General features: G+C 44.9%; 57 protein-coding genes and 1 riboswitch (2 of these 58 running past the window's edge). Of the genes, 19 read left to right on the plus strand and 38 right to left on the minus strand.

All coding sequences use genetic code 11. The features are described from left to right. On the minus strand, positions 1-331 hold the beginning of the coding sequence (locus QY97_RS03730; RefSeq protein ID WP_039230305.1) for a manganese-dependent inorganic pyrophosphatase. The gene continues 617 nt to the left of window position 1, outside the view; 331 of the gene's 948 nt are visible here — the first part of the coding sequence; it begins with the start codon at positions 329-331; its stop codon lies off the left edge, out of view. A gap of 237 nt (positions 332-568) precedes the next feature. Continuing rightward, positions 569-712 (minus strand): hypothetical protein, encoded by a 144-nt coding sequence (locus QY97_RS20370; protein WP_156994520.1) that lies wholly within the window; start codon positions 710-712, stop codon positions 569-571. A gap of 131 nt (positions 713-843) precedes the next feature. On the opposite strand from QY97_RS20370, the gene QY97_RS03735 reads away from it, so the two are divergent. After that, positions 844-2,157 (plus strand): MFS transporter, encoded by a 1,314-nt coding sequence (locus tag QY97_RS03735; RefSeq protein ID WP_039230308.1) that lies wholly within the window; start codon positions 844-846, stop codon positions 2,155-2,157. Here the strand turns inward: QY97_RS03735 and QY97_RS03740 are convergent. From QY97_RS03740 to QY97_RS03770, 7 genes are all read right to left on the minus strand, one after another. Further along, positions 2,104-2,784 (minus strand): uracil-DNA glycosylase, encoded by a 681-nt coding sequence (locus QY97_RS03740; protein WP_039230312.1) that lies wholly within the window; start codon positions 2,782-2,784, stop codon positions 2,104-2,106. The genes QY97_RS03735 and QY97_RS03740 overlap by 54 nt on opposite strands. A gap of 69 nt (positions 2,785-2,853) precedes the next feature. Further along, a complete protein-coding gene (locus tag QY97_RS03745) occupies positions 2,854-3,276 on the minus strand; it encodes a DUF4064 domain-containing protein (protein ID WP_039230315.1) in 423 nt (140 codons plus the stop codon). Positions 3,277-3,423: 147 nt separating this feature from the next. Then, positions 3,424-5,406 (minus strand): TRAP transporter permease, encoded by a 1,983-nt coding sequence (locus QY97_RS03750; RefSeq protein WP_039230317.1) that lies wholly within the window; start codon positions 5,404-5,406, stop codon positions 3,424-3,426. Between the two features lie 21 nt (positions 5,407-5,427). Then, positions 5,428-6,444 carry a TAXI family TRAP transporter solute-binding subunit gene (locus tag QY97_RS03755; RefSeq protein ID WP_039230320.1) on the minus strand — a complete coding sequence of 339 codons (1,017 nt, stop codon included), beginning with the start codon at positions 6,442-6,444 and terminating at the stop codon, positions 5,428-5,430. Positions 6,445-6,590: 146 nt separating this feature from the next. Next, entirely contained in the window at positions 6,591-7,967 is a 1,377-nt protein-coding gene (locus QY97_RS03760; protein WP_039230324.1) for a sigma-54-dependent transcriptional regulator, read from the minus strand. Then, positions 7,964-10,009, minus strand: coding sequence for a transporter substrate-binding domain-containing protein (locus QY97_RS03765; RefSeq protein ID WP_039230326.1), 2,046 nt, complete (start codon positions 10,007-10,009; stop codon positions 7,964-7,966). Before QY97_RS03765 ends, QY97_RS03760 begins: the two co-directional genes overlap by 4 nt. A 145-nt stretch (positions 10,010-10,154) precedes the next feature. Beyond that, positions 10,155-10,694 (minus strand): hypothetical protein, encoded by a 540-nt coding sequence (locus tag QY97_RS03770; RefSeq protein ID WP_039230327.1) that lies wholly within the window; start codon positions 10,692-10,694, stop codon positions 10,155-10,157. Between the two features lie 118 nt (positions 10,695-10,812). On the opposite strand from QY97_RS03770, the gene QY97_RS03775 reads away from it, so the two are divergent. After that, positions 10,813-11,415 (plus strand): TetR/AcrR family transcriptional regulator, encoded by a 603-nt coding sequence (locus tag QY97_RS03775; protein WP_039230328.1) that lies wholly within the window; start codon positions 10,813-10,815, stop codon positions 11,413-11,415. Positions 11,416-11,469: 54 nt separating this feature from the next. Here the strand turns inward: QY97_RS03775 and QY97_RS19475 are convergent, their stop codons facing one another. From QY97_RS19475 to QY97_RS03795, 3 genes are all read right to left on the minus strand, one after another. Next, entirely contained in the window at positions 11,470-12,603 is a 1,134-nt protein-coding gene (locus QY97_RS19475; RefSeq protein WP_052728917.1) for a TcaA second domain-containing protein, read from the minus strand. A 12-nt stretch (positions 12,604-12,615) separates the two neighbouring features. Then, positions 12,616-13,668, minus strand: a complete 1,053-nt coding sequence (locus tag QY97_RS03790) for a DUF5105 domain-containing protein (protein ID WP_039230331.1) — start codon at positions 13,666-13,668, stop codon at positions 12,616-12,618. 202 nt (positions 13,669-13,870) lie between these two features. Beyond that, positions 13,871-14,905 carry an STAS domain-containing protein gene (locus QY97_RS03795; RefSeq protein WP_039230333.1) on the minus strand — a complete coding sequence of 345 codons (1,035 nt, stop codon included), beginning with the start codon at positions 14,903-14,905 and terminating at the stop codon, positions 13,871-13,873. 341 nt (positions 14,906-15,246) lie between these two features. Here QY97_RS03795 and QY97_RS03800 point away from each other — a divergent pair, with 341 nt between their 5' ends. After that, positions 15,247-16,632 carry a YjiH family protein gene (locus QY97_RS03800; protein ID WP_083965769.1) on the plus strand — a complete coding sequence of 462 codons (1,386 nt, stop codon included), beginning with the start codon at positions 15,247-15,249 and terminating at the stop codon, positions 16,630-16,632. Between the two features lie 60 nt (positions 16,633-16,692). On the opposite strand, the gene QY97_RS03805 is transcribed toward QY97_RS03800, so the two are convergent. Both QY97_RS03805 and QY97_RS03810 read right to left on the minus strand, forming a co-directional pair. Then, complete coding sequence (locus QY97_RS03805) at positions 16,693-18,534, minus strand: PAS domain-containing sensor histidine kinase (RefSeq protein WP_083965771.1); 1,842 nt, start codon at positions 18,532-18,534, stop codon at positions 16,693-16,695. Between the two features lie 231 nt (positions 18,535-18,765). Further along, positions 18,766-19,944, minus strand: coding sequence for an MFS transporter (locus QY97_RS03810; RefSeq protein WP_039230338.1), 1,179 nt, complete (start codon positions 19,942-19,944; stop codon positions 18,766-18,768). Between the two features lie 213 nt (positions 19,945-20,157). On the opposite strand from QY97_RS03810, the gene QY97_RS03815 reads away from it, so the two are divergent. Continuing rightward, the gene (locus QY97_RS03815; protein ID WP_039230499.1) at positions 20,158-20,466 is read left to right on the plus strand and encodes a PadR family transcriptional regulator; all 309 of its coding nucleotides are present in this window, start codon (positions 20,158-20,160) and stop codon (positions 20,464-20,466) included. Between the two features lie 22 nt (positions 20,467-20,488). Next, positions 20,489-21,682 (plus strand): chromate transporter, encoded by a 1,194-nt coding sequence (locus QY97_RS03820; protein WP_046128446.1) that lies wholly within the window; start codon positions 20,489-20,491, stop codon positions 21,680-21,682. Positions 21,683-21,793: 111 nt separating this feature from the next. Here the strand turns inward: QY97_RS03820 and QY97_RS03825 are convergent, their stop codons facing one another. From QY97_RS03825 to QY97_RS03850, 6 genes are all read right to left on the minus strand, one after another. Next, entirely contained in the window at positions 21,794-22,471 is a 678-nt protein-coding gene (locus QY97_RS03825) for a hypothetical protein (RefSeq protein ID WP_039230341.1), read from the minus strand. Between the two features lie 308 nt (positions 22,472-22,779). Continuing rightward, complete coding sequence (locus tag QY97_RS03830) at positions 22,780-23,784, minus strand: ABC transporter substrate-binding protein (RefSeq protein WP_039230345.1); 1,005 nt, start codon at positions 23,782-23,784, stop codon at positions 22,780-22,782. 165 nt (positions 23,785-23,949) lie between these two features. Next, complete coding sequence (locus QY97_RS03835; protein ID WP_039230348.1) at positions 23,950-24,594, minus strand: SDR family oxidoreductase; 645 nt, start codon at positions 24,592-24,594, stop codon at positions 23,950-23,952. A 114-nt stretch (positions 24,595-24,708) separates the two neighbouring features. Then, positions 24,709-25,023, minus strand: a complete 315-nt coding sequence (locus QY97_RS03840) for a DMT family transporter (RefSeq protein WP_039230351.1) — start codon at positions 25,021-25,023, stop codon at positions 24,709-24,711. Then, entirely contained in the window at positions 25,020-25,358 is a 339-nt protein-coding gene (locus tag QY97_RS03845) for a DMT family transporter (protein WP_039230354.1), read from the minus strand. The genes QY97_RS03840 and QY97_RS03845 overlap by 4 nt, the downstream gene beginning before the upstream one ends. A gap of 63 nt (positions 25,359-25,421) precedes the next feature. Continuing rightward, a riboswitch (guanidine-I (ykkC/yxkD leader) is annotated at positions 25,422-25,519 on the minus strand. 46 nt (positions 25,520-25,565) lie between these two features. Further along, a complete protein-coding gene (locus tag QY97_RS03850) occupies positions 25,566-26,543 on the minus strand; it encodes a cation diffusion facilitator family transporter (RefSeq protein WP_039230357.1) in 978 nt (325 codons plus the stop codon). 169 nt (positions 26,544-26,712) lie between these two features. Between QY97_RS03850 and QY97_RS03855 the strand changes: the two genes are divergently transcribed. After that, positions 26,713-27,501 carry a TIGR00266 family protein gene (locus QY97_RS03855; RefSeq protein WP_039230359.1) on the plus strand — a complete coding sequence of 263 codons (789 nt, stop codon included), beginning with the start codon at positions 26,713-26,715 and terminating at the stop codon, positions 27,499-27,501. A gap of 69 nt (positions 27,502-27,570) precedes the next feature. Here QY97_RS03855 and QY97_RS03860 read toward each other — a convergent pair whose 3' ends face one another. The 3 genes from QY97_RS03860 to QY97_RS03870 all read right to left on the minus strand — a co-directional run bounded on the left by QY97_RS03860 (position 27,571) and on the right by QY97_RS03870 (position 30,688). Next, positions 27,571-28,542: a ring-cleaving dioxygenase gene (locus tag QY97_RS03860; protein WP_039230362.1), complete on the minus strand. Its 972-nt coding sequence runs from the start codon at positions 28,540-28,542 to the stop codon at positions 27,571-27,573. 68 nt (positions 28,543-28,610) lie between these two features. Further along, a complete protein-coding gene (gene wrbA / locus QY97_RS03865) occupies positions 28,611-29,282 on the minus strand; it encodes an NAD(P)H:quinone oxidoreductase (protein WP_175286633.1) in 672 nt (223 codons plus the stop codon). A 251-nt stretch (positions 29,283-29,533) separates the two neighbouring features. Continuing rightward, positions 29,534-30,688, minus strand: a complete 1,155-nt coding sequence (locus QY97_RS03870) for a multidrug effflux MFS transporter (protein WP_046128671.1) — start codon at positions 30,686-30,688, stop codon at positions 29,534-29,536. 210 nt (positions 30,689-30,898) lie between these two features. Between QY97_RS03870 and QY97_RS03875 the strand changes: the two genes are divergently transcribed. Beyond that, the gene (locus QY97_RS03875) at positions 30,899-31,891 is read left to right on the plus strand and encodes a LacI family DNA-binding transcriptional regulator (RefSeq protein WP_198402926.1); all 993 of its coding nucleotides are present in this window, start codon (positions 30,899-30,901) and stop codon (positions 31,889-31,891) included. A gap of 606 nt (positions 31,892-32,497) precedes the next feature. Here the strand turns inward: QY97_RS03875 and QY97_RS03880 are convergent. The 3 genes from QY97_RS03880 to QY97_RS03890 all read right to left on the minus strand — a co-directional run bounded on the left by QY97_RS03880 (position 32,498) and on the right by QY97_RS03890 (position 36,837). Beyond that, positions 32,498-35,155, minus strand: coding sequence for an MMPL family transporter (locus QY97_RS03880; protein ID WP_039230365.1), 2,658 nt, complete (start codon positions 35,153-35,155; stop codon positions 32,498-32,500). Positions 35,156-35,159: 4 nt separating this feature from the next. Further along, positions 35,160-35,606 (minus strand): MarR family winged helix-turn-helix transcriptional regulator, encoded by a 447-nt coding sequence (locus QY97_RS03885; RefSeq protein WP_039230367.1) that lies wholly within the window; start codon positions 35,604-35,606, stop codon positions 35,160-35,162. 127 nt (positions 35,607-35,733) lie between these two features. Beyond that, the gene (locus QY97_RS03890; protein ID WP_039230370.1) at positions 35,734-36,837 is read right to left on the minus strand and encodes a 5-methyltetrahydropteroyltriglutamate--homocysteine S-methyltransferase; all 1,104 of its coding nucleotides are present in this window, start codon (positions 36,835-36,837) and stop codon (positions 35,734-35,736) included. A gap of 208 nt (positions 36,838-37,045) precedes the next feature. Between QY97_RS03890 and QY97_RS03895 the strand changes: the two genes are divergently transcribed. The 5 genes from QY97_RS03895 to QY97_RS03915 all read left to right on the plus strand — a co-directional run bounded on the left by QY97_RS03895 (position 37,046) and on the right by QY97_RS03915 (position 41,858). Then, the gene (locus QY97_RS03895; RefSeq protein ID WP_039230373.1) at positions 37,046-37,603 is read left to right on the plus strand and encodes an MEDS domain-containing protein; all 558 of its coding nucleotides are present in this window, start codon (positions 37,046-37,048) and stop codon (positions 37,601-37,603) included. A gap of 315 nt (positions 37,604-37,918) precedes the next feature. Continuing rightward, positions 37,919-38,734, plus strand: coding sequence for a carbonic anhydrase (locus QY97_RS03900; RefSeq protein ID WP_039230375.1), 816 nt, complete (start codon positions 37,919-37,921; stop codon positions 38,732-38,734). A 137-nt stretch (positions 38,735-38,871) separates the two neighbouring features. Continuing rightward, entirely contained in the window at positions 38,872-39,213 is a 342-nt protein-coding gene (locus tag QY97_RS03905; RefSeq protein WP_039230377.1) for a hypothetical protein, read from the plus strand. Then, entirely contained in the window at positions 39,203-40,492 is a 1,290-nt protein-coding gene (locus QY97_RS03910) for a Y-family DNA polymerase (RefSeq protein WP_082090159.1), read from the plus strand. The genes QY97_RS03905 and QY97_RS03910 overlap by 11 nt, the downstream gene beginning before the upstream one ends. A gap of 199 nt (positions 40,493-40,691) precedes the next feature. Beyond that, the gene (locus tag QY97_RS03915) at positions 40,692-41,858 is read left to right on the plus strand and encodes a M20 metallopeptidase family protein (protein ID WP_039230383.1); all 1,167 of its coding nucleotides are present in this window, start codon (positions 40,692-40,694) and stop codon (positions 41,856-41,858) included. Between the two features lie 74 nt (positions 41,859-41,932). On the opposite strand, the gene QY97_RS03920 is transcribed toward QY97_RS03915, so the two are convergent. From QY97_RS03920 to QY97_RS03930, 3 genes are read right to left on the minus strand one after another with little or no spacing between them, the layout of a single operon-like run. Then, positions 41,933-42,556, minus strand: a complete 624-nt coding sequence (locus tag QY97_RS03920) for an alpha/beta hydrolase (RefSeq protein WP_039230514.1) — start codon at positions 42,554-42,556, stop codon at positions 41,933-41,935. A 19-nt stretch (positions 42,557-42,575) separates the two neighbouring features. Beyond that, positions 42,576-43,184: a flavin reductase family protein gene (locus QY97_RS03925; RefSeq protein WP_039230386.1), complete on the minus strand. Its 609-nt coding sequence runs from the start codon at positions 43,182-43,184 to the stop codon at positions 42,576-42,578. A 4-nt stretch (positions 43,185-43,188) separates the two neighbouring features. After that, positions 43,189-44,136, minus strand: a complete 948-nt coding sequence (locus QY97_RS03930) for a ring-cleaving dioxygenase (RefSeq protein WP_039230389.1) — start codon at positions 44,134-44,136, stop codon at positions 43,189-43,191. Positions 44,137-44,331: 195 nt separating this feature from the next. Here QY97_RS03930 and QY97_RS03935 point away from each other — a divergent pair, with 195 nt between their 5' ends. Next, positions 44,332-45,093 (plus strand): MerR family transcriptional regulator, encoded by a 762-nt coding sequence (locus tag QY97_RS03935; RefSeq protein WP_039230392.1) that lies wholly within the window; start codon positions 44,332-44,334, stop codon positions 45,091-45,093. A 243-nt stretch (positions 45,094-45,336) separates the two neighbouring features. Beyond that, entirely contained in the window at positions 45,337-46,296 is a 960-nt protein-coding gene (trhO, locus tag QY97_RS03940; RefSeq protein WP_039230395.1) for an oxygen-dependent tRNA uridine(34) hydroxylase TrhO, read from the plus strand. A gap of 38 nt (positions 46,297-46,334) precedes the next feature. Here the strand turns inward: trhO and QY97_RS03945 are convergent, their stop codons facing one another. Then, positions 46,335-46,703, minus strand: coding sequence for a hypothetical protein (locus QY97_RS03945; RefSeq protein ID WP_039230398.1), 369 nt, complete (start codon positions 46,701-46,703; stop codon positions 46,335-46,337). Positions 46,704-46,793: 90 nt separating this feature from the next. Here QY97_RS03945 and QY97_RS03950 point away from each other — a divergent pair, with 90 nt between their 5' ends. Next, positions 46,794-48,050 carry an MFS transporter gene (locus tag QY97_RS03950; RefSeq protein WP_083965773.1) on the plus strand — a complete coding sequence of 419 codons (1,257 nt, stop codon included), beginning with the start codon at positions 46,794-46,796 and terminating at the stop codon, positions 48,048-48,050. Between the two features lie 46 nt (positions 48,051-48,096). Here QY97_RS03950 and murB read toward each other — a convergent pair whose 3' ends face one another. From murB to QY97_RS03965, 3 genes are all read right to left on the minus strand, one after another. Then, positions 48,097-49,008, minus strand: coding sequence for a UDP-N-acetylmuramate dehydrogenase (murB, locus tag QY97_RS03955; RefSeq protein ID WP_039230401.1), 912 nt, complete (start codon positions 49,006-49,008; stop codon positions 48,097-48,099). 318 nt (positions 49,009-49,326) lie between these two features. Next, a complete protein-coding gene (locus QY97_RS03960; protein ID WP_046128447.1) occupies positions 49,327-49,677 on the minus strand; it encodes an MGMT family protein in 351 nt (116 codons plus the stop codon). A gap of 98 nt (positions 49,678-49,775) precedes the next feature. After that, positions 49,776-50,222 carry a hypothetical protein gene (locus tag QY97_RS03965; protein WP_039230403.1) on the minus strand — a complete coding sequence of 149 codons (447 nt, stop codon included), beginning with the start codon at positions 50,220-50,222 and terminating at the stop codon, positions 49,776-49,778. Between the two features lie 335 nt (positions 50,223-50,557). Between QY97_RS03965 and QY97_RS03970 the strand changes: the two genes are divergently transcribed. Continuing rightward, positions 50,558-51,247: a type 1 glutamine amidotransferase domain-containing protein gene (locus QY97_RS03970; protein ID WP_039230406.1), complete on the plus strand. Its 690-nt coding sequence runs from the start codon at positions 50,558-50,560 to the stop codon at positions 51,245-51,247. A gap of 62 nt (positions 51,248-51,309) precedes the next feature. Here QY97_RS03970 and QY97_RS03975 read toward each other — a convergent pair whose 3' ends face one another. Then, positions 51,310-51,744 (minus strand): hypothetical protein, encoded by a 435-nt coding sequence (locus tag QY97_RS03975; protein ID WP_039230409.1) that lies wholly within the window; start codon positions 51,742-51,744, stop codon positions 51,310-51,312. Positions 51,745-51,761: 17 nt separating this feature from the next. Further along, positions 51,762-52,112: an ASCH domain-containing protein gene (locus QY97_RS03980; RefSeq protein WP_039230413.1), complete on the minus strand. Its 351-nt coding sequence runs from the start codon at positions 52,110-52,112 to the stop codon at positions 51,762-51,764. Positions 52,113-52,267: 155 nt separating this feature from the next. Between QY97_RS03980 and QY97_RS03985 the strand changes: the two genes are divergently transcribed. From QY97_RS03985 to QY97_RS03995, 3 genes are all read left to right on the plus strand, one after another. Further along, positions 52,268-52,708 carry a YtoQ family protein gene (locus QY97_RS03985; protein ID WP_039230415.1) on the plus strand — a complete coding sequence of 147 codons (441 nt, stop codon included), beginning with the start codon at positions 52,268-52,270 and terminating at the stop codon, positions 52,706-52,708. Positions 52,709-52,761: 53 nt separating this feature from the next. Further along, complete coding sequence (locus QY97_RS03990; RefSeq protein WP_039230418.1) at positions 52,762-53,535, plus strand: TatD family hydrolase; 774 nt, start codon at positions 52,762-52,764, stop codon at positions 53,533-53,535. Positions 53,536-53,674: 139 nt separating this feature from the next. After that, positions 53,675-54,835: a tetracycline resistance MFS efflux pump gene (locus QY97_RS03995; protein WP_039230421.1), complete on the plus strand. Its 1,161-nt coding sequence runs from the start codon at positions 53,675-53,677 to the stop codon at positions 54,833-54,835. 63 nt (positions 54,836-54,898) lie between these two features. On the opposite strand, the gene thpD is transcribed toward QY97_RS03995, so the two are convergent. The 3 genes in view from thpD to ectB are tightly spaced (at most 24 nt apart) and all read right to left on the minus strand, a layout consistent with a single transcriptional unit that may run on beyond the window. Next, positions 54,899-55,783, minus strand: coding sequence for an ectoine hydroxylase (gene thpD, locus QY97_RS04000; protein ID WP_039230425.1), 885 nt, complete (start codon positions 55,781-55,783; stop codon positions 54,899-54,901). 24 nt (positions 55,784-55,807) lie between these two features. Beyond that, entirely contained in the window at positions 55,808-56,203 is a 396-nt protein-coding gene (locus QY97_RS04005) for an ectoine synthase (RefSeq protein WP_039230428.1), read from the minus strand. 23 nt (positions 56,204-56,226) lie between these two features. Beyond that, positions 56,227-57,288, minus strand: the 3' portion of a protein-coding gene (gene ectB / locus QY97_RS04010) for a diaminobutyrate--2-oxoglutarate transaminase (protein ID WP_039230431.1). 219 nt of this gene lie beyond the right edge of the window; 1,062 of the gene's 1,281 nt are visible here — the last part of the coding sequence; the start codon falls outside the window, past its right edge; the stop codon is at positions 56,227-56,229.

The raw sequence follows: 57,288 nt of genomic DNA on the forward strand, positions 1-57,288 counted from the left end.
AGTATAGCGGGTCGCTTGTCTCGAAGTTAGCGATACGATGGTGGTCAATTACTTCGATGACGCTTACTTCATCAATATCATCCACGCTCTGCTGGCGCTCGTTATGGTCTACTAGGATAACTTTTTCTACTTCAGGCGCTGCTTTTTCAATAAGACGGGGAGCTTCAGCATTAAATTGCTTTAATGCATACTCTGTTTCTGCATTCACACTGCCAAGACGAACCGGCTCTACGTCTACTCCTAACTCTTTCTTCAGAGCAGCGTAAGCAATTGCTGAACAGATAGAATCTGTATCTGGATTCTTGTGACCTAAAATAAATACTTTACTCATAACCAAATCCCTCACTTCTCAAAATAATAAACAGCGGCGCTTCAATTAACCGCTCTCATTCATGCCTTTATTTTAACGCAAAACTCATAAAATTTCTCGTCTACTTTTAAATTTTATTAAATTAATCAGAATAATTGGTTTTAATGTCTCCAAACTAAAAGACCAGACACAGGTCTGGTCTTGTCTCTCATACCAAGGAGATTTTTTAATCATTTACAACCGGCAAGAGGCTGCCGCTTACTTTCTCATGTTCTCTTGATCTTTTAATCGATTTTGCTGGTCGGGATTTCTGGCTTGGTTTTTGAATTCGTTCTCCTGCTGCTGTTCCTGCCATTTTCTTTGTTCCTCTGTTAAACGGTTCTTATTGTTATTATCAGCCATCTGCTTTCCTCCTCCCGTTTTATAAATGAATTTCCCTTATTTAAAGAGATAAAACTATTTTTTCATTCGACAGTATTCTTGGCGTTTCAGATGCTCTTTCCACTACAATAAAGGAAAGAGCTAAGGAAAGGATGAACATAATGGCACAAGCAGAAAGAAACGTTCCACAAACGAAACGCTCCATATGGGGGCTGTACTTCTCTCTTCCCGTTCTGTCCTGGGCGCTTTATGACTTTGCGAACACCATTTTTTCCTCTAACATCATCACGATCTTTTTTCCCTTCTATTTACAGGAAACCATCGGCGGCAATGAACAGCTCAACCAAATAGCCAGTACATTTATTTCCTATGCGAATGCGGCTGCCAGCTTGCTGCTCGTTTTGTTCTCTCCTCTGTTTGGAGTGCTGATTGACCGTACCGGAAGAAAGAAACGATACATTGTTCCCTTCACGCTCATTTGTGTGGCCGCTACCATTCTAATGGGCCTTCTTGCTTCCTCTAACCTTCAGCAAGAATGGTTTGGCCTGCCTGCTTCCCTGCTTTTGGTCATTTTATTATTTGTGATAGCAAAGTTCTTCTATCATTCCAGCTTAATCTTCTACGATACAATGCTCGCTGATTTGGGGACAAAAGAAGATATTCCTTTAATTTCCGGCTTCGGTGTGGCCGTCGGCTATATCGGCACACTCGCGGGTCTGTCCATCTATCCATTTATCGGAGACAGCGGCTTCCACCAGGCTTTTATTCCAACGGCTTTATTATTTTTAGTTTTCTCTCTGCCTTTAATGATTGTCGGGCGGGAGCATACTCCTTCGGTGCCATCAGAGAAAAAATCGTTTATAAGCGGTTACCGGGACATCCTGGCTACCTTCAAAGAAGCAAAACAGCATCGAACCGTCCTTCTTTTTATGATTGTCTATTTCTTCTTAAATGATGCCATCGCTACCGCTATTGCCATGATGGCCGTATATGCCAGTGCGATTGTAGGCTTTTCTGCAGGACAGTTTATCTTGCTTTACCTCGCCTCAACCGTGGCAAGCATTATCGGTTCATTTATCTTTGGGTATGTGACAAAGTCAATCGGTGCCCAAAAAGCTGTTCACCTGGTTGGAGTGATTCTTCTCATCGCCTTATCTATTGGCACCTTCGCTGTTAATGAAGCGATGTTCTGGGTCGCTGGAAGTTTGTTCGGCGTCTCACTCGGAGCGGTATGGGTCACTTCGAGAACCTTCATTATTCAGGTGACGCCAGAAGAAAAAAGAGGACAGTTCTTTGGTTTATTTGCTTTTTCAGGAAAAGTTTCCGCCATTGTCGGACCATTTATATACGGTACCATTACTCTTCTCCTCGCCGATTACGGAAATATAGCAAGCCGAACAGCGCTCGGCTCCTTAATGGTGCTCGTGCTGATCGGCCTGCTTGTCCATCGGCGCATTCGATTGTAAGTAGTCTTTCAGTTTATCCATATCCTCATGAATCAGTTCCAGCAGCCGGCGGTTGTAGAAGATAGCAGCCGGATGGAAAGTCGGAAAGATCGTATACTCTCTTTCTGTCCATTCATATTCACTGTCTTCCAAGCTCTTCAACCGCCTGACTGGCTGCTTCAGGAACTGGCCATGTACATCTGTTACTTTTATATCCGGCCCACACAGCCGCTTTAGACCAATATTGCCGAGCGCAACGATCACCGGTGCTTCCACATGCTCGATCTCATAATCCAATAACGGTGCATGGGCAAGAATCTCTCTTGAGGTAGGCGCCCGGTTATACTTTCTTTTCACCAGCTCCCCTGCCCTTGTCCGCTTTTCTCCCCATTTGTAGGGACGGCTTCGAACTGCACTTGTAATATAGACATCCTCTCTCGTTACTCCCGCTCGCGCTAAGAACTTCATTAATTCCTCTCCTGCCCGGCCGCTGAAGGGGATGCCGTTATGAATCTCTGTCTCGCCAGGTGCTTCTCCGACAAGCATGAGTTTAGGCCTTTGAGGACCTTGCCCGTAAACAAAGCCTTCTACCGGATAAGGATCGATTCTCTTCTTACCAATATCGGCCAGCCACTCTGGTATCTGCATAACTCTCTCTCCTTTCGATCCGTTTAAAAAACAGGCTGCCGCTTGGGACAGCCTGCCTGCTCCATTAGCTTACGCAGCAACCCTCTCTTTTCTTGCAAAGCATAAAATACCAGCTATCAAAAACAGCAAAGCCGGCAGCCAGCCGCTCAAAATGGTGCCTAGGCCAATAATAAGGGCGCTGGCGATCAGCAGTCCGCCAGCCAGCTTAGGCTTACGATTACCGCGCAAGGCAAAAGCCGCAATTAAGCTTAAAATAGTGCTTATCACTACTACAGCTATCACCCACCAGCCGACACCACTGATCACATCCACCATCATTGCTAAATCAACCCCTGCACTCGCCAGCTGAGGATCATTTCTAAGCTGTGCCTCCAGCTCACTTCTCATAGCCGGGTCTTTAAAAAGGTTAACTAACAGAACCGTGCCAGCGATGAATAAGAGGTTTAGAATAATGCCAATAATCGTTAAGATCATTTCCGCTGTCCGTTTCATTCTTCATCCTCCCTTACTTGTAGTTACTATATACCCTAGCATATGTAACTTACTCGACAAAAAGTAAGGCTCTGCAGCTAAAAGTAACCCTCCCATACAGCGTCATATATAAGAAAAAGACAAGGCATAACGCCCTGTCTTTACATGCTATACCGCTTTTTTATTTGATACGCCTTGCCGGATCTTCGCCCGTGAAACCAGCTGCTGAATCAGTACTAGACTTAAGATGCTCAGACCAATAATATCACTCCACATGCCCGGTACAATTAATGTAATGGAACCAGCCAAGCATATCGCAGCAAGATAAATTGGTATATCTGTTAAGAAGTATCTTTCCAGGGCTGCGCTAAGCCCTACAATACCGATGACCGCCGTAGCAGCCACCCACACTACTTCTAAAGGGTTAGAGACATCCTGCATTAAAAGAACTGGCGAGAACACAAAGATGTACGGAATGATAAAGCCGGATAACGCGAGTCTTAGCGCTTCAAATCCCGTCTTGTTCGGATCAGCTCCGGCAATTCCAGCACCCGCAAAAGCAGCTAAAGCAACCGGAGGAGTAACATTAGCCAAAATACCGAAGTAGAAGACAAACATATGAGTAACGAATGGCGCTACACCTAACTCAAGCAGAGCCGGCGCTGCCATTGTTGCTGTAATAATATATGTTGGAATAGATGGCAGACCCATTCCCATAACAATACAAGCAACCATGGTGAAAATCAGTGTTAAAAACATGTCTCCTTGTCCAAGTACAAGAATGGACTGCGTTAGCTTTGGACCAAGTCCTGTTAATGTACTGACCCCTACGATTAAACCGACCATTGCACAGGACATGGCCACGCCAAGAGCCGCACGGACACCGTCTTCCATGGCTCCAAGAATTTCTTTAACACCCATTCTCGTTTCCTTATTGAACCAGCTAACAACGACTGATAATACGATCGCATAGAAAGCAGCGAATAATGGTGTTTTCCCAGCAATCAATAGTCCAATTAGAACAACAATCGGGATCAATAGATGACCGCCACGTTTAAGCACTTGCCATAAATTCGGCAATTCTTCCTTAGACATTCCGCTTAAGCCGTGCTTCTTTGCCTGGAAATGAACGATACAAATAATCCCTAAATAGTACAAAACAGCGGGCAAAATTGCTGCAAGCGCGATCTGGTTGTATGGCATACCGAGTGTCTCTGCCATGATGAAAGCCGTAGCCCCCATAACCGGCGGGATGATCTGACCGCCGACAGAAGCTGTGGCTTCGACTGCACCTGCAAACGCTGGCCTGTAGCCGACCTTTTTCATTAACGGAATCGTGAAGGCCCCGGTTGTCACAACATTGGCTAATGCACTCCCATTAATGGAACCCAGCAAGCCGCTCGATACAACAGCTACTTTAGCTGGACCACCAGATGTATGGCCGGCTACGCTAAGCGAAATATCTGTAAAGAACTGGCCCATTCCTGATTTGTTTAAGAAAGAACCAAACAGAATAAAGAGAATAATGTAAGAAGCTGACACGGAGATAGCAATACCGTAAATACCTTCTGTTGATAGGTACATATAAGTGACGATATCCTCCAGCTCTTTACCGGAGTGCCTGAACAAGTCAGGGAAATACTGCCCAAAGAAAGCGTATACAAGGAAGAGCACAGCTAAAATAGTCAATGCATTTCCGACTACTCTCCGTCCCCCTTCAATAACAACTGCGATGGTAATTAATCCAAAAACAATATCGAGAGTACTCGGCATGTAGATTGACATTCTTTCTGCAATGCCTGCGTAATCTATGATCATATAAGCGCCTGTGGCAAGGGCAGCAATCATCCATAATATATCTACCACCGTCACCTTGCTTTGGCCTGTTTTCTTTTTATAGAAAGCCGGGTATAAGATAAATACCAGGGCAGCAATGACGGCTGTATGCAAGGAACGATGCCGGAGCGCATCCAGCGGCCCCATGAAGGCTGTATATAAGTGGTAGCCGGCTAGAGCAACACTTAAAATAAATATCGCCCAGCGCCAAAATCCTTTGTCAAATTTACGAAATCTGGATTCATTGTCGTATTTCTGTAAAAGCTCTTCTTGTTCAACAGTTGTTTCTGGAGTTTCTTTCACTGCTTGAGACATGTTATACTCCCTCCCTATTCGTTATTGTGATGGTGTTTCCTGCAAGACGCCTTGCTCTTTAAAATATTTCTCTGCACCTGGATGAAGCGGCAGCGGCAGCTTAGAGACTGCATTTTCGAGTGTAATTTGCTTTGCTGAGCTATGGGCATTTCTTAAGTCATCCAAGTTCTCAAACAATGCTTTTGTCATTTCATATACATGCTCCTCAGGCACACCTTCATGAGTAATTAACAGGTTATTAACTTTGACTGTATCCCGCTCCTCTGCAACTCCTTCGTACGTACCAGCCGGAATCACTCCAACATCAAAGGCAGGGTATTTCTTCTGAAGCTTTTCAGTCAGCTCTTTCGGCACAGGAATAATTTCCACCTCATCCGTCGCTGCCAGTTCCATAATTCCTGAGTTCGGGTAGCCGGAAGATAAAAACGCAGCATCGGTTGTTCCGTTTTTGATGCCTTCAATTCCTTCTGAGAAGGACAAGAAATCTGCATTAATATCGTCGTAAGTTAAGCCGGCACCTTCCAAGACTCGTTTCGCCATAATTTCGGTACCGCTTCCAAGAGCGCCAACCGCAATATCTTTTCCTTTTAAATCCTCTAATCTTTCAATACCAAGATCTTTAGGCGCAACGATTTGCAAGTAGTTTGGATAAAGAGAAGCCACTGCCCGCACATTAGAAAGCGCTCCCACTTTTGCGAAGTTTCCTTCACCGTTGTAAGCATCCGTTACCGTGTCAGCCATTGCGAACCCCAGCTCGGCTTTTTCCTGGTAAAGCTTTGATGTATTTTCTGCCGATGCGCCCGTTGTTTGCGCACTTGTCTGGGCACCAAGCTCTTCTCCATATACTTTTGCTAAAGCATTGCCCACCTGGAAGTAGATACCTGATGTGCCTCCAGTCAGAATAGTGACTGTTTGGCCAGAAAGAGGGCCTGAAGCAGCTGCTTCTCCTTCTGCCTGTCCATTTTCAGCAGAATTTCCACAAGCCGCAATAATAAGTGATAAGCTTAAAATAAGGACAAATGTAATGCGTTTCTTCACTTTTCCCACCTCTTTTTCTTTTTGCTAAACATAATGCAAGATTCGTACCATTTATAAAATTCAGTAAAATTAACTAGCATATTATTAAAAACGGCAAAAAATGCCGCTTAGGGCGGCAAAATCTTCCCAAGCGGCATTTTTTTCTCCTATTTATTCGACTCTCTGTAAAGCTGAAGTTTATTCCGCAGGCTGCGTTCACTGATTCCTAATAATTGCGCCGTCTCTTTTCTGCTATCGTTACATTGCTTTAATACTTCCTCAATAATTAACCGTTCTGCCTCTTTCATTGTCGCACCAAAAGGTATTTTAATATAATCACTTGAGTGATGATCCAGCTCCTTTTTAGAGGCCTTGTCAGACCGAACAACAAGCGGCAGATCCTCTTCATCTATGTTCTCCCTTCTCGTCATGGCGACCGTGTACTCTAATATATTGCTTAACTCCCGTATATTTCCCGGGTAATCATAGGCAAGCAGCCTTTCCCAAGCTTGTTCGGATAAAACGGGCATAGGACGCTGCATGTCTTCAGCATACTTTTTCAAGAAATAAGGAATCAGTGTTCGCAGATCCTCTTTTCTCTCTCGTAAAAGCGGAAGCTCAATAGGAATCACATTCAAACGGAAAAACAAATCTTCTCGGAAGGCTCTTTCCTTGACCATTTGCTGCAGATCTTTGTTTGTCGCACTGATAATTCGGACATCCACTTTTTTGATCTCCGTGGAACCGAGAGGCATATATTCCTTTTCCTGAAGCACCCTCAGCATTTTCGCCTGTAAAGCGGATGGCATATCACCAATCTCATCAAGAAACAATGTTCCGCCCGCAGCAGCAGCCAGCTTTCCCTCCCGGCTGCTGACAGCGCCTGTGAACGCTCCTTTTGCATAGCCAAACAGTTCACTTTCAAGCAGTGCTTCCGGGATAGCTGCACAGTTCACTGAAATGAAAGGTTTATCTTTCCGCTTTCCTTGCCTGTGTAAAGCGCGGGCTACAAGCTCCTTTCCTGTTCCGCTTTCCCCATAGATGAGTACGCTGGAGTCAATGTCTTTTACCTGCTCAATAATAGAGAAGACCTTCTTCATAGCTGGACTTTCTCCGATCATTTGATCGTAACCTTTTATTCTATCAATGGTTTCATTTAACTCTCGAATCTTGCTATGTAATGCCTGGTGCTCTAGCGCTTTCTCAATTAATAAATGCAATTCATCAATATCAAGCGGCTTGGTAATGTAATGGTACGCTCCTCGCTTCATTGCTTCAACAGATGACTCAATCGTTCCATAGGCAGTCATCATAATCACTGAAATAGACGGATACTCACGTTTTACTTCTTCTAGCACGTCTAATCCATCCACTTCACCAAGGCGCCAATCTAATATTAATAGATGGATCGGCTGCTGCTTCAATATTTCTCTTGCCTCTTCCACTCTCGTTACCGATTGCACATCATATGTATTCTCCAAGGCAAAGCGCAAGGATGAACCAATTGCTGGCTCATCATCTAGAATAAGTACCGAAGGCTTCATTCGTTTTCCTCCTCCCATTTAGCAGGCAATGCAATCGTGAAGGTCGTTCCTTTTCCTTTCATCGATTCAATCTGCATATCTCCATCATTTTCTTTAATCCACTGATAGCAAAGTGTCAACCCTAACCCAACACCATGCGGCTTGGTCGTATAAAAAGGTTCGAAGATATGAGAGATATCTTCCTTGTCCATCCCCATTCCGCTGTCTGTTACGTGAACGAAAGTGATGTCATCTTTCCTCTCAGTTGAAATGGTCAGCTTCTTTTCCTCTGCTTCTTCCATAGCATCCAGTGCATTTAATAGCAGGTTGAGCAGCACCTGCTTAAGCTGATCCGGGTCACAAACGATCGGATCGTCTTGCTCAATGTCCAGCGACAGGCGAACCTGCTGTTTCTTCATTGTCGGTTCGATGATAGCTACAACCGATTGAATAAAGCGGCCAGCTCCAAGCATTTTCTTTTTTGGGAACTTAGGTCGAGCATAGTCAAGCAGCGATTCCACAATCTTATTCATTCGCCTCAATGCTTCCGGTACATGTTTAATCAGTTCCTCACGAAAACGAACATCCTCGTATTTATATGGCAGCAGATCAATAAAAGTCTTCATCGATGTCAGGGGGTTGCGGATTTCGTGAGCAACGCCTGCTACGAGCTGCCCGAGCGCCCTCATTTTTTCTTGAGTGGCAAGCTTCTTCTCCAGCATCTTTGCCTCAGAACGGTCAGCAAGCGTGATTAAAAAGCCGCTTTTCTCTTCTTCACCTTCCTGCAAAGGAATCGCTCGATATAGAATATAACGAGTCTCTTCATTCACTTCGATCTCTATTTCCTCTGAAAGAATGGCCGGCTGTTGGTTGCTTTCTACATGCTCTGTGTATTCCCTTACGATCTTGGCAATCAGGGGCGTCCCGAGAATATCAGCCGGCTCTAGCAGTTCGTCCCGGCCAAACCCTAGCAGCTCTTTTGCCCGCTCGTTCAGGCTCGTTACCTGCAGTTCTTTGTTAAAGGTTAAGATTCCATAATACAGATGATGGATGATTTGCGTTTTAAAAGCATCAGCCTGCGATAGTGCTTTCTGCTGCTGCTCGAGCTTCACATTAGCCTCCGCCAAGGCAGAGGTCCGCTTAGCCACTTCCTTCTTTAAACGCTTATTCCACAAGTAGATCACAATCAGTATAATGGCAGCACACCCTATTACAATGGACAGGAAAATAATCCAATTGCGCATCTCCCTCAGCTGGCTGTCCGGATGCAGGCCAAACCACTGTGTATACAGCCTTTGATAGTCACCGTTTGTTTGCATATCAGCTAACGACTCGTTTACGAGCTGCAGCAGATCTCTTTCTCCTTGGCGCACAGCAACTGCAAAGTCTGAAGGAACACTTATATGCTCAAGAATACGGTAGTTCTCCCGCTCCCCGGATTGATCTAAATAAAACTCAGCCGTCCGTTTATTCGTCAGCCAAGCATCGGCTCTGTCCATCAGCAAAAATTGAAAGCTGTCTTTAGCATTTAAAGCTAACTGAAACTCCACTCTTCTGACATTCAAGAGAAGTTCAAAAGAAACAGGATCCTCCTGCATAACAATTGTTTTCCCTCTTAAACCGGCTAAGCTGTTAATCTCATTGGCAGCCTCTGATGGAATGACCATCACATCCGTGGTAGTGAAGTAAGACTCCGAGAAACGGAAACGTTCGCTCCGTTCAACTGAGTACTTCATTCCTATAACGGCATCAACTGTTCCTTCTTCAAGAGCACGCTCTGCTTCATATAGATTCATGGGGTGAAAGGCCACTTCTATCTGCTGAGCCTCCGCGATTCGGCGAAACAGCTCGACGCTAAAGCCGGTTAGCTCTCCTGCCTCATTTATATAAGAAAAGGGCGGAAGGTGCTCGTCGACAGCCACTTGATATACTTTCTCCGCCATCGGCTTTTTGGCCTCATCGGATAAGTTGTCTGCCTCTTCAGCCAAAGCAGCATACGGCCAGGAAAAAGCAGCCCATAGCAAGGATAAAACGATAAATATTGACTTAAACAAGACAGACATTGGGGGTGATAGCTCCTTTTAAGAATATTGATACTATTGTAACACAATAAATAACTTGAAAAATCAGGACTTATAACCGGGTTTCCTGCAAATAAAAAAGCCCGGCTGTCAAGAAAGCCGGGCTGCCTATATTCTTTATCGTCAGTTAAGCATTTTTCTTTTTAGGCCATACAAAATAGCTAACAGAGATAGCTAAATCAATCACTAATACAAGAGACCATACTCTAACGACACCGCTTAATGCCTCTGTTCTTGTTGCGTCATTAATAAGGAAGATCATGATTGATAGTATGGAAAGCCCGATGAGGTAAGCCATTAGATGCCGGCTCCAGCCCGCCAGCTGATGTTTGGCGTAGCCTATTCCATGCTTTTTAGCAGGCTTCTCTCCTTGCTTCATGACATAGTATAAAAACTTCTCATCCGCCCATTGAATCATGCTTTTCCCGAAAGCAATAGACACCCCGATATAGACAGCAGCCAGGGCATGAGCCATGGTTGCAGCAGCTCCTCCTGCTAAATCTATTCCCGCCATGATGAGCAGAGCTAAGTCAACAACCGGTGTTAAAGCCAGAAACAACAGACCAAGCTTTTTTCGCTTGAAGATATACCGTGTCGCTAAGCCCGCTGCGATAAAAATCCAGAAAGCAACCTCGCAGGCAACAATCATCCAGGCAACAGCATTCATTTAGACACCCCTTATTTAGTACAACTGTATTATTTAAAACTATATTAGCACCCTCGGTTTTATAATACAACTGTATTATAAAATTGCTTCCCCCTTTTTTTACTGATAAAATAACAATATGCCTAAACTAGTTGATCATGAAAAAAGAAAGAAACAAATCGCTGAAGCGACCTGGCGGGTCATTTTGGATAGAGGAATGGAAGGTGCCACAGTCAGAAACATTGCTAAGGAAGCAGGCTTGTCTCTAGGGGCTCTGCGTCACTATTTCTCAACACAAGAAGAATTGCTTATATATGCAATGGACCTCGTAAAAAACCAAGCGGAGCAAAGAATCTACCGAGTAATTGATAGGAAGCTTCCTCCGAAGGAAATGGCCTTAAATATGTTATTAGAGCTCCTGCCAACTACTGAAGAAACAAGAGCAGAAATGGAGGTTTGGTTCTCTTTTGTTGCCTATGCCCGTCACAAAAGAGCGGGTGTTCACCCTTATGAGGATGGATTATTCGACGGAATCACCCGAATGGTACACTCTCTCAACAAAGCTGGTTATTTAAGAGACGGTATAGATTTAGACGCAGAAGCAGAACGGCTGTACGCCCTTATCGACGGACTGGCTCTCCATGCCTTGCTGGCCCCTGATCGCTTGAATCAGACCCGGCTCTCGGAAATAGTAGGGAACCACCTTGATAGTATCTGGCAAGAAACGCCTCAGAAAGACTAAATACTGAATAAGAGCAAAAAAGCACGAGGATAGTTTCCCGTGCTTTTCTTTGTTTTACAACTTAACTCCTTCCGCACCTTCCCGCTGCCATTTCAAAACAGGGGGATTCTCAACCTTTAGCTCTTTTTTATTCTCCCAGTAGGTTTCTTCTGATCCGACCGGCTCTCTTTCCTGCATGCCGTCGATCAGCCACTTTTTCTCCTCTTTATCATAAAAAAGAGAATACGTGACGAGAGAGCGGATAGAATGATCCTCAAATCCTTGAAGATCTCGATACTTCAGCTTATTGTCAAAGGCCACAAGAGCAGTAGCATCCGCTGACCACTTTCCATCGAAATAATGGACACCTAAATCGTCCAAATTAATAACGGCCCCTGTATATTGAACATGTATTTCGTCCAAATAATCCTGCAATAACGTAAAGCTCTCTTGCAAGAAAGCTGTTTCCTCACGGATCTCGTTTGTTACATTGGTCAACTTGCTTTTGTCGTATCCAGATGTTTGATAAACAGCGAGGTCCCGGTTTAGCGTATCCAGCGCTGTTATAACAGCCTGCTGCACACCCTTATCTGCACTGGCTAAAGCGCTGCTGTTAATGACAACACTAACCTCCGGACTTCCCCACACTTCTTTTTTCTCTTCTGCTTTAAATGTGCCTAGCTCATTATTTACAGTGACATTTAATGTATATGTACCCGGAAGAACAGGTCCGTACTGCTCATTCTCCAGCTGTTTGATCGGGCGTTTTGATTCGCCAGCCGTAAGACTAATAGTATCTGTTTCATTCTGTCCTGTAAGTTTAATCACAGCTGTCTTGGCTTTTAGTTTGTAGTCGGGAAACACGCCCCACTTTTTCCCTTCCTCTGTTAAGCTAATTTGCTGAGCACTTGCCGCATAATCATTCTCTTCTACTTGCTGCTCAAGACCTTCTACAATCGCCTCATAACTGCTTGCATTTTCCTTTAAGTAGGAAATCATTGCCTGAATGGATGAGCGGCTGAGCTCTGCCTGTTTATCATCTGGTACAATCAGCTCTTGCAGCATAGATAGATCATCCTTTTGGACCGCTTCCTTAAAGGTGTCAACGACTTTCTCTGGAGAGGCCGCCTGCTTCAAGCCAAAAAACAAGCCGCCAAAGGCCAGGATCAATACAGCAGCTGATAAAATAAAGATACGTCTTTTATTCATGATCCCCCTCCTCTAATAAGCTTTGCCTTCTGCAAATGCTTGGATAAGGGTATCGCTGTTATAATCAGAAGTATCCACCGTCCACTTTCCGTCCTTTTTGATCATATGAATGTTCGCTCCGTTGCTGCTGTTGGCTACTCCCAATAATTGAACGATTGTATCAAATTTAGATAAAGCGTATTGCTGCTCTTTCTCCGTGTCATATCCGCCTGTATTTTCTCTGTACTCTCTTTGATAATTATAAAGCTCCTCATACAAGTTATCTAAAGAGACTGTTGAATAGTCCAGTTTCACAACTGCTTTGTCCCCAGCTTTCTCAACGGTTTTTGCCTTAGCTTCTGCCTTTTCCCGCAGAGCGCTTTGGTAACTGTTATAGTATGTCACTGCTTCCTCGCTTGCGATGTCCTTTGTTATTGAAAGCCCCAGCTGTTTCTTGAATTCATCCTTTGCTTTTTGCTGCACAGCTTCCTTATCTGCCGTTACCAGCTTTTCATAGTCAGCATTCTCTTTACCTAAGTAAATCACATCAATATATGCTGTCAAAGCTTTTGCAGGTTCTTCTAATTGCTGGTAGCTCTCCTCATATTCCGTGGTATCCAATGTAAGCAAAATTTCATCTGCCTCTTCTCCCGGCTCGGATAAACGAGGGGTCAAGCCAATTTCGTAAGTTTTTCCTTTCTCGACATTAAAATACACGGGGATTGTTTTAGCCTTGCCGGCACCAATAGCACCGCTCCCTTCATGCTCTAAGTCAATGCCTCGACCATAAAGGCCTTGCTCTGGACTTAACTGCTCATCGCCGTCATACAAATACACGCCATCGTATGAAGAGATATGGATCGTAGAATCCGAATTGTTCTTCACCTTTACGTCCACCGCCAGCAGTCCACGTTCCTCCCCTTGTGATTCACCGTCTTCTCCGGCCAATATGTATTCCGCCTGCTCGATAGCCGCTTCAGCTATCTTGCTTTTGCCTGTACTGCCGCTTGCTTCTTGAGAACCCCCACAAGCGGCTAAGGAAAATAACACCAATAGAGCAAGCGTTAGCACGCCTAGTTTCTTCATCTTTCTGTTCCTCCTCACTCACACTTCCTCTTTTTTTCACTCAATTTAGCATACCATTCAATTTATAGTATATTTTCCCTGATTTTCCTTAACTCGTTGTAGGGATTTTGTCCTTCATTAGCCTAAAAGACATGCACTTCACATAAAAAAACAGCCGGCAAGAAACGGGGATGCGTTCTTGCCGGCTGTTAATACCGTTCACTTATACAATTTGTCTTCCTTGTTGAGCTAATGCAAATAGGATGCCGTGATGCAAGCTCCGGAAGCAATTAAATGTCGACAGATTGGAATCAGAAGAAGCAATCGCCATCCCCATTTCAGGAGAAATACCTACGAGAATGGTTTCTGTTCCAATCAAGGAAGCACCGGTACCTAGCTTATCAATAAACTCAATAGTTAACTCGCTTACATCTCTATCAAGGCCAGTCAAGTCTAACACGAGGTACTGGGCTTTATGCTTCGGAAGATTCGTTAACGTTTTCTCAATTAATTCCTTTGAACGGGCCTCATCATACTTGCCAAGCAGAGGCACAACCACAATGTCTTCTAAAACGGGAATAATTGGAGAAGAAATCTCCTTAACCAAGTCATTAAGCTCTTTTGTTCTTTCTTCCACTACAGCTTCCAGCTTTTCAATCTCTTCAGCTTCTTTCTGTCTAGCCAGCCTATGGATGTTCTGCTCCATGGATTGCTCAGTAGGGAAAAATTCAAATTCGGAGGTATCATCTCCTGTTAACTCACTTTTGATAATGCGATAAGCCATGTTTGTATTAAATAAACTGCTTAAAAGCCCTGCGAAATGGCCTGGAATAAAGCGACCAGGTTCTGTTTTCCCCTGTTCTACATTAATTCTATATTCCCAGCTGTTTTTGATTTGAATATTAGCCTGCTTCTCGTCTTCGCAAACGCGGTTGATGACAATATTCCCCCAGCCAGCCGAAGCATACATAGGGCGAATCATGGCTAGAGCTTGCTCAGTCGCTATGTTATCCTTCTTGAAGTACTCGCCAACGACATGCCCTTGACGAAAACCGGTGGCTTCCAGAACAACTCCGGCCGCCTCTTCTCCGGATACTTCCTCGATCGTATCAAGAAATGTTTTCATGGCGGTTGATACCCAGAAGAGAATGGAGTCCCCCCCAGCATAATTAAAGAGCCCTTTGTTCATCTCCCAGTCAAACTGAACTCCGTCGACATTGATCATATAATTCTTCACGTCACTTTTCTCTGCTGCCATGCTTGTAGTCTCCTTTCCCGCTGCTGTATGTAAAAACAAGTCGATCCTTTTATATTTATACTTCCGTATCTATATAATATTAATCACGGTTAGTAATGATATCCAATTGACAGATGCCTTTCTATACTCTTTATCTTACTTTTTTTCAATCGGCTAAATCAACCTAAAAGCAAAATTGTTTGCCCTGCATCTTCTATTATGACATACTTTTAGCATTTTTCGACCAGCTTTCTGCTTCTTACTGAGCATTCGATAAGAAAAATCGAAAAAACTTCAAATAAATATACACTTTTACGAATAAATATACTATAATAATCTCAAAGCAAAAGGAGGCTTATTGTATGAAGACATCATTAGACTTGACGGCAAAGTCAACGAACGCTTCGACTGCCGATCATATAAATTATTGGAAATTTATTATCCCATCCTTTATTGGTGCACTTTTATTTCTTGTTCCGGTTAAATACGACGGAGCCATTACGATCGGTGTAGGAATTATGGCTTCCTTCGTCCAATCAGCTGTCGGGGATTACCTGCCTGGCTTCATTGTACTTATGCTAGGGGTATCTGCCGGTTTATCTGCTATTACTTTACTGCTGAAACCTAGATTCATTATGGAAAACCGCATGCTGCATACACTTTTTCACGTTGGTCCTGTTGGGCTTGCCATGAGAGCTGCCGGTTTTCTGATTGGTTTATTGACAATCCTTGAAGCCGGACCTGAATTTATCTGGTCCCGTGCCACCGGGGGAGTCGTCCTTTATGACCTGGCTCCTGTATTGATGACATGGTTTCTATTTGCAGGTCTCTTACTGCCACTTTTAGTGGAGTTTGGCCTAATGGAGTTCATCGGCGCCCTAGTGCAAAAGTTCATGCGGCCATTATTCACCTTGCCTGGACGTTCATCCATTGATTGCCTGGCATCGTGGATGGGTGCTGGAACGGTCGGCGTGCTCGTTACAACGAAGCAATACGATCAAGGTTATTACACTAAGAGAGAAGCAGCTGTCATCTCTACTACATTTTCTATTGCATCTGTCGCTTTCAGCCTTGTTGTCGCCAATATTGTTGGTATCGGCCATCTGTTCGTTCCTTTCTATTTAACTGTAGCCGCCGCTTGTGTAATCGCTGCACTCATTATGCCGAGAATCCCTCCGCTTTCTAGAAAGCCTGACACGTATTATGAGCCAGTTGGGCAGCAAATCGATGAATCGATCCCTGAAGGAGTATCTAATCTCAAATGGGGCTGGCAGCAGGCATTGGAAACGGCAAACAAAGCGAAGAGTCCAAAAAAGCTGTTCTTAAACGGGCTGGAAACTGTATTGGATATTTGGTTCGGATTAATTCCGCTCGTTATGAGCTTAGGTGCAGCCGCACTGATTATTGCAGAGTTTACACCAGTTTTCCAAATCATCTCAGCTCCTTTAGTTCCAGTACTGGAATGGATGCAGCTGCCTGAAGCAGGAGCAGCCGCTCAAACTATGCTTATCGGCTTCGCTGACATGTTCCTGCCGCCAGTTGTGGGCGGAGGCATCGAGAGCGAGCTTACCCGTTTTGTCGTTGCCGGTATTTCTTTGACACAGCTCATTTACATGTCCGAAATTGGAATTCTTATTTTACGTTCGAATATTCCCTTAAACTTCTTTGAGCTTTTTGTCATTTTTATTGAAAGAACAATTATTACATTGCCGGTGATCGTCGTTATCGCTCATCTGTTTATCTTCTAACAAAAAAGAGAGACCGCTCAGGCTGGCTTCATGAAGCCAGCCTGAGCGGTCTCTTATTTATTATATTTCTTTACCTGAAGCAGCCAGCTTCTGCGGCTCATGGACTGGTAAAATAATATCTACAGTAGTTCCCTCGTTCACTTTACTTGTTATATGGATCTTTCCTTGATGTTCTTCAATAATCTTATAGCACATCATCAATCCAAGTCCGGTGCCTTTTTCCTTCAGACTATAAAATGGTTCGCCAAGATAAGGAAGACGCTCTTTTGGGATTCCCTCTCCTGTATCAGTCACACGGAGGAAGATCTGCTCCTCATTCACCTTCACTGTTTGAACGGTTATCTTTCCACCATGAGGCATAGACTCAATAGCATTTTTCAGCACGTTAATAAAGACCTGCTTCATTTGATTTACTTCACACTTAATAGGCGGAAGCTTTTCTTGTTCATCGATGACGACTTCTATATCATTCATGATGGCCTCGGGCAAGATAATAGTCAGTACGTTGCTCAGCAGCTTATGCATATCATGCCATTCATAGGAGACGGCTTGGGGCTTAGCCGCAGCCATAAATTGATTCGTGATCGATTCAATTCTATCAATTTCTGATAGCATCACATCAAAGTACCAGCCATTCCCCTGCTTATCGTCTTTTTGAAGAAGAGTCAAAAACCCCTTCAATGCTGTGAGAGGGTTTCTGATTTCATGAGCAATCCCTGCTGACAGCTGACCGACAACAGCCAGTTTCTCTGACTTTCTTAGCAGCTTTTCCGTACGCTTCCGCTCGGTAATGTCACGGCCAATGACTAGCAATGCTTTTTTGCTTCCATCCGGATAGAAAATCGGCACCTTAATCACGTCGAAGGTGACAGTTTGGCCGTTCTTCTGAATAAGTGTTTCCTCTAAGTGTGTCATTCTCTCATTCGCCCATGCCATCTGATCTGTTTTTTCGCAATTTAATAAAAATTCACGATAAAAGTCATCTGCTACCTTACATAGCTCACGGTCCGTTTTGCCTTTATAATCCGCTCCCTGGATGTTAAGGAAAGAAAGAATGCAAGGGTTGGCTTCAATCCACTTGCCTTCGCCATCCTTGAAAATGACAATGTCCGGCATAGCATTAATCAATGTGCGGAGCCTTCTCTCGCTTTCCTTTAGTGCCTGTTCGATTTGGATGCGATTAGAAATGTCCCTAATAGTAGAGACGTAGGCAGTCACCTGTCCAGCTTCATTAAAAATAGGAGTAATAAATGTGCTGACATGCACTAGCTCTCCATCCTTACGCTTTCTTACAGTTTCAACCGTCACTACGTGTCTGTCATGAATAACCTTCTGCACGACACTTTCCTTTTCGTCCATTAAATAATCAGGTATAAAGGGAGCCTCTTTTCCAATTAGTTCTTGTTCCTTCCAGCCAAATACCTTTTCAAACATCTCATTTACTTTAAGAACCCTGTGCTCCGTATCAAAGACAATAATCGAATCCACAGAGTTGTTAAGGAACAGATCCAGCTGCTGCCTGGTTACCTGCAGATCCTCTTTCAGCCTCTTGTCTTCAGTAATGTCTTTGACAATTTTGTAGATGCCAACAATCTCTCCATCCACCACAATTGGAAAGCTTCGTACCTTAGTATCTATACGTCGTCCGCTTTTGTGGATCATGGCCAGCTCATAATGTTGCCGCTTCCCTTTTAATACTTCGTTCACCTTTCTTTCCCGCTTCTCCATATGCTCAGGCAAAAGAATAGCATTTAAAGTAAGCTGCTTAAGCTCTTCTACCGTATATCCAACCATCTGTTCAAAAGCCGGGTTAGCATCCAAAAGGTTTCCGTCTATATCACACGAATAAATACCGTCCGGGTTATGTACAAAGAGAGATGTATGAAATGCTTCTCCCCCCATTAGCTGCTTCACCTCTTAATTTGTTGTCTTTATTGAAATTGAAACCCTCTATCCCACATACCTTTACAAAGAAACTGAATCACTTTGCTTTTGTAAACTATATCCATCTAATTATATATTAAATTAGACCTATTTACAGGCCTTTTTTGTAATTTTCAGCTATTGTTCATTAAATGGGAAAGCCTCTTCCTCTATGCGACCCTAATGGAAGCTTGAGAAAGAGACATTCATTCATCCGTTCAGCTTTTTCTTGATATCGCGGGTATATTTTCTTGGCTGTATAGCACCGCCTAATATGATAATTCCCGTTACATAAAAGACGCCGCCCAAGCCGGTAACACTGGAAACCGCTCCTAAAAACGCAGGAGCTGCCAGCTGTGTCAGCTTATTAAACGACAGCCTTAACGCCAGTCCTTCCGCTACACGCTGAGCAGGTAAAGCAGCAATCGTAGTAGAAATCGACAACGGTTGGCCAATTCCTAAGCAAAAGCCTAGGATAAAAGAAAGGATGCCTAGCCATATCACATGATCAACGAGAGGGTGGAAGAGAAGAATGACGCTAGAAAGCAGAATTGAACCTGTAATCAATGCCTCCGTTCTCGCTGCCTTCGATAAATACGGCAGCACTAAGCGAATAAGCACACCCGCTCCTGCATTCAAGGAAACGAGAAAGCCGATCGCTGCTGTTGATAATCCTTTCTCTGCGGCCAACAGAGGAAAGAACGCCGTATAAGCATCCTTTGCCCACAACACCGCTATACTCACTAATACGGCGCGCCGAAGAGCAGGAAGACGCAACAGTTCTGACGCTCTGCTTCTCTTCTTCTGTCCTTTCAATTCTTCCTGATTTGGTGCCGTCTTCTTCGGGAACAGAAGGCAGAACGGGACAGACAGAAGCAGGATGACTGATGCTGTCAGAAATGCATAAGGGAAATCGGCAGTATCTGAAATTACACCTCCAATAATGGGACCAATGAAGCTGCCCGAAGACGTGCCGATGCTAAATAGCGCGACATAGTAATTGCGAAGCTTAGCTTTTGAAAATTGCCCTGCGTATGCCTGCATCGAAATAGCAAAAATTAGCTGAGCCAGCCCGGCAATCACTTGAGAAAGATAGACCCCTGTTAAGGAAGCCATAATATATGGAACAAACAGGGAAAGACTGCCGAGACACATGCTGATAGCTAATGGCCCTCTTGTCCCTTTCCGATCAATTGTCCTTCCAAGCGGGATCGACAGCAGAAGCGGAAAAAAAGAAAATAGTGAAACAATCAAACCAATCTCCATACTGCCTGCACCCAAACTGTCCGCGTATAAAGGAATAAGCGGTCTTGTGCCGGCTACTCCAAGCATAAACAAGCAGGCACATAAAAATATCAGCCACCGGTCATGCTTTCGTTTTCGTTTCATGTAGTCTTCATCTCTTTTTCTTCAGTAAATTAATCCTTCGTTACCCTCTGTTACTTCATCGTAACAAGCTCTCAGAGGAATGTACACATCAAGAGAAGAATTGTAAAGCTTATGTAAATTTACATGCTAAGGGTAGACTCGCCAAGAGAAAGATGTTATCTTAATTACGAAAATCGATATCGTGTTTCGTAAACAGGAAAGGAAATGATGAGCTTGGAAGACAAAGTATTGAGAAAATTGTTCCTTGGCTTTATTCATATTCATATTCTTCACCACGCACAAGAGCATCCTATTTTCGGCGCTTGGATGGTCGAAGAATTAAGAGAACACGGGTATCAGATAAGCCCTGGTACACTTTATCCGATTCTGCACACGATGGAGCGCGATGGCCTGCTTGTTCGCCAGGACCGAACCGTAGATGGGAAGGTAAGAAAATATTATTCCACAACAGAAAAAGGATTGCACGTCTTGAACGAAGCACGTCAGAAAGCCTATGAACTATTTAAAGAGATTAAGGAGTAGCAAAAAGGAGTGATGAAATAAAATGAAACAAATAGAGCAGCAAGGGAGGAGCAGGTGGCTGGATATCCTTCTCATCTCTACCCGGCTTGGGCTGACCTCTTTTGGCGGACCCGTCGCCCATTTAGGGTACTTTCATGAAGAATACGTTCGTAAACAAAAATGGTTATCTGAAAAGGACTACGCAGATCTAGTTGCCTTGTGTCAGTTTCTTCCTGGTCCCGCGAGCAGCCAGGTCGGTATTGGTGTCGGTGTCATCCGAGGCGGCTTGCTTGGAGGAATCCTTGCATTTCTCGGCTTCACCCTTCCATCTGTCATTGCACTTATTCTTTTTGCCCTTGTTTTGCAAAGTATAGATGTCGCAGATGCCGGATGGATTCACGGCTTAAAACTAGTAGCCGTAGCTGTCGTCGCCCACGCCGTCATGGGAATGGCCCAGAAACTGGCACCTGACCTGCAGAGAAAAGCTATTGTGCTGTTCTCATTAGCCATCGTCCTTCTTTGGCAAGGCGTATTCACGCAAGTCAGCGTGATCATCCTGGCAGGTCTTGTTGGCTACCTTCTTTACAATGAACAGAAAGGTTCAGACGACGTGCCGCTGTCCTTCCCTATCTCCCGAAAATTCGGTGCTATTTGCTTAACCTTGTTCTTTGCATTGCTTGTTATACTTCCTATCATTAGAGAAGCTGTCTCCTACAACTGGCTTGCTATGTTTGACAGCTTTTACCGTGCCGGCGCTTTAGTATTCGGCGGTGGACATGTTGTGCTCCCATTACTTGAGCAGGAATTCGTGCCAGGGGGCTGGCTGAATGAGGAGCAATTTCTGGCAGGATACGGAGCAGCCCAGGCAGTGCCTGGCCCGCTGTTCACCTTTGCGGCTTATATCGGCGCCGTAATTAGCGGATGGCAGGGTGGTTTACTGGCTACGTTCGCTATTTTTCTTCCGGCTTTTCTTCTCATTTTGGGCACCTTGCCGTTTTGGAACAGCATTCGCCGCAACCCACATATCCAAGGAGCCTTAATGGGTGTCAATGCCGCTGTTGTCGGTATCCTGCTAGCCGCTCTTTATCACCCAATTTGGACCAGCTCTGTGTTCTCTGCTGCTGATTTTGTCTTGGTAGCTATCCTTTTCAGCATGCTGACCTACTGGAAGCTTCCTCCATGGGTGATTGTAGTCACGGGAGCTGTTGGTGGAACGATTCTTTCTTTCTTTTCCTGAACTGAGGAGACATCCATCCTCTCCGCCCGCTTTCTTCTTATTATATTACAAGCAAATCTCCCATGAGGTAACGGCCTCATGGGAGATTTGCTTGTAATGATCCATTTATCTTTATACACTTTTCAAGAAGCCGCTCAGTAAATATCCAAAACTTTCAACGGAGAACTTCGAGCCGCCTAATTTTGCATATTGCTCTTTCACAAAATTCATGAGCTTCGGAGAAAGCTTTTTCGAAGCAATAAGAGGATAGTATAACCTGTACCCTTCCTTTAAATGCTCCCAGCGTTCGTCATTTCCAGGCTCCATATACTCAGAAACGTCAATCAGCTTGATGGCGTCCCCCTGCAGAATAATGTTCTTCAAGTGTATGTCTCTCGGATTTAACCCTCGCGAACGAGCTTCCTCAATGGCCTTGTCCACCTGTTCAATGGCTTCTGGCGAAATATAAATCCCCTTAAGCAGACAGTCGTATAAGTTTATTCCCGATTCAAAACTAATAACAATAAATCCTTTTCCCGAACCATAGAAGACAGGGTAGTAAGGGGAGCCGGCTAACCTCTTATATGCCTGCTCCTCATTTCTCTGCTTTTGCTCCAACCCTTCAGCATATACTTTGAAAGCATATCGCGTATCCGCTGAATGAACAAATACAGCTGCATCCGTACCAATTCCTACACATCGAAGCTCAGAAGGGATGAGTCCCAGCTTTACTTCTTGGTTTCCGGCTTCTGCTTTCACTTCCAGTGACTGAATGAGCGGTACAGCATCCTTCCAATGAAATTCTTTCACTTAACCCCACTCTCTCTTATTACAGGCACTATGCAGGAATGAATTCTATTCTCCATGAATGGAGCCTGCTTCATTTTCTTTTTTATCTTCTTTCTTATGAGCATTATATCCATCGTATGATTGACTTCGTACAATAATTGGCTTGATTATAACGAATCATTCCCAAGTTATCTAACTGTACGAATGGATGAAAGAAAAGTTTAAAGAAAATATGAACACTTTATGAAATTATTCATGAAATATATTCCATGTATGGAACATTGTAAAAGAAGGAGAAAAAACCCCCGCTTCAGCAGGGGTTAATGAAATTATTCAACGAATGTAATTTTCTTCTGTTGTTCTTCTGTAAATTGCACACCGAGCAATTCAGCGGTCTGTTTGTTTACCATCAATTCCAGGTTCTCAGGAATACCTACTGAAATTTCACTCGGGGCTTTCCCTTTCAGAACCTCAACAGCCATTTCGCCTGTAGAATAGCCAAGGTCATGATAGTTGAGTCCATAAGAAGCGAACCCGCCTCTTTCCACTGAATCCCCTTCGCCCACGAAGGCCGGAATTTTTTGCTCGTTTGCTACTGTTAAGACGGACTCAAGGGCAGAAACAACTGTATTATCTTTCGGTACGTAAAGTACATCCATCCGTCCGACTAGTGATTCCGTTGCCTGCTTCACCTCAGAACTTGAAGAAACAGTTGCTTCGACTGATGTTAAGCCGTTTTCCTCTATCGCTTTCTTTGCACTCTCTACATTCACCACAGCATTTTCTTCACCTGAATTATAGACAATGCCAACAGTTTTTGCTTCTGGAAAGAACTCTTTAATAGACGCAATGGTGTTTTTGATGGCATCTGGGTGTGTATCTGATGTGCCCGTTACATTACCACCTGGATTTTCCATACTTTCTACTAGACCTGCTTTCACCGGATCGGTGATCGCAGTAAATAAAACCGGAATATCCTGAGTCGTTTGTGTGATCGCCTGAACACTTGATGTTGCAATGCCTAGAATTAAATCGTTATCGTCATTTACCAGCTTCTGGGCGATTGTCATGTTATTGTTTACATCGCCTTGAGCATTTTGGTAATCAATCGCTAAGTTTTCCCCTTCCTTATACCCCGCGTCTTCTAAAGCAGCGACAAACCCTTCTCTAGCTTGGTCTAAAGACGGGTGCTCAACCAGCTGAGATATACCTATGTTCACTTGCTCACCCGCTTGTCCGCCTTGAGCTTCGCCGCCGCTTTCTCCATCTGTCCCACTGCAAGCTGCCAGGAGCAGCAAAAGCCCCGCCAGCATTATTGATATCCAACTTTTCATAAAGTCCTCCCCCTCAATCCCTTTGTTTTTTAAAATTTTTCAAAAAAATTTATTTATTCAGATATTACCACCTTATAGAGACCCGCACAATCACCAATTCATCATTTGCACAAAAAAGAAGCCAGAAGCGGACTTGTCAGCTCCCAGCCATGCATATTTTTATTATTAAAGTGTTTTAAGTGCTTCCTTAATGGGTGTATCTCCTGATACAAGATCAAACGCTCGATTAAATGTATTTTCTTCATCGAGAGCTGCGACAACTGTACGAGCTACATCCTCACGGGGAATAGCCGAGCGTTCCAAGTTTTCGCCAATGGTAACTTTTCCCGTACCCTCTTCATTCCGCAGCCCGCCTGGACGAACGATCGTGTAGGTCAAGCCGCTCGCTTCCACTTCCTTATCGGCATAATGCTTCGCTACATAATAAGGACGAATCGCTTCATTCCAGTTTTCCCTTCGATGAGCCTGCAGGGCACTTACAATAATAAAGCGGTCAATTCCTGCTTTTTTCGCTGCTTCCACTGTTTTAACTGCGCCGTCCAGGTCAATAAGAAGCGTTTTATCCGGCCCGGTGTGGCCGCCAGATCCCGCTGTGAAGATCACCGCGTCACATCCTGAAGCGGCTGCGGCAATCTCATCCACCGTTCCCTCAAGGTCCGCGATCTTTGTTTCCACGCCATCCTGTTCAAATACTTCTGCTTGCTCCTGCTTTCTAACCATCGCTCGTACTTCGTGTGTGTCACTTTCTTTTAGAAGCTGGACAATCGTTTTCCCAATTTGCCCGTTCGCACCAACAACGAATACTTTCATCTTTGCCCGACCCCTTTCTTACATTCTTTGCCTCTTCTATTGTTTCAAAAGAGGGGACGGTTTTCAATTGTAGTGCTCAGCGTAAGACGGTTCGACTAAGAAAAGCCTCTCTCTTCAAGACACCAGCTTCAGCCCGATAGTCGCTCCGAGAACAAGTGCAATAAAGAAAATTCGTTTCCAGCTTTTTGATTCGCCGTATAGTGCCATGCCTAGAATTGCTCCTCCTGAGGCACCGATGCCAGTCCAAACTGCATAGGCTGTTCCCATCGGCAATTCCTCCATAGCTAAAGCAAGAAAGAGAAAGCTCGCGCCAAAGCTCGCCAGCAACAACAGTAACGACTGCCAATTTTTCTTTTCGTGAAGACGGCTGATCATAGCTACTCCTGTCATTTCAAACAAACCCGCCAGTACAAGATATACCCAGCTCATGATGAACGCTCCCCTTCCGCCTCATCAGTAACGAGCTTTAATCCCGCTACACCGACCAGCAGGATGGCAATTAGGATCAGCTTCTCCACTTTTACCGGTTCACCGAAGAGAAGAATATCTGACAACACTGTACCAGCCGTCCCCAGTCCCACGAATACGGCATATACTGTGCCGACCGGCAATTTATTTCCAGCCATAATTAACAAATAAAAACTGATAAAGATTGCTGCGGCTGTTCCTGCCCATTCTAAAGCATGATCCGCATGCTTTAAACCGATGACCCAGCCTACTTCGAAGAAAGCAGCAACCAGCACTTTCAGCCACTCCTTTGTCATACTGTTCCCTCCTTCATTGATTCCACTAAAAAGCCCGGAAGATTACACAATTAAATTGTTGTAATCTCCCGGGCTTTTATCCCTCCGTGTCACAGCTTACCGCTGTGTGCTTTCTCTCGGTCCAGGCCGGCCATTGCCGCGGAACCCTAGAAAGCTAAGGTTATTTATAAATGGATGACACTACTTTATCAACATTCAGCTGCCTGGTCAAACATTTTTGGCTTCTCTATCCGCCGGATATGTCCATCTTGTTTTCCCATCATCTTCTATAATCCCGAGCGTCACATCAGCCACATCTGACTCTCTCAGCAGACGATCCATGAGGCGGAACTTAATATCATCAGCCTCTGCAAGAGAAAGGCCTTTTGTCAGCTCGACAATCCCTTCTACATGATAGACCCGTCCTTCCTGAATGACCCTCAACCTGTAAATGTCAACTACATCTGTATCAGAAAGTAAAATGTCAGCCAGCCTTTTCTCCACATCAGCCGGCGCAGCCACACCAATTAAACCAACCATGTTGTCATAGCCGACCCGGAAAGCTACAAAAATCATCAGCAAGCCGATCAGGGTCGTAAAAATGCCATCCGCACTAAGTATGCCGAAAAACTGCGCAAGAATAATGCCTATTAGAGCGAGAATAGCACCAGACGTCGCGACCAGGTCTTCATAAAACACCAGACGTGTAGGCGGCGAAGCTTTTGCTACATTCTTAAAGGCAGTGGTGAAGATATTTCCTGCACTTTCCGCTTTCGCTTCCTTTTTAATCTCTTTCATGGCTTTTACTAAGATAAATCCATCCACAACAACAGCTGCCATAAGGACGAAGAAGTTTAGCCAAAAATCACTTGACTCCTCTGGATGCTGAAGAAGCTTCCAGCCTTTCATAATTGTCTCGTAGGCCATAATGGTAACAACAATGACCGCAATCATACAGAATATATTTACAACTCTCCCGAACCCTGTAGGAAAGCGCTTAGATGGCTTCATCTCAGCCAGCGCACTTCCGAAATAAACGAACCCCTGGTTCACTGCATCTGCTAATGAATGCATAGCCGAGGCAAACATCGTTCCGCTTCCGCTAAGGGAGGCGGCGATGCCTTTTAACACAGCAAGCCCTGTATTACCTAGCGCAGCAATACCTGAAGAAGTATTCCCTTTCTTCATCAATTGAATAAATCCCATACTCTTCCTCCTTCCTATTTCTTTATTGGTTTACCCAAAGTTTTTTCTTTTTAATTCTTTTTCTCCTTACTTCCTCATTTTCTCTTTTATTATTGAAAGGAAAAAACAAAATAGTGAAACTATTCCTTTATTTATTGCGTATAGAAGGAAAAGAAAAGGGGGAAGAAAGATGAACAACCATGAGATTGATTACAAAATTTATGGAGATGATATGCAGTTCGTCGAAGTCGAGCTTGATCCAAGAGAGACCGTGATCGCTGAGGCGGGCAGTTTAATGATGATGGAAGACGGCATTGAAATGGAAACCGTATTTGGGGATGGATCCAATCAAGGAAGCGGCTTAATGGGGAAGCTTCTTGGTGCCGGCAAGCGAGTATTGACAGGTGAAAGTCTCTTCATGACGACCTTTACAAATGAAGGCCAAGGGAAGAAGCACGTGTCCTTCGCCTCGCCTTATCCAGGAAAGATCGTTCCTATGGATTTAAGCATGCTGAACGGTAAAATTATTTGCCAAAAAGATGCGTTTCTTGCAGCTGCCAAAGGCGTATCTGTCGGTATCGAGCTTCAGCGTAAGCTGGGCACGGGCTTCTTTGGCGGCGAGGGATTTATTATGCAGAAGCTGGAGGGTGACGGAATGGCATTTGTGCATGCTGGCGGCACAATCCATCAGAAAACATTGGCACCTGGTGAAGTACTGCGCATTGATACGGGCTGTTTAGTCGCTATGACAAGTGACATTGATTATAATATTGAAGCCGTACGCGGCATTAAAACAGCCTTGTTTGGCGGTGAAGGTTTATTCTTTGCTACCTTGCGCGGACCAGGTACTGTATGGGTACAGTCCCTTCCATTCAGCCGACTGGCAAGCCGCGTCTTTGCAGCCATGCCGCAAACGGGCGGTTCCAAAGGAGAAAGCGGGATCGGCGGCCTGTTCAACATGTTTAGTGATAACGACTAATCAGCACTTACCCATTAAAATAAGCCGTTTTCTTTTTTCGATACGAATAAAGGAAACGGCTGTTTTTTATTAATCATCTAATACTAAAGGCCGTAAATTTTCTTCAATTTCCTGCCGGCGCGGTTCTAAAAACGGCGGAAGGGCGAGCCTCTCTCCCAGTGATTCAATAGGCTCATCCACATCAAATCCAGGCTCATCGGTAGAGAGTTCAAACAAAATATCGTTCAGCTCCCGGAAATATAGAGCCTTAAAATAATAACGCTCTACTTTGCCGGAATGGCGCAAGCCGCTTTCTTGCAACCTCTTTGCCCACTGGTCATAGTCTTCCATCGTTGGCACCCGGAACGCCACATGATGAACGCTTCCTCTGCCCGGACGTTCTTTTGGAAGATCAGGTCTTGTCTCTACGTGTACTTCTGCGCCTGCCCCGCCTTTTCCCGTAGCAAATACCCGAATATCCGGGTGTTCCCCGGTAATGGATGGGTAGGAACCTTCCTCCCTGAAGCCCAATAGCTCTGTCAATACACGGGCCGTCGGCTCTGCGTTCGCCACTGTTAGCGTAACGGGTCCGAGCCCGATGATGCCATGCTCTTTAGGTACTTCGCTTTGCTCCCACGCTTCACCAGGTGCTACACCTTCCTCCTCATTATCGGCGACTAACACCATCCGTGTCCCCTCTTCATCCTGAAAAGCAAGTGTGTCACGCCCAGCCCGCTTCTTTACATCTTCATGGGAAACGTTCAGTTGTGTGAACCGCTCCTTCCAGTAAAGAAGAGAATCCGTATTTTTTACTCGCAAAGAGATAGATGAAATACTGGAAACCCCCGGATACGTTCGTCCCGCCATCGGAATATCAAAAAAAGTGACTTCTGTTCCCGGGCTCCCATTCGCATCGCCGTAAAACAGATGGTAGGACCTGGTGTTATCCTGATTGACCGTTTTCTTCACGAGCCGCATACCAAGCACCTTTGTGAGAAACTGGTAATTCTTTTCTGCCTTTCCCGTAATCAAGGACACATGATGCAATCCTAGCAATTCCATCACAATCCTCCCCTCTATAACCTTAAAAAGCGGCAGCATGCCGCCGCCGCATTTTATTTATCCTTTTCTTATTGCATGCCGTTCTTGATTGCTTGAGTAACGGCTACCGTACGCTTTGCCTGATGCTTTACAGCTCCTTGAACATCTTCTACCATCTTTCCATTCTGGTCTACCGTCACGCTTGTTCCGTACGGATTTCCGCCTGCTCCGAAAAGAACGGGATCTGTATATCCAGGAGCCGCAATGATCGCACCCCAGTGCATCATGGATGTATATAATGATAGAAGTGTTGCTTCCTGTCCGCCATGCGGGTTTTGCGCAGAAGTCATCGCGCTGACCACCTTGTTCACGGTCTTCCCGCTGGCCCACAGGCCGCCCTGTGTATCAAGGAACTGCTTCATTTGGGATGGCATGTTTCCAAAGCGCGTTGGTACGCTGAAGATAATTCCATCTGCCCACTCAATGTCTTCAGATGTAACAACCGGTACATCTTTTGTCGCTTCTACCGTTGCTTTCCATGCCTCATTGCCCTCAATAACAGATTCAGGAGCTAACTCTTGCACCTTAAATACTTTTACTTCTGCTCCTGCTTCCTTTGCTCCTTCTTCTGCCCATTTGGCTAATTGATAGTTTGTTCCACCCATGCTGTAGAAAATAACAGCTACTTTAACATTCGCCACTTCATTCATCTCCTCTTCATTTTCATTTGATTTTCCAAAAAGACGGCTGAACCATCCCATAGTTACCACCTGCATTCTGCAATTATTCAAAAACAGACAGTGTTAGGTTTCCCGTTCTATTTGTTAAATAAACGGTTATCCCTAAAACTCTTTAACTAATATATCTCGAATTCAAAGTAATTATAAGATAAGGCTCGAGCCTATGTCAATACGCTTGCTTGCAGTTATTTTAATTTTTCTGAATTTGTTCACAACAAAGACCGAAAGCAACAGCTTTTGGTCTTGTTGTGAATAGCAAGGATTCCTCTTTATCATCTGTGGCGGCATAGTATCACATAAGCCAAAATAGCTGAGAGATGACAAGCTGTCATGATCATACCCATCGGTAAAATCGTGCTGCCAGCGCCAATGCCGGCGAGCGGAGCGGCAAACGCGCCGAAAATATAAGGCATAAGGCCAAGAAGAGCGGAAGCGCTGCCCGCTGTCTTTTCTTTATCACTTAAAGCGAGCGAAAAACATGTTGTTGAGACAACCCCTACACTCGCCACAGCAAAGGCGAGCGGAATTAACACAGCCACAAGTGAAGCTTCTGCGGCAAGCATCCATAGGAGTGAACTGCTGCCGGCGATAGCCATCACCAGCCCTCCCTTTAGCAGCGTTCGTTCTTGGACTCTTCCCGCCAGCCTTCCTGTGATTTGTGTAGCCGCAACGATAGCCAGCCCATTTACCGCAAAGCATAAACTAAACTCTTGCGGAGACAGCCCATAGTAACCCTGCAGCACAAACGGCGAACCCGAAATATACGCAAACATCGCCGCTGTAACAAAGCCTTGGACAAAACAAAATCCCATGAATACTTTATCTGTCAACAGCATCTTAAAAGTATGTAGTGTTTGCTTTATGCCTCCACTGGACCGGTGCTCCGCTGACAACGTTTCGGGCATACCGGCAGTCACAGCGATAAAAGTAATAACACCAATAATGGCTAATACACCAAATACTCCTTGCCAGGACATAAAGGAAAGAAGCTGACCGCCGATAATCGGTGCCAAGATCGGTGCCGCTCCATTTACAAGCATAGTTAAAGCAAAAAACTTCGTTAATTCCGCTCCTGAATACATATCTCGAATAACCGCTCGGGAAATGACAATTCCTGCTGCTGCGGCAGCTCCCTGAACGAATCGCATGAAAACCAATCCCCAGATGGACGGCATAACCATACATAAAATAGAAGCAGCAGCAAAGATGGACAGCCCTGCCATAAGCGGGCCTCTTCTTCCCTTTGTATCACTTAGCGGTCCTGCCACAATTTGCCCCGCCGCAAGCCCTATAAGAAAGGCCGTCAAGCTCAGCTGGCTGATAGAAGCAGAGGCGTTTAAATCGTTTGCCAAGATGGGCAGTGCTGGTAAGTACATATCAATAGATAGCGGCCCGAATGCTGCTAATGAGCCAAGCAGCAGCACCATCCATAAGCGGTTAGGGTTTCCTGACACTTCCCCTCGTGCCAGCTGCCTCGCTGCAGACTGTTTCACATTTTCTCCTCCTTGTCCCTAACGGTGGTATACCGTTTGCTTCTTTCATCATACCCCAATCCTATGCAGCAAACTATCCCTTCTTCACTTCTTTCTTCAGGGTATCTCAGGTCGTGTATAATGAAGAGAAAGAGAGGTGTTCGTATGAAAACAATCGCGGATATTGCGAAGCTGGCCGGCGTCGCTAAAAGCACAGTCTCCAGGTACTTAAATGGCGGATCGATCAGTGACAAAACCAAGCAGAAAATCGAGCGGATTATCGAGGAAACCGGCTACACGCCCAATGCATTTGCTCAAAGCCTGAAAGCAAAAAAGACCAACATGGTCGGTGTCATCGTTCCTCGCCTGGACTCTTATGAAGCGTCACAAATACTGATCGGCATCGAAAATGAGCTGCGCCTTCTGAACAGTCAAATGCTAGTTTCCCATACTAACCAAAGCATCGAGCGAGAGATTGAGACTCTTCATACTCTGGCCAAACAGAAGGTAGCTGGCATACTTTTGCTAGCTTCACAGATTACAGACGCCCACGTCCAAGCAATCCAGGAAATTGACGTTCCCGTGTTGTTAGTCGGGCAGGAGCACGAAGGGATACACAGCCTGGTGCACAGCGATGAAGAAGCTGGTTATGCCATGGGGAAATACATTATCGAGCAAGGCCACCGGCGGCTCGCTTTTTTAGGGGTAACAGAAGCAAATAGAGCAGTCGGCTTTAAACGAAAAGAAGGCTTTAAGCGGGCCGTAAGGGAAGTCAGCAACTGTGAGGTTCATTACTTCGAAACTGGCCTAACGATGCACGAAGCTGTAGAAGGAGCGCTAGCTGTGTTTGATGGTTATTTTCCCTCTGCCCTCATTTGCGCGACAGATGAGATCGCTATTGGAGCCGTAAAAGCCGCTTATAAGAAAGGAATGCATGTGCCGGCAAATATATCTGTTACAGGATTCGGCGACTATGATATTACAGCTATGATGAACCCTGCCCTTACGACAGTTAAGCTGTATTTTGCAGAGATCGGAAGAACAGCTGCCCAGCATATCATCCAGCTTGCCAACGAAAAAGACGTCCCTATGCTCACCCATTCGAGCTTCGAGATCGTCACAAGAGAAAGTGTAGATAAACGATTTGTTCCCAATTGATCCCTGAGAGACCCTATTTGCCGAAAGCTTTTAGAACCTCTCTAAATCAGCTTGGGAGCATATTTTTTATCCTTTTTTGGAACCGGTTCCTCAATTTTGGAACAATTCCATCTGTTTTATCCATTTTTGAGGAACCGGTTCCAAAACCTATTATAGTAAGGCCTGGTTTTATCCTAGATAAAGTCATTACTCCCTCTCTCGATCCAGCTGCCTAGTCAGTCGAAAGCTGGCAAATAAGGAAGGTGTCTTTTTCGTAAACCATATTTCGACACTAATATTCGCACATTTATTATTCTAAGATACTAAAGTAGTTTTTGAGTATAGGAATTTTTTCATCCTCTATGTATATTTTATGCATAAACATTGATGTATAAGCATTTGACTAGATAGAGGTGTTTTCTATTTTTTGCTTCTGCTTGTGCGTTTAAACCGTTGCCTGGCTGGTCGATCTGTTGGATATTTCCCAGATACAGGCGAAAATCTTCCTCTTATTTCTGTTTTTTGTCCTTCTCTCAAAGACATTTCCTCTTATTCATTCAACTTATTTACACCTAGTTATCCACAAAAAAATAGAGCTGCCTCTTGTGCAGCTCTATTTCTATGAAGCTATTTTCTCTTGAATGGCCACCAGACTCCCGATCCGAAAGAAACCGTAATAGCTGGAATCAATAGCGGAAGAATGATCAATCCATACAGCAGCAGTCCTGTAATAACAATGGTCGCAATTTGAACAAGACTTAGTACGCCGGACGGCATCATGGCACCGAACGTACCTGCTAGAATAACCGCTGCGGTAATGACCACTGTTCCCATTTTAACCATAGACTTAGCCATTGCTTGTGCAGTCGATACACCGTCTGCCGACTCTTCACGGAAACGATCCAATAGGAAGATAGAGTAGTCAATGCCAAGTGCAACAAGCATAACAAATCCAAAGAATGGTACTGCCCATGTAATTCCGTCATAGCCGAGCCAGTTAACAAAGATCAACTCTGCCACAGCCATAGATGTGAAGTATGTCAATAGAAGTGAACCGATCATATACAGCGGCATGATCAGTGACCGGAATAACACGGCCAGCGCGATAAACAATGTAATCAGCATAATCGTTACTGTGTTTTCAAAGTCTTCAGAGGCTATCTCTTTCAAGTCGCTATTCATACTTGATACACCGCTATAAGCAACCTCGGTCTCTTCAAATGGTGTACCGATGACTGCTTTTCGAACAGTCTCTTTTATTCTTTCTACTGTTTCAATTGCCTGTGGTGAATATGGATCATCAGATAAAATCACTTCAAATGTTACACCTGTTTGTTCTCCAATCGCATATCGGTCCAGAACCTGCTGGAACTCCTCATTATCTAGTGTTCCTTCAGGAATGAATACGCCGGTTTCTCTTAAGCTGTCAGACTCACTCATTTCTTTCATCATAGAAGAAACACTGTTTAAGCCGTTTTTAATCTCGGATAATCCCCTGTTGGCTGCGCCAGTTCCTTCAGACAACTGAGTTAGCCCTTCCTTCAGCTGGGCTGTTTGTCCAGCCGTGCTTGCCAGCTGTTCGGAGGCACTCTGGATACCTTGCTGAATCTGGCCGAGCTGCTGTTGAAGCATGCCAAGCTGCTGTACGGTTTGTGGAATGTTTTGTGTAGCCTGCAGCCCCTGAGACATCAGTCCAATTTGTTCATTAATCTGACCAAGCCCTTGGGCAGCCTCTCCTAACCCTTGGGCACCTCCAGCTGCTTCTGATTCACTCGGAAGCTGGCTTGTTATGTCATCTAACCCTTGTTGAATATCCGTCAGACCGCTCTGTACATCCACAAAAGCATTTTGCGCTTCCGTTAGGCCATCAGCTAGCTGTTCAAGCTGGTGATCCACATAAAGATCTTCAAGGGCCTCACCTGTTGGACGAGTCATCGCACGTACGTCGCTTACACCCTCTTCTTTCTCAATCGCTTGGCTGATGGATTCCATATATGGCACCGTTGACTCTGTCACGATGTCCTCTTCCGCTTTCAGAATCACTTGAACAGGCAAGGAATCACCTTTTCCAAATCCCTGTTCGATAGCCTCCAACCCTTTTACAGATTCATACTGACTGCCGATCTCATCTACTGTGTTGTAAGATTGCTCATTTCCATACGTGAATAGAAGCGGAACGGTAATCACTGCGACAACCAGCATGGACCACAGCGGCCGTTTAACCGACAGACGGCTGAACCACTGCCAGATCTTGCTGTCCTGATGAGCCGTTGACTTCCTCGACGGCCAAAACAGTTTATCCTTCAATGCAGCCATAAAGAATGGCATCACCGTAAATAAAACAACCAATAAAACGGCAATCCCGACTGCTACGCCTACAGCCGATTTAAAAATAGGAAACTCGGCAAAACCAATAGCGGAGAAACCGATGAACACAGCGATACCGCTAATAAGAAGCGTTCTGCCTGCTGTTTTATACGTATTAACAATCGCATCCTCTACTCCATGACCAGCAAACAGCTCCTCTTTGTATCTGCTGAGCAAAAGAATACAGTAGTCTGTTCCGATACCGAACAGCACGGCTACTAAAAATATTTGTGTATAGTTCGACACCGGGAACCCAAACCAATCAATGAAGAAGGCAACGATCGACTGGCTGAGCAGGTAGGTGATCCCCACTGTTAACAGCGGAATAAACGGCGTCACAATCGACCGGAATACAGCCAGCAGCAAGACAAAAATCAATACGACGGTAATGACTTCTGTACGCTTAAGCCCTTCTTGTGCACTTTCATTTACATCATTGTTAATAACCGCTTCACCTGTTACATAAGCTGTCTGATCCTCCGGAACGACAGACGAGCGTATTTCCTCCGCCAGCTCGTTCACTTCTTCATCTGTACCGTCTACAGTGATAGGCACGAGAATTGTCTGCTCATCCTCCGAAACGAGCTGCTCTCTCAGTTCTTCACTCTCGAATGGATTTAGGACATCCTGTATTGGGCCATCCATTTGTTCTAAGTCACTTACCACTTGTTCAATCGTCTTCTGCATGCCTTCACTCAGCTTATCCTCCAGTGGAAAAACGAGTGAAATGGTTTGATCACCAGCACCGGCCGTCTCCAAAATTTGAAGGGCGCGCTGGGAATCAGCATTGTCTGGAAGCTGGAACGTTCCTGCTTCTTCTGCCTGCTTCGTTAAGTTAGGCGCTACGATAAACAGGACTGCCGTTAACAGAATAAGACCGATGGTAATCGGCCATCTCCATTTTAATATCTGTCTCATTTACTTATTCTCCATCCCATCTTAGAATATTTTTCAGCTTGCGGAACATGGCAATGAATTGTTCTACCTCTTGCTCTTCTACCTGCCCCGACAACAGCTGTTCCAGGTATTCATACAACACACGATCCGATTGAAGAACGATCCGTGCTCCTTCTTCTGTCAGTTCAAGGAGCTTCGCCCTCTGGTCTGTCTCCGTCTTTACCATTTGAATCAGTCCTTGATCACTCAGCTTCTTCAGACGATTCGAAATCGCGCTCTTATGGACTCCCTGCACATCCGCAAGCCTTCCTGAGGTGATCGGTCCGTACTTGTGTATAATCTTCAACATTTGTATTTGCTGCGGCGAGTATTCCTTCCATAACGGATTATCCACCGACCTAATCACACGAGCTGTGCCGAAAATCATCACCTCTTCGAAGAGCTCTACAGCCTCGCGTATTTGCTTATTCATTTAGTTCACCCCCTAAACCATAATAGTTTAGGGGGTGAACTAAATCAACCAAAATGTTTGTAAATAAAAAGCTTGTCCTGTCGCCGCAGTGATTCGGCACAGGACAAGCCTTTATTTTCTAATGAGTTTATTTCCACACGTCGTTAGCAATGCTGACAACATGGCGGATTTTCGCCCATTGCTCTTCCTCTGTAATAATGTTTCCTTCCTCTGTAGAAGCAAAGCCGCACTGTGGGCTTAAGCAAAGCTGGTCGAGGCCGATGTACTTACTAGCTTCTTCGATGCGTGCCTTGATCTTGTCCGGGTCTTCCAATTCACCTGTCTTGGACGTAATCAAGCCGAGCACGATCTTTACGTCTTTTCGATTAACGTGCTTTAGTGGCTCAAAGCCGCCAGATCGCTCATCATCAAATTCAAGGAATAGGCCATCAACGTTTAACTTACTGAAAATAGTTTCCGACACATTGTCATAGCCGCCCGTGGACGTGTAAGTTGAACGGAAATTACCGCGGCAAATATGCATCGTAATCACCATATCTTCCGGTTTATCAGCAATAGAATCGTTTACTGCTTTTGTAAACAGCTTCACTAATTCATCTGGCTCGTATCCTTTTCCTTTGATTTGTTCTTTTCCTTTCTCTGACAAGAAAACAGCCCAAGACGTATCATCAAGCTGCAAATAGCGGCAGCCCGCATCATAGAAAGCCTGAATAGCCTTTTGGTAAGCAGCCGTTAAATCCGGCAACAGCTCCTCTAGATTAGCATACGCCTGCTCTTCAACATTTCCACGTAAGAGGAGCATATTCGGACTTGGTATCGTAAACTTCGCTGTATGATCCCCGGCTAGATTATGTAAAAACTTATAATGATCGATCATTGGATGATCGCCAAAATCAACTTTACCTGTTACTTTAATTCCTTCTGCCTTCGTTTGCACGCCGCTGAACTGAATGCCTGCTTCCGCTTCGTACAGCTCGACTCCTTCTAATCCTGACAAAAAATCAAAATGCCACCAAGAACGACGGAACTCTCCATCCGTAACCGCCTGCAAACCTGCATCCTTTTGTTTTTGGACAAGCTTAGTGATTTCTTCATCTTCTATCGCACGCAGCTGTTCAGCTGTTATTTCTCCATTTTGCTTCTGCTGGCGTGCCCCTTTAATGCGTTCGCTTCGTAAAAAACTGCCTACATGATCCGCTCGAAATGGAGCTCGCTGTAAAGCCTCTGCCATATTACTCTCTCCTTTTCTGTGTCTAGTCTTACATGATCTTATCATGAATATTAGTTTTTTTGGCAAATTTCTGTTGTTTTTTGAATGAGCCGGCAGAAGAAACGACAATTACAGGTAACAAATTGGAAATTAAGAGGAGTTCTATAGCACGATATCGAATTAACAACTTAGAATATCTCTTAGTTCACATAGAGGGGAGGGCTGATGAATGAAGCAAAGGATGATCGAGTCAATAGAGGGTCTGCAGCGAACAGAGGGCGGGCATATTCTCTATTACTTTCGCGATATAGAGCGATATGCAGACAATGTCGTTGCTTTTATCCTTTCCAATGTGAAGCTTGAACATCATATTCTTATCATCGAAAACGATAAGATCACTCCCTTAATTCGTAATAAGCTAAAACCATTAATCATAGAAGAACAATGGAACTACGTGCATTTTATTAATAACTTTGATTTCTACTTTACGTATGGTGATTTTCATGAAGCAGCTATTCTCTCTTACTTTATGAAAATCGCTCAGCCCTACTTAGACAATGGCACCTCCCTGCGTGCGTGGTCGCACGTAGAATGGGGGCACCTGGACACTACCGCCTGCCTGATTGAGAGGGTTGAAAAAATGTCAGACGAGCAAACTTCAGCGCTGGGATTAACACTTGTCTGCGCTTATGAAGTCGATCGGCTGCCTGATACTATGAAAGATACACTGGTCAAACATCACCAATTTATCATGACGGATGAAAAAATTATCTCTACAGACCAATGAAGACGTGTATTAGCCTATTCACCAAGAGGAACCGAAGGAGCATACCTTCCTATTCCTTCGGCTCCTCCCACTCACCTGCCCGTTTACTTATCCACTGTGAACTCTTCCAAGACTCTGAACGACCAAACTCCTGCATAGAGCAAAGGACCTCTATTTTTCCCTACCCTTTTCTAAGTCAAGCCTTTCTGCTTACAAGCTAGTAGTCTATTTCTATCAAAATGTTATATATCCTCATTTTTTCACGAATATTATTTGATATTTTATCCATTTCTAGTAACCTTTTCTTAAACAAAATAAAAGGAGAGGATCGTAGCGATGAAGAAATTTGCTTATCCATTTTTAGCTATATCTTTAGGCCTTTCATTAGGCGCCTGTTCTGAGCAGGTAACAGAAACAGACACTTTAGAGCAAGAACAAACGGCGGAAGCGAATCAAGTCAAGACAGCCGCTTGGTCATATGAAGGCGGCACAGGACCTGAGAACTGGGGAGAGTTAGACACCTCTTACTCAGCATGTACCAATGGACAGGAACAGTCACCCATTAATGTAGAATTCTCTAAAATACCAGCAGGCAATACAACAGCAAATACAGCGATTCACTATCAAGCAACTCCTTTCTCTTTAGCCAACAACGGTCACACTATTCAAGCAAATACCACTGCAAAAGATAACACCTTAGTCATCGATGGAAAGAAATATGAGCTTGCTCAGTTCCATTTCCATACTCCGAGCGAGCACCAATTCAACGGTCAGCACTATGATATGGAATTACACCTCGTACATAAAGATGCCGAAGAACATCTCGCTGTTCTCGGCGTCATGATTCAAGAAGGAGAGAAAAATGAAGCATTATCCGCTCTTTGGGAGGCACTGCCTTCAGAGAAAACCCACGAAGACATTTCAATTGAAAGCCCTGTGCCATTGCAGGCTTTACTGCCCAAAGATCAAACATCCTTTCAATATAACGGCTCACTGACTACACCGCCTTGTACCGAGGAAGTAGAGTGGATCGTGTTCGAAGAGCCTATTCAAATGTCGAAGGAGCAAATTCAAGACTTCCAGCGTATTTTCCCTGAGAATCACCGTCCCGTTCAGCCTTTAAATAAGCGTGACGTGCTGCAAGCTGAATGATTACTCGTATTTACACAGAGCCCCTCTCTTAGGAGAGCGGCTCTTTTTGTTGTTCTTTTGTAAGAATATTTGATAAACGAAACATTTGTTCGTATAATAATAAAAACGAACTAATGTTCCCGAGGAGGATACCGAAAATGCTATATGAAGATCGCAAAATGATGAAGTGGCGGGGCTTTCTTCTTTCTGAACATGCCGAGCAGCTGACCGAGCCAGAAGTAATAAACGAAGAAAATCTAATGGACGAACAGGCAAAGGAAGCATTTGACCACATGATCAGCTGCTCTTATCATAACGGGATGCCCGTCACTATGTGTATACATGTGCTTGGCAAACCTCCTGTTCAAGTGACCGGAATCGTCCAAAAGCTGAATGACCCGCCAGGCTGCTTAAAGGTCGCCGGGAAAGGAACCATACATATAAAGGATATCCTGACCGTTGAGCTGGTCGATACGAAGGATGAAAGGTATGAATATTGACTACTCTCAGCTTCCTAAGCGTTCTGTTCTTTGTATCGATGTGAAGTCCTTCTTTGCCAGCGTTGAAGCCGTACGGAGGAAACTTCACCCTTTGCAGGCCTATATCATCGTGATCGCCAATAAAAAGCTCCCCGGCTCCGTGGTTCTAGCTGCGTCTCCCCGCGTCAAGAAGGAATTTGGCATCACTACCGGCTCACGCGCCTTCGAAATACCGCCCGATCCCCGGCTAGTGCTTGTTGAGCCGTCCATGAAGCTTTATTTAAAGGTAAATAAAATGATCATTCGTATATTCCAGCGCTTTGTTGCTAATGAAGACCTGCATATTTACAGTATTGATGAAGCCTTCCTGGATGTAACCGCTTCAGAACGGCTCTTCGGAGATAAAATCGACATTGCCCGGCAAATCCAGCGCACGGTTTTTAAAGAATTAAAGTTGGTTGTCACTATTGGCATCGGAGACAATCCCCTGCTGGCGAAGCTGGCACTCGATAATGAAGCAAAGGACGCAGCAGACGGGCTTGCTTATTGGTCCTATGCCAATATTAGAGAGACCGTTTGGAAGATTCCCGACTTAAAGGATATGTGGGGCGTTTCCAGCGGCTACATAAAGCAGCTGCACAGCCTTGGCATCCACTCTGTCTATGAACTGGCCCATGCTAATCCATACGTACTAAAAGACCGCTTAGGCTTATTAGGCCTGCAATTGTTTTATCATGCCTGGGGAGTAGACTACAGCATTTTGTCGGAGGGATCCGCTTCGAAGGAAAAGTCCTTTTCTAAAAGCCAAATTTTAATGCGGGATTATTATAAATTAAAGGAAATACATATCGTCATCCGGGAGATGGTAGATGAAGTTGCCATGCGGCTTCGTGCCCACAAACTAACCACTGCAAGAGTTGCCCTCGGCATTACATACACAAAAGATATAGAAGCAAAAGGTTTTCGATGCCAGATGACACTCGACCGGGGCACCAACGGCACAAGAGAGATTCTAACCTCCTTCCAGCTTCTCTTTAAAAAACACTGGCACGGACAGCCCGTTCGTCAAATATATATCTCCTGCAGCAAATTAGCTCCCGCCAGGTATGAGCAAATCGACTTTTTCCTTTCCGATAAAATGACGGAACGCAACCGTGCCATTGATCAAGTGATGGATGAGCTTCGCCTGCGTTTTGGAAAAGGGATTATTTTTTGGGGCTGCAGCCTGCAGCAGGGAGGCACCTTCCTTCAGAGAGTGCACCATGTTGGCGGGCATAAAGGGGAAACTGCCTTTGACTAAAAGGTTCATTGAACTATTAAAACGACGGCATGTCTCACCAATCCGCTGCATAATAACTACTATAAAGCGAGATAGCCCGAAGGAAGAGATGTCATTGTCATCCGTTTCGCCCTGATGAAAAATAGAAAAAGCAATCTTCAACTACTAAAAGCGACGCGTTATAAGTACTGGAACAACCATTTAACAAGGGGGAAATACAATGAGTCAGCTGAAAAAGGAAGCGGAGAAAATAAAGAAGGATTTGGTTCATTGGAGGCGAGCGCTTCATGAACGTCCTGAACTGGGGTTCGAGGAATACGAAACCTCAGCTTTTATACGAGCGAAGCTGGCTGAGATGGGCTTAAGCTGCCAAACCATCGCAAAGACAGGCGTGGTTGCTCTTATACAAGGAGAAAAAGATGGTCCCACTATTGGCTTACGTGCTGATATAGACGCCTTGCCAATCCAGGATGAAAAGCAGGTCCCTTACGCCTCAAAAAGCCAAGGAAAAGGCCACTTATGCGGACATGACGCACACACCGCCATGCTTCTCGGCGCCGCCAAGCTTCTGGCAGCAAATAAACCGAAAAAAGGAAACGTCAAACTGATTTTCCAACCAGCTGAAGAAGGCCGCTTTGGAGCAGAAGCCCTTATTAAACATGGTGTATTGGAGGATCCAAAAGTGTCGGTTATTGCCGCCCTCCATGTGAATCCTGTTATACCTGCGGGCCATGTCACCTGCTCTCAAAAAGAAGTATGTGCGGCGGTTGACTTTTTCGATATAGATATCATCGGTGAAGGCGGGCACGCCGCACACCCGCATCTTTCTGTTGACTCGATTGCAATGTCGGCGGAAGTGATCTCCTCCTTACAGCAAATTGTCAGCCGCCAGATCGATCCTCTCTCGCCAACGGTATTGACCATTGGACAAATCCATGGCGGAAGTGCAAACAGCGTGATCGCTCCTTCTGTAAAAATTGGCGGCACCGTGCGTACCTTTGATCCTGATATTCGTCATTCGATGGAAGGAAGAATTGATAAAATTCTCCGAGGCATTACCGAGGGGCTAGGAGGATCCTATAAATTAGTCTACCGTCATATTTATCCGCCTCTCATGAATGATGAGCATTTGATCCCTTCATTAATGAACACAGTGGAAAAAGTTCTAGGGAAAAACCGTTTTTCGTTCTCCAAACCCTCTATGGGTGGAGAAGATTTTTCCTTCTATACTCAGAAAATCCCCGGTATTTATTTCAGGCTTGGGGTAAGAAATGAATCAAAAAAAGCGATCTATCCCCTTCATCACCCCCGATTCGACCTGGATGAGGACGCGCTGCCTTATGGCGCTGCCTTATTGGCTCAATACGCACTGGATTTGCTGCAATAGTACTTTTCTTTATTAAGAAGCTAAAAGGCGAATCAATATATGAATTGATTCGCCTTAGGTCCTTTAAAAGCTATTCATTTATCAGCCTGAAAAGTAGACTGACCTTTATACCAGCGAGCGGCTGCTTCTACCTCTTTGTACGTCAGCTGATGACCAAAGCTCTCCCAATGCAGGGTAACTTCAGCACGAGCTTCCTCTAATAAGGAGGACAGTTCTTTTGACTCCTCCGGTGAACAGATAGGGTCATTGGTACCCGCCGCAATAAAGACCGCTTTGCCTGATAAGTCAGGCAGACGGATTCCCCTTCTCGGCACCATCGGGTGGTGAAGGATCGCTCCTTTCAGGGCGTCTTGATAATGAAACATAAGACTGGCTGCAATATTTGCTCCGTTCGAATAACCTACAGCCACTACATTATTTCGGTTAAATGAATACTTGCCTGATGCCTCATCGAGAAACTCATCCAACTCTTTTGTGCGAGCAATGAGATCTTCTTCATCAAATACCCCTTCCGCAAGCCGACGGAAAAATCGCGGCATGCCATTCTCAAGTACATTTCCTCTTACACTTAAAACAGATGCTTCATCGTCTATTTCTTTAGCTAAAGGCAAAAGATCCTGTTCCGTTCCTCCAGTACCATGGAGCAAGAGCAAGGTTGGTTTGGCAAGGTTGCTGCCCTGCTGAAAAATATGCTTCATATTCATATGCTTCCCCTCTCTATTTCGGCCTTTCCAAGGTGAAAATATCGCCGATCTTGGCATAATCGTTGCCGGCTAACCGGCTGACTGCCTTCAGCCTATCCGCACAGATTTTGCCGTTTTCATATACATCTTCATTAATATGGAACTGCACGATCTTTCCAATTAGTAAATCCGTCGAGGGATGTTCCCCGCCCCCGAGCTCAAGAACATGTTCTAATACACATTCCATGCGGATTTTCGCTTCCTTTACACCCGGCACCGAAACCACTGTGCTGTCCACAGACTGAAGTCCGGATGCTTCTACTTCACTTTTATCCGGCGGAAGCATAGCAGCCGTTTCATTGACTTGTTTAACATTTTCTTCATCAACAATGTGCACGACAAATTCTTTTTGCGCAATGGCATTGCGTGCCGTGTCCTTCTGTATGCCTTTTGTCCGCTGAACAGCCACAGAAAGCATAGGCGGGTCGGCAGATACAATCGAAAAGTAGCTAAAAGGTGCCCCGTTAATGACTCCCTCCTTTGTTTGAGTCGTAACAAAGGCAATCGGCCGCGGCACGATACTGCCAATCAGCAGCTTGTAATTCTCCCTTATGCTATTGGATGATGGATCAATAGAAAACAACGAATCACTCCTTTTTATCCGTTTCTCTCACTTCTATCGGCTGCAGCAGCTGTTCGATCTTCTCTCTTTGCGGTTCATACCATTCCGGAAGCTTAAGCTCGGCCCCAAGCGACTCCTTTCGTTCATCAATGAGAAAGCCCGGCTCATCTGTCGCTATTTCAAACAGAATATGCCCACGTTCTCTGAAGTAGATGGAATTAAAATACTGCCTAGGCTGAACAGGTGTTGCCCGATACCCGTTCTCTTCGAGGTACCCTCTCCATTCTAACTGGTCCTTATCATCATCTGCACGCCAGGCGATATGATGCACAGTGCCAACACCCATTCTTCCGCGGCCTGATGATGTTTTCTTTATGTCTACAGTATTGCCAATATCTCCGCGTGACCGAAAGCGAGTGTAGTCCACTTCTTCCGCGGCCTTTTCAAGCCCCATAACCTTCTCAAGCAAATGTGCCGTCTGTTCAGGTGCAGCTGAATAAAGCACGGCACCAGCAAATCCCTGGATCGCCATATCAGATGGTACTCCATTAAAGCTCCATGTATTGCTTAGCCGTTCAGCTCTTTCTACGAGTTCCAGCTTTAAGCCATGAGGATCTGCAAAGGAAAGAATCTCCTCTCCAAATCGATTGATCTTCTCGCAAGGAACATTATATGAAGACAGACGCTCAGCCCAAAAAGAAAGGGCACCTGTTGGCACGGCATAGGTCGTCACACCTACTTGTCCATCACCAATCACCCCTTGGTGAGCTCCATTCCACGGAAAGAAAGTAATAATCGTGCCTGGAGTTCCCTCTTCATCCCCGAAGTAGAAATGGTACGTACCCGGATCGTCAAAGTTAATCGTCCTTTTCACTAAACGCAGGCCGAGTACATTAGTATAAAAATCAACATTCTCCTGAGGATCGCCGACAATGGCTGTAATATGATGAATACCTAACGTTTGCTTATTCAAACTACACACTTCCTCCTATATGTCATCTTCTATACATTTATCCGATTATATAAAGTTCATCCTTTGTTGATTATCTTGAATTCAAGATAATTGTAAGTCATCCATAAATATTTGTCAAAGAAGGAGTTTTTTAAAACAACTGTTGACTCTTACGTTACGGCAGGCTTTATAGTAAGGCTACAAGGAGGAGGTAGCATGGCAATAAAGATTAAAGAAGCTGCTGAATTGGCTGGCATCAGCATCCGTACTTTGCATCACTATGATCATATCGGCTTGCTAAGTCCAACCCACTCAACCGAATCTGGCTATCGTCTCTATACAGACAAAGATATGGAGACCCTGCAGCAAATCCTGTTTTTCAAAGAGCTCGGCTTCTCCTTGAAACGCATCAAAGAGATTATCAACAGTCCATCCTTTGATCGCCGGGAAGCCCTTCAGCTTCACCGCAAGAGGCTGCTGGAGAAGCGGGACCAGCTCGATCAAATGATTGTGACCGTTGAAAAGACGATTCAACATATGGAAGGAGAGATTCACATGTCTAACAAAGAAAAATTTGAAGGCTTTCGCTTTGACGAGTTCAAAAAAGATCCTTATGAACAGGAAGCCAGGGAACGCTGGGGCGACCAGGCTGTTGATGAATCAAAGGCAAAGGTCTATAAAATGTCCCCTCAAGAACAACGGAACTTCACAGAGAACATGAATGAAATATATAGAGCACTGGCAGATTTGCGCCATACTTCCCCGGCCTCTGAAGAGTCCCAGAAAGCCATCGAAGAGTGGTACCGCTTCTTAAACAAAATGGGCAGCTATTCACTGGATGCCTTTAAAGGACTCGGACAGATGTATGTGCAAGATGAACGTTTTACGAAAAACATCGACCAGTTCGGAGAAGGCTTGGCACAATTTATGTGCGAAGCGATGGCCATTTATGCGGACAACAAGAAGAAAAGAAAATGAATGAAAGGAAAGGAGCCTGAATAGCCAGGCTCCTTTCTCATTAAGCAGCTAGTCACTCCTCGGTAAGAAACCCTTTGTTTTCTCTTGAGACCCTATATTTTCTCGCTAAAATGGTGCCTATGTGAAAATTTACATTTGCCATCGCACTATAAAAACGGTTAAAATAGAACCATATGTGTATTTTTACACTAGGCAAAATGCTTATTCCTCACCATAAAATTTACTATAAAGGCGGTAAGAACATTGATTACCACAAAACCATATAGAGTTTTACTATATTATAAATATGTCCCTATTGAGAACCCTGAGGAGCTGGCTCAAGAACATTTAGCATTCTGCAAAGAGCTTGAACTCAAGGGGCGGATTTTGATTGCACCGGAAGGCATCAACGGAACAGTATCCGGTACGGTAGAGCAAACCGAGAAGTACATGGATGAAATGAAGAAAGATCCGCGCTTCGCCGATATGGTCTATAAGATTGATGAAGCTGACGGTCATGCCTTCAAAAAAATGCACGTTCGTCCGAAGAAAGAACTTGTTACTCTTCGCCTAGAGGATGATATCAACCCGCTCGAGCTTACAGGTGAATATCTAGAGCCAAAAGAATTCTTCGAGCGTATGCAGCAGGAAGATACAATTGTCCTTGATGCGCGTAACGATTATGAATACGATCTTGGCCACTTCAGAGGAGCGATCCGGCCGGACATTAAGAACTTCAGAGAGCTGCCGGAATGGGTACGCGAGAACAAAGAAATACTAGAAGGAAAGAAAATCCTCACATACTGCACCGGCGGTATCCGCTGTGAGAAATTCTCTGGCTGGCTGAAGAAGGAAGGCTTTGAGGATGTCGCTCAGCTTCACGGCGGCATCGTGACCTACGGAAAGGACCCTGAAGTGCAAGGCGAACTTTGGGACGGCCAATGCTATGTATTCGATGAACGCATCGCCGTACCTGTTAACCAAAAAGAACATGTAGTGGTTGGACGCGATTACTTCACAGGTGAGCCTTGCGAACGCTACGTGAACTGTGCTAACCCAGAATGCAACAAAAAAATACTGCTGTCTGAAGAAAGCGAGCACAAACACCTGCGGAGCTGTTCTCATGAATGCCGCGTGCATCCTCGCAACCGATATGTAGCTGAGCATGGTTTAACAGAAGAAGAATGGCAAGAAAGAGTCCAACAGTTAAACGCGCAGCAATAAGTTAAAAGCCGTCCCCGTTAAATCAGGGACGGCTTTTATTATGTCCATCTATTTTGACGGATCTGTTTGATTAACAGTACAAGTGCAATAGAAAAAAGAAGAATGGTTAGAATAGCAGCAACCTTGGAGAGCGATGTGATAAAGGTAATAAGAGCAATCACCTGCAATGCAGCTATATTCCAGCCAATCCAAAAATGCCGCTGGTCCCTGCTGCGAATAATAAGCAGCGTATATAAGGTGATAAAGTTACTGACTAGAAACGTACCTGTAGCCATAGCATAATCAGCAGAAAGCAGGCCCTCTCCTTCCTCTATTCCATAAAGGAAAAAGACAGCAATTGGAACAGCGGCTAAATTCACAGCCATAAAAGCAATTCCCCAATAAAACCAATACCATTTTTTACTCATTATATAAACTCCTCTTTCACCATTTCCTCTTATCGTTACCCTTATTGTGAAGGATTTTCCAGACAGAGACAACCAATTAAATTAAGAAAGATGCCTGATAGAAAAAGCTTCTCCTTCAGCCTATTTCTTGACAAAGATTTAAATAAGAAGAAGAATAAAGAAAAAAGCAATTCAATAAGGACGGCTGAATCTATGCGTGTGTTTGTATATTTGATCGTGTTTTTCTCGTTTTTTGATTTATTTACCCAGCTGCCGATTATGAGTCCATTTGCCGAGTCACTCGGTGCAGCCCCGTTTTTAACAGGACTTGCTGTCGGTATGTACTCTTTTTCTAATACCATCGGTAACATCCTTTCAGGCTTTCTAACCGATAAGAAAGGCGCTTTTGGCGTGCTTGTGTCCGGCTTGCTGCTGACCGGGACCGCTCTGCTGCTTTACCACTTAGCATTTGATGCTTGGTCCCTTCTTGCCATTCGCTTCGTACACGGCTTACTTGCCGGGTTAATTGTACCAGCGGCCTTTACTTACCTGGCTAATGCTGCCGAAGATCAAAAGAAGGGAAAGGGTGCCGCTATTTCAGGGGCATTTGTTGGCCTAGCAGCGATCATCGGGCCGGCTTTCAGCGGCATTGTAGCCAGCAGGACGAGCGAAACGACGGTCTTAACCTCTACTGCGGTTGTGCTGCTGCTTCTAGGGATTCTCTCACTGCTATTTCTGCGCCCTGAAACAGAGGAAAGCTTTAATGAAAAAGAAGAGGTTCCTATCACTATCCGCTTCTTTTTCCAGCATGCAAGTGTCGTAAAGGCATTCATCGGCGCCTTTCTGCTGATGTTCTCACAAGGTGTACTAGCTTACATGCTGCCCTTGAAAGTGTTGAACCTTGGCTTTGATACACAGACAAGCGGCATGCTGCTAAGCATATTTGGAATCGTAGCTATTTTAGTATTCGTTTCTCCCATTAATAAAGTCTTTGATCACTTGAAGCCAAAATGGACACTTGCTTTTGGAATGACTGTCATGGGGGCCAGCCTTTTATTCATCAGTCTGTCAGAAGCTATTACGCTCCTTTACCTGTGTATGGGCTTATACGGAATTGGCTTTGCCTTTCTGTTTCCTTCTATTAATTCCTTGCTCGTGCATGCTGTTCCGCCCGCTCACCGCGGCAAAGCTTACGGCTATTTTTACGCCTTCTTCTCACTCGGTGTAGTGGCCGGCTCAGGAGTAACAGGCATGCTGGCTTTGACAGCTAATGAAGGCTTCGTTTTCACAGGCCTGGTTCTTATCACTGCCGCCGCCGGCAGCCTTTTGAAAGAGCCGCCTGTGATCAAATCACCGCCTCAATCATAAAGAAACAGACTTGATGCCCAAGTCTGTTTCTTTGTGTACACAGGCGTTATTCTTCTCCGACAATTTTTGCTTCCAGCTCAAGCTCTACACCAAAGGTTTCCTTTACCTTTTTACGGACCATTTCAATTGTAGCAATATAATCAGACGCCGTTGCATTATTTTTATTCACAATAAAACCTGCATGCTTTGTGGACACCTCTGCTCCGCCGACTCCTTTTCCCTGAAGGCCGCTGTCTTGGATCAGTTTACCCGCGAAGTATCCAGGCGGCCGCTTAAACACACTGCCGACAGACGGATATTCAAGCGGCTGCTTTGATTCACGCTGGAAAGTGAGATCATCCATTTTGGCTTTAATCTCCTCTTTCTCTCCTTCTGCGAGAGCAAATACCGCTTCGAGGACAATATAGCCTTTCTTACCGATTACACTTGTACGATAGCCCAGCTCAAGCTCTTCCTTTTTCAAAGTCAGAAGCTCTCCAGCTGGCGTTACCACTCTCACATAATCAATAACATCCTTCACTTCACCGCCGTAAGCCCCCGCATTCATCACCATTGCACCGCCAATAGACCCTGGAATGCCACAAGCGAATTCCAGCCCTGTCAAGCTATGTTCAAGTGCCTTCCGCGAAGCAGCCTTAATATCCGCGCCTCCTTGAGCAATTAATGTCTTTCCCTCCACACGTATATCAGCAAGGCGCTTAAATTGCAGCACAATCCCCCGGATGCCGCCATCCCGTACAATGATGTTCGATCCGTTTCCAAGAAGCATGAACGGCACGTTATGCTTCTCCTTTAATCGAATCACCTGCGCTACTGCTTCATAGGATTCAGGCAAAACTAAAAAATCAGCCTTGCCGCCAATTTTGACTAATGTATGGTATTTAAGCGGCTCATCGCGGAGGACATTCTGCTCTCCGCAAATACGGACTAACTCCTTGTAAATATCTTCATTTCGCATAATTAATCCCTCATTATATTCTAATTGATATGGAAAGGCCTGTAGAGAACCTCACTCTTTTCCCTTCTCATTCTAATCAAAAAACAAGCTTTTGGAAAGAGAGACAGGCATTGTTACTCTCTTTAACACCTTTTCACAACGAGCCGACCTCTTTATCTGCCTGCTTGCGAAAACAAGGCGAATACTGAAACAGCGGGATTAAAGAACTTGCCTCCTCTCTCCTCGGACAGCTTCAAGCTGTCTTGTCTGTAAAATGGATTGTATTCTTTTCGTTCACTCTCTATATTTATATGATTCACCGGTCCTTCATGTCTCTGATTATTTCAGATGCCCGCTTTCGCCTTGCTCAGAAGAACGCTGGAAATGCACTCGTCCTTCCTCTGTAAATAACACACCTTCTGCCTCAAGCAATGTTCTTTGAAGGTTCTTAGCTTCTTCTCCCGGTATCGTAATCTCTCCTTTAGCATTAACTACCCGGTGCCACGGCAGACTATATTTTTCACTCATAGAATGCAAAATGCGGACTACCTGCCGAGCAGCTCGAGGATTCCCCGCCATTCTTGCTACTTCTCCATAGGTAACTACATATCCTGGAGGAATATTTTTTAAAACTTGGATCACTTCAGCTGTAAATGGCTGAAGCTGCTCTCCATATGGATGGTTGCTCACTAGTTCAACTCCTCCTGACGTTCATTTCCTAAGAAATATTTTTACATACAGTCACTTTCTGTACCGTTTCACGTGAAACAAAGCAAACAAACTTGTTTTCATTTCTTTTTGAGGAAGCTGCTCTCTGCTGCATACGTTGTACTCCTGTATAATAAAGCTTCATTCCGTGCCAGCTCCTGCTGGTATTCTGCATATTCGGTTTCCAAAAGGGGCAAGCAGTCTGAGTGGGCGTCGGAAAACGGCACATCTTTTTTCATAAGAGAGAATGTACGGCCTTCCTTGCAGTGCGGACATATATCTAAGTGGATTGCCTCTCTGCTGCCTTTTTCGAAAAAGAGGTCATAGCGGGCGAGCTCTCTTTGATAAAGCCGGCTTAACCGCCCGCAGCCTTGACACTCATACAACTGATTGAGCCGTTCTAATTCTGCTTTTCTTTCATCCTTTTTATCCAGCTTTTTAATTATACGATCAATGAGAGAATACCCAAAGAATCCGGCAATAGGCAGACCTATCAAGCAAAGAAACAAGACAACCAGCTGACTCACTTTATCGCACTCCCTTACATTTAGCATAATAAAAGCAGCCTTCAGCCTACTGAGATCAGTATACCTTACATAACAAGGCACTTCATGTAAGAACTCCCTATGCTGTACAGCTCTCCTTACTATCTATCATAGCCTGCTCATAAACGGCCAAGCAAGCTTCCCTTCCCGCTCCCCTCGTATGAACAGATGTTAAAGGGTTATCCCTTTAGACGGATGGCTGCACTTTCTCTTTGGAACGTCAAGAATGTTTCACCTCATCACCTTGCTGGGTATTGCGAAAAAGGGTAGCTGTGTTATTTGGAAAAAATTTTTGAAGAACGAATGGAGGAATCAGCATGGCAAAACTCTTATTTGTTTTATCAAGCGGATATCAAGACGGAGATAACGAATATGAAACTGGCTGGTGGGGTGAGGAGTTATTTGCTCCACTGACAGCTGTAGAAGACGCCGGCCACGAGACAGATCTTGCTTCCCCATTAGGAGGAAAGCCTACAATCGATCAAGCCAGCCTCGCGCCAGAATATGACCCGAATGGCACTTATAAAGCGCTCTATGAGTCAGGGCGGGCAGATGATACAAAGAAACTCTCCGATGTGAACCCCGACAATTATAGCGCTGTCGTTATCGTTGGCGGGCACGGGGCAATGTATGACTTAGCCAGAGATGAAGATCTCCACGCTATTATTAATAAGATATACGACAATGGAGGAATTGTCGCAGCAGAATGTCATGGCCCCGCTCCCCTCATTTGGACCATGCGCCCGAATGGAAAGAGCATTATCGACGGTAAGAGAGTCACTGGCTACCCCGATGAAATTGAACCTGAAGGCCTGCCAGAGATTTTGCCATTCAGCCTTGAACAGGAGCTTAGAAAGATTGCTCAGTATGATCAGGGTGACCTGAATGAAAAAGCGCATGCAGTTTGGGCCGATCCTCAAATTGTCACAAGCCGGGATCCCTTCTCATCTGAGCTAATGGGAGAAGAGCTCGTAAAAGCGCTTGACAACCAGAAGAGCCGCTCATAACCACTAACAGCCCGGGCATAGAGCATGCGCCGGGCTGTTAACTCGATCTCGTACTTTTCCTCTTACCATAAAGCAGGCTTAGCGACCATAAGCCATAGCATGACCATCAATAATAACATATACATCCATACCGAACGATGCAGCTTGCTGACAAGAGCCAGCTTATCCGCTCCAGGCTCTCGGAACTTCTTCAGCGTCGGTGAAAAAGCACGCGCTAGAAAGATAATGGAGCTAAACATGATAACAATGGTCATGAGTACCCAAGAAGTGGTCCATGGCCACGGCCCGCTTATGACCAGTACCGCACCAGAAAGGACAAGTGCATGTCCGGCATGCTTCACAAGCCGAACAGCCACTTGGAAGACCTTTATATATGTTTCCTGTACCTGGCCCTCTGCTGTCTGCAGTTTTTTCACTAAAGCAAGCAGCACAAAAAATGGCCCGATAGAAGCTACTGCACTCACTACATGTATATATATAACAAGTTGATATATCATGGTTGCAGCTTACAAGTTTACTGTTCTACAGGACGGAATTCATGAACCCACACTTTCATGGTCGGCACCCAAGGCATGCCAGGATGCATGGATAAGATAGAGTCCTTGTATGCCTCTAAGCTTTCATAACCCTCTTGCTGCGCATGCTCATCTGTCAGCTCTCCAAGAGATTGTTCATACACACGCTCCACGACAAAGTCACGGCCCTCGAGCGTCATCACTTCTCCTACGTCCGCATACCGGCCATTACGGCGGGTAGCTGTTTTTTGACCATTCAGCACTTTCTCTACATCTTCTTTTACAGTAACCAGTCGCTCAATTGTGCATGTCTTCGGTGGCAAATTTGAATTCTCATGTTGATTCGTCATCTTAATCCCTCTCCTTCTTTCTTTACGTCTTTTCTATTATACTTCATTCATCCTATACTTCCAAAGCCTGGGGTAAGCTTCTCTTAAAGTGTTCGTTTTTGGAAGGGGAACGAAAAATGGTATAATGGAAGAAATTTGATTAAGGGGGATGAATGATGAGGTTAACTGTCTACTTAGCTGGAGAAATACATAGTTCATGGCGAGAAGAGATCAAACAAAAAGCAGAAGCTCTAAAGCTTCCGATTGATTTCGTCGGACCGATGGAAGACCATGACCGCTCTGATCTTATTGGTGAAGAGATTTTAGGTAAGCAGCCAAATGCTGTTTTCCGGGATGCTGCCGCTTCCAGCTTCAATAACTTGCGCACAGAAGTATTAATGAACAAAGCAGATGTAGTCATTGCATTATTTGGCGAAAAGTATAAGCAATGGAACACAGCAATGGATGCCAGTGCTGCTGTCTCTCTCGGCAAGCCGCTTATCCTTATCCGTCCAGAAGAGCTTCATCATCCATTGAAGGAGCTCTCAAGAAAAGCAAATGCTACAGTAGAAACAGTCGATCAGGCAATGAAGGCACTTGCGTATATATTTGAATAATCAACATAAGTGGTCCCGGGATCGGGCCACTTCTTCTTTTAACGGAGGTTTACATGTACGGCCCATTAATTGATGCTCATATTCATTTTGACCAATATTCATTACCAGCACAGGCCCGTATTCTCGAGGAGTTAAAAAGGTTTAACATCGATGCATTGATTTCTGTATCCACGAACCTGTCCTCCTCTAAGAAAACTTTAGATCTTGCTTCTCAAAGTCCGCATATTTACGCAGCAGCCGGCTTTCATCCCGAACAGGCCCTGCCGAAAGAGCAAGAACTTTCCGAGCTTCAGCAACTGATTTTTGAGCACCAGGAAGACCTCGCAGCTATAGGTGAGGTAGGCCTGCCTTATTATTTAAGGAAGGAAAACCGAGACATCCCCTTAGAACCATATATAGAAGTGCTAGAGTCATTCATCCGGCAGGCGGCAGCTTTGCGTAAGCCGCTTGCTCTTCACGCAGTCTACGAGGATGCTGCTATCGTTTGTGAACTGTTAGAAAAGCATTCGATCACGAAAGCACACTTCCATTGGTTCAAAGGTTCTAAGGCTATCATCGACCGCTTAAAACATAACGGTTACTTTATATCCGTTACGCCGGACCTCTTATACAAAGAAAGAACCGAACAGCTTGTTCAGATGTACCCGCTCACACATATAATGGTAGAAACCGATGGACCTTGGCCATTTGAAGGGCCGTTTCAGCGGAACATGACTCATCCAAAAATGATTCATGAAACGATCAGGAAACTAGCTGCCATTAAAAAGATGAGAATTGAAGAGGTCTACAGCCAGCTATATGAAAATACAAAGCGTTTTTACCTCTAACCCCCAAGCCAAAAAGTGTTACCTATCATTATTGGGAAATCTGGTCTGTATATTGCCCTCTAACTACAGAACAGTACTCATTGATTACAGCCATTCGAGCTGTATAATGGAATCAATATTGAAATGGGAAGTGAATATTATGGCAGAAGCCAAAAAAGCATTACCTATCTTATTTATTGTTATGTTTCTTGTCATGATCGGCTTCGGCATTATTATTCCTGTTCTGCCGTTTTATGCGGAAGCACTTGGTGCCTCCCCTGCCGAGCTAGGCTGGCTAATGGCCGTTTATTCTTTAATGCAGCTATTATTCGCACCTATGTGGGGGCGGGTGTCTGACCGTGTTGGCCGCAAGCCGGTTATTATGATCGGGATTTTCGGTCTGGCTCTTTCTTTTTTCTTAATGGGTATCTCTTCCTCATTATGGATGCTGTTTGTGGCGCGAATCGTTGGCGGTTTTTTATCAGCCGCTAATATGCCGACAGTGATGGCCTACGCTGCTGATATTACATCAGAAGAAGACCGCGGGAAAGGAATGGGGGTTGTGGGCGCAGCCACCGGACTGGGATTTATCTTTGGCCCGGCCGTTGGAGGTGTATTCTCCAATATTAGCCTGAACATGCCCTTCTATGTAGCCGGCACTTCCTCAGTGCTGACGTTTTTCCTTGTCTTCCTATTCTTAAAGGAGTCACTTGCTGCTGAAGCAAGAGGACGACATCAAGCAGAGAACCCACCGCTTCGTCGACTATTAAGCGGGCCCCTGTCCATTTTATTTTTTCTGCAGCTGTTCATTTCTCTTTCATTGGCAGGCTTAGAAGCAACATTTGCTTATTATGCAGCAGAAAAGGCCGGATTGGGTGCTATTCAACTCGGCTATATTTTCATGATTATGGGGCTTGCTAGTGCCATCGTACAAGGAGGGCTGGTTGGGCGGCTGACGAAGAAACACGGAGAAGGCACCGTCATTCAAACCGGTATTATCATTTCTGCTCTTGGTTTCGCTTTAATTTTACTCGTGGACAGCTTCCTGACGGCAGCTATTTTCCTGACCGTCTTCGGTGTCGGAAACGGCGTTATTCGCCCTAGTGTTTCTGCCTTGCTGACAAGGCAATCTGCTGAAGGACATGGCAGCACGACTGGATTGCTGTCCTCCTTTGATTCACTCGGCAGAATTATCGGCCCTCCACTGGGCGGCTGGCTGTTTGCCGTTATGATTGGCTTGCCTTATCTATCAGGCATTGTTCTCTCGATCTTTGCATTCATTCTCTACCGGTTCTACCGGGGACAGACAGTCAAAGCATAGTGAAAGAAGAGCGGCTGGTTAATCATTAGCGATTAACCAGCCGCTCTTTCTTTCATGATTATATTAAACTTTAGCGGGCTGTTTATCCCGTGCAGCAATATAAGAAGGCCTTGGCTCCTGGCCGGAGAAAGGATCAACTAGCTTATTCTCCACACTGTTAAATACGAAGAAGACGTTACTTCTTGGAGAAGGTGAAATATTACTGTTAGAACCATGCATAATGTTACAGTCAAACAGGATCACGGAACCGGCTGGTCCAGTCGGGGCAACAATGCCTCCTTCTTCTACAAGCTCCGTTAAGCTTTCACGATCCGGCACTCCGTATTCCTGCTTACGTAGAGAGGACTCATAGTGAGCTTCCGGCGTTTCCCCTACACAGGAAACAAAGCGCTTATGAGAGCCCGGCACAAGCATAAGCGGACCATTGTACGGTGTGTTTTCCGTTAATGTAATCGAGCAGCTGATAGCTCTCATGCGCGGCATGCCGTCTTCCACATGCCACGTCTCAAAGTCGGAATGCCAATAAAATTCCTTTCCAACAAAGCCTGACTTCAGGTTAATGCGGGATTGGTGAATATACACATCGCTGCCTAAAAGCTGCGCCAACCGATCCACTAGACGAGGATCTTCTGATAAAGATTGAAAGAAGTCATCATGCTTGTGAACTTCGAAGACAGAACGTACTTCTTGACTCTCTGGCTCACGGATTACTCTTTTACTGGTAGAATCCTGGCTTTCTGCTAATACACGATTAAGTTCTTTATTCATTCGAGCAACTTCTTCTTCATTGAAGAAGCCCTCGAGAAATAAATAGCCGTTCTCCTCAAAGGATTGCAATTGTTCTGCTGAAAGCGGACCTGGATCCGATAATGATGAATACACGACCGGGTCTTTTCTTTCAATGATGTCAGGTTTATCACTGACCCTTGATGGATATAGATCTACCATTTGAATGACAGCTCCTCTCGTTAATTATACAGTTGTTTCTTCAGGACGCGGATAAGCCCCTTCTTCATCATGTGTTTCTCTTCCTGTGCAAGGAGGGTTGAACACACATACCATCCGCATATCTGTTTTTGCGCGAAGGCGGTGTTTTTCATGACCATTCAACGCATACATAGTGCCTGCTTGAATCTTATATGTTTTGTTATTCGTTAAGTCTTCAAGCTCACCTTCGCCCTCTACACAGTAAACAGCTTCCTGGTGATACTTATACCAGAATACTGACTCTGTGCCAGCACGGATGATTGTATCGTGAAGGGAGAAACCCATCCCGTCCTTTTTCAGAAGAAAGCGTCTGCTTTCCCAATTTTGGTCATCTACATGATCATTAGAGCCTTTTACTTCTTCTAGAGATTTGACGATCATCTTTATTCCCCCTGATAGTTTAATTATTTATTTAAACAAGCCTTTACACTATCTTCGATAATATCGAAGCCGCGTTGCAGGCTGTTTACATCAATCGTTAATGGCGGCATAATTTTGAATACTTCACTGTTTGGTCCTGATGTCTCCATAATTAAGCCCCGTTCAAATGCAGCGGCACAAATTTTGTCTGCAAGACCGTCTACATGGCAGGCCATTCCTCTCATAAGGCCTCTTCCGCGCGGCTCGCCTTTTAACTCTGGGTATTTCTCAGCTAAAATGGTTAAGAATTCTCCAACCATCTCGCCTTTCTTAATGATCTCATTTTTTAAATTGTCGTTTTCCCAGAAGGACAGCGCTTCTGTAGCAGTTACGAATGCCGGGTTATGGCCGCGGAATGTTCCGTTATGTTCACCAGGTGACCACTCATCATATTCCGGCTTAATCAGCGTTAATGCCATTGGCAAGCCGTAGCCGCTGATGGATTTAGATAAGCACACAATATCTGGTTTGATTCCTGCTGGTTCAAAGCTGAAGAATGGACCTGTACGTCCACAGCCTACCTGAACATCATCGATAATCAAGAGGATATCCCAGCGGCGGCATACATCCTCCACTCGCTTGATCCATTCATAATCTGCTGCGTTGATTCCACCTTCCCCTTGAACCGTTTCTAGAATGATAGCTGCCGGAAGAGATACCCCGCTGCCATTATCCTCGAGGAAACGCTCCAGGTATTCAACTGTATCTACTTCATCTCCCAGATACTTGTCAAACGGCATAGACACTCCATTATGTAGTGGAACACCTGCTCCGTGACGTTTAAATGAGTTGCCGGTAACGGAGAGAGCACCAAGCGTCATGCCGTGGAAGCCGTTTGTAAAGCTGATCACTAGGTCTCTTCCAGTAACCTTACGAGCCAGCTTCAGGGCACTTTCCACTGTATTCGTACCAGTCGGCCCAGGGAACATTACTTTATAATCAAGATCTCTTGGCTTCAAAATCATCTCATTAAATCTTATGAGGAAATCAGCTTTAGCCTTTGTTCCCATATCCAGGCTATGAGTGATGCCATCTTCGGCAATATA

Source organism: Bacillus thermotolerans, from assembly GCF_000812025.2.
In the GTDB taxonomy this organism is placed as follows: domain Bacteria; phylum Bacillota; class Bacilli; order Bacillales; family Domibacillaceae; genus Quasibacillus; species Quasibacillus thermotolerans.

Bases quoted from the DNA above. Each gene is read 5' to 3' on its own strand.
- QY97_RS20370 (WP_156994520.1), bottom strand. From the start codon at position 712: ATGGCTGATAATAACAATAAGAACCGTTTAACAGAGGAACAAAGAAAA.
- QY97_RS03735 (WP_039230308.1), top strand. From the start codon at position 844: ATGAACATAATGGCACAAGCAGAAAGAAACGTTCCACAAACGAAACGC.
- QY97_RS03740 (WP_039230312.1), bottom strand. From the start codon at position 2,784: ATGCAGATACCAGAGTGGCTGGCCGATATTGGTAAGAAGAGAATCGAT.
- QY97_RS03745 (WP_039230315.1), bottom strand. From the start codon at position 3,276: ATGAAACGGACAGCGGAAATGATCTTAACGATTATTGGCATTATTCTA.
- QY97_RS03750 (WP_039230317.1), bottom strand. From the start codon at position 5,406: ATGTCTCAAGCAGTGAAAGAAACTCCAGAAACAACTGTTGAACAAGAA.
- QY97_RS03760 (WP_039230324.1), bottom strand. From the start codon at position 7,967: ATGAAGCCTTCGGTACTTATTCTAGATGATGAGCCAGCAATTGGTTCA.
- QY97_RS03765 (WP_039230326.1), bottom strand. From the start codon at position 10,009: ATGTCTGTCTTGTTTAAGTCAATATTTATCGTTTTATCCTTGCTATGG.
- QY97_RS03770 (WP_039230327.1), bottom strand. From the start codon at position 10,694: ATGAATGCTGTTGCCTGGATGATTGTTGCCTGCGAGGTTGCTTTCTGG.
- QY97_RS03775 (WP_039230328.1), top strand. From the start codon at position 10,813: ATGCCTAAACTAGTTGATCATGAAAAAAGAAAGAAACAAATCGCTGAA.
- QY97_RS19475 (WP_052728917.1), bottom strand. From the start codon at position 12,603: ATGAATAAAAGACGTATCTTTATTTTATCAGCTGCTGTATTGATCCTG.
- QY97_RS03790 (WP_039230331.1), bottom strand. From the start codon at position 13,668: ATGAAGAAACTAGGCGTGCTAACGCTTGCTCTATTGGTGTTATTTTCC.
- QY97_RS03795 (WP_039230333.1), bottom strand. From the start codon at position 14,905: ATGGCAGCAGAGAAAAGTGACGTGAAGAATTATATGATCAATGTCGAC.
- QY97_RS03800 (WP_083965769.1), top strand. From the start codon at position 15,247: ATGAAGACATCATTAGACTTGACGGCAAAGTCAACGAACGCTTCGACT.
- QY97_RS03805 (WP_083965771.1), bottom strand. From the start codon at position 18,534: ATGGGGGGAGAAGCATTTCATACATCTCTCTTTGTACATAACCCGGAC.
- QY97_RS03810 (WP_039230338.1), bottom strand. From the start codon at position 19,944: ATGAAACGAAAACGAAAGCATGACCGGTGGCTGATATTTTTATGTGCC.
- QY97_RS03820 (WP_046128446.1), top strand. From the start codon at position 20,489: ATGAAACAAATAGAGCAGCAAGGGAGGAGCAGGTGGCTGGATATCCTT.
- QY97_RS03830 (WP_039230345.1), bottom strand. From the start codon at position 23,784: ATGAAAAGTTGGATATCAATAATGCTGGCGGGGCTTTTGCTGCTCCTG.
- QY97_RS03835 (WP_039230348.1), bottom strand. From the start codon at position 24,594: ATGAAAGTATTCGTTGTTGGTGCGAACGGGCAAATTGGGAAAACGATT.
- QY97_RS03840 (WP_039230351.1), bottom strand. From the start codon at position 25,023: ATGAGCTGGGTATATCTTGTACTGGCGGGTTTGTTTGAAATGACAGGA.
- QY97_RS03845 (WP_039230354.1), bottom strand. From the start codon at position 25,358: ATGACAAAGGAGTGGCTGAAAGTGCTGGTTGCTGCTTTCTTCGAAGTA.
- QY97_RS03850 (WP_039230357.1), bottom strand. From the start codon at position 26,543: ATGGGATTTATTCAATTGATGAAGAAAGGGAATACTTCTTCAGGTATT.
- QY97_RS03855 (WP_039230359.1), top strand. From the start codon at position 26,713: ATGAACAACCATGAGATTGATTACAAAATTTATGGAGATGATATGCAG.
- QY97_RS03860 (WP_039230362.1), bottom strand. From the start codon at position 28,542: ATGGAATTGCTAGGATTGCATCATGTGTCCTTGATTACGGGAAAGGCA.
- wrbA (WP_175286633.1), bottom strand. From the start codon at position 29,282: ATGGGATGGTTCAGCCGTCTTTTTGGAAAATCAAATGAAAATGAAGAG.
- QY97_RS03870 (WP_046128671.1), bottom strand. From the start codon at position 30,688: ATGGTGCTGCTGCTTGGCTCATTAGCAGCATTCGGGCCGCTATCTATT.
- QY97_RS03875 (WP_198402926.1), top strand. From the start codon at position 30,899: ATGAAAACAATCGCGGATATTGCGAAGCTGGCCGGCGTCGCTAAAAGC.
- QY97_RS03880 (WP_039230365.1), bottom strand. From the start codon at position 35,155: ATGAGACAGATATTAAAATGGAGATGGCCGATTACCATCGGTCTTATT.
- QY97_RS03885 (WP_039230367.1), bottom strand. From the start codon at position 35,606: ATGAATAAGCAAATACGCGAGGCTGTAGAGCTCTTCGAAGAGGTGATG.
- QY97_RS03890 (WP_039230370.1), bottom strand. From the start codon at position 36,837: ATGGCAGAGGCTTTACAGCGAGCTCCATTTCGAGCGGATCATGTAGGC.
- QY97_RS03895 (WP_039230373.1), top strand. From the start codon at position 37,046: ATGAAGCAAAGGATGATCGAGTCAATAGAGGGTCTGCAGCGAACAGAG.
- QY97_RS03900 (WP_039230375.1), top strand. From the start codon at position 37,919: ATGAAGAAATTTGCTTATCCATTTTTAGCTATATCTTTAGGCCTTTCA.
- QY97_RS03905 (WP_039230377.1), top strand. From the start codon at position 38,872: ATGCTATATGAAGATCGCAAAATGATGAAGTGGCGGGGCTTTCTTCTT.
- QY97_RS03910 (WP_082090159.1), top strand. From the start codon at position 39,203: ATGAATATTGACTACTCTCAGCTTCCTAAGCGTTCTGTTCTTTGTATC.
- QY97_RS03915 (WP_039230383.1), top strand. From the start codon at position 40,692: ATGAGTCAGCTGAAAAAGGAAGCGGAGAAAATAAAGAAGGATTTGGTT.
- QY97_RS03920 (WP_039230514.1), bottom strand. From the start codon at position 42,556: ATGAAGCATATTTTTCAGCAGGGCAGCAACCTTGCCAAACCAACCTTG.
- QY97_RS03935 (WP_039230392.1), top strand. From the start codon at position 44,332: ATGGCAATAAAGATTAAAGAAGCTGCTGAATTGGCTGGCATCAGCATC.
- QY97_RS03945 (WP_039230398.1), bottom strand. From the start codon at position 46,703: ATGAGTAAAAAATGGTATTGGTTTTATTGGGGAATTGCTTTTATGGCT.
- QY97_RS03950 (WP_083965773.1), top strand. From the start codon at position 46,794: ATGCCTGATAGAAAAAGCTTCTCCTTCAGCCTATTTCTTGACAAAGAT.
- murB (WP_039230401.1), bottom strand. From the start codon at position 49,008: ATGCGAAATGAAGATATTTACAAGGAGTTAGTCCGTATTTGCGGAGAG.
- QY97_RS03970 (WP_039230406.1), top strand. From the start codon at position 50,558: ATGGCAAAACTCTTATTTGTTTTATCAAGCGGATATCAAGACGGAGAT.
- QY97_RS03975 (WP_039230409.1), bottom strand. From the start codon at position 51,744: ATGATATATCAACTTGTTATATATATACATGTAGTGAGTGCAGTAGCT.
- QY97_RS03980 (WP_039230413.1), bottom strand. From the start codon at position 52,112: ATGACGAATCAACATGAGAATTCAAATTTGCCACCGAAGACATGCACA.
- QY97_RS03985 (WP_039230415.1), top strand. From the start codon at position 52,268: ATGAGGTTAACTGTCTACTTAGCTGGAGAAATACATAGTTCATGGCGA.
- QY97_RS03990 (WP_039230418.1), top strand. From the start codon at position 52,762: ATGTACGGCCCATTAATTGATGCTCATATTCATTTTGACCAATATTCA.
- QY97_RS03995 (WP_039230421.1), top strand. From the start codon at position 53,675: ATGGCAGAAGCCAAAAAAGCATTACCTATCTTATTTATTGTTATGTTT.
- thpD (WP_039230425.1), bottom strand. From the start codon at position 55,783: ATGGTAGATCTATATCCATCAAGGGTCAGTGATAAACCTGACATCATT.
- QY97_RS04005 (WP_039230428.1), bottom strand. From the start codon at position 56,203: ATGATCGTCAAATCTCTAGAAGAAGTAAAAGGCTCTAATGATCATGTA.